Consider the following 57,671-nt stretch of genomic DNA (forward strand, 5'->3'; position numbering starts at 1 on the left):
TTTTTCTATGTCAAGAGCGCCGACTGGCCGGGAAACAAGCCGCATCCGTTGAAAGCGCTGACGGCCGCAGAACTTGCACAGATGCCCACCTATTACGTCATGGATCTCGGCAAGACGATGCCCGAGACCGTCGCTCCATTCCAACCCTCCGCGGCCGAGATCCTGGCCTGCAAATGGCTCACCGAGCCGGAACTTGAGGTGTACACGCAGGAGTATGGCCGCACTGGCTTTCAAGGCGCACTGCAGGCTTATCGCGTCTTTACCGATCCTCACTTAAACGCTGAGTTGCGTCTGTTTTCGGGCAAGACGATCGATGTGCCATCGCTCTTCATTGGCGGGAAGAGCGATTGGGGCACCTATTCGGCGCCGGGCGCGCTCGATCTTATGAGGACGAAGGCGGCGACGAGAATGGGTAGCATCGAACTGATCGACGGCGCCGGTCACTGGATCCAGCAGGAGCAACCGGTTCGGCTCAGCGAGCTCCTGCTCGCCTTCATCAAGGAGGTGGGTACGGCGGATCACACCAGCGGTTAGGCCGGGGAATACCGATCGCCGCTCCTGAAATAGTTCCCTCGGCTTCCGTTCGGTCCGCAACCTTCGACACGGCTTGAGCCTGAAACCGTGAGAGACAGCATCAAACCTGACGTCAAAAACGGACACTTCTATCTTGCTAGAAACGGATATCTGGATCTGGCCATGACATCGGCTGTTAGCCGAAGGTCCGGATGTCGCGTCTCCGCAAAATCGAAATTCCACTGCGACGCGCCCTCTCGATCACCCGTTCTCACCCCCGAAAACGCCTGCAGGCTTTGGCTCGCCCGCGCCGTTATCGGCGAACATCAGCAGCACCGCGCCGAGCAAACACATCGCCGCGATCACCACGAAGCCCGCGTTGGGCTGCCGAACAGCGCATCCGCGAAGGCCTTGACCAACGCGCCGAGGTTCCCAATCGAGACGATAAACGCAATCCCGCTCGCTGCACCCGTGCCGGTGAGATAGCGCGTCGGCAGGCGCCAGAACACGGCCTGCGATGCGGTCACACCCGGCACGGCGATGCAGCATGCCAGCACTAGCAGCAGCACCAGCACCAGCAGCAGCACTAGCAGCCAAGCGTTGTAACACGGCAGCCACATGAAAACGGGTAGCAACTGTAATGACTTTCTATCTCCCCTTCAGCGACGGACAAGCCACGCATTCGCCACTCACTCGACGACGTGCAGATTCGCCATTGGATTGCACAAAAGAACCCATCGCCAAAGCAGATGGCGATGGGCTCACGTTCACTCCGTCCGCGAATGGTGCTGCAACTTGAGTGCTCCGCTACAGCAGAGGTAAGCGTCGACGGGAACTGACGTTCCGCAGTTACCCGACCTCACACTGGCCACCGTGCGCAAGCTCGCGCGCGCACCGCGTCGCCATCGACAACGGTGACGATCCTGCCGCCGAAAAACGGCCAAAGCGTGAATTGCGACGGCCGTACCGTCAACCAGCTTTGCGACGACTATATCGAGAAGGCGCTGGCGCCGCCGCTCGCGCGAGGCGTCCTAAAGGAGCATACGCGCAACATCAACTCTCATTTACGGCCAAAGTCGGATCTCTTTAGGCCAACTGTCCGAACGAGTGAGGCCCACCTGTTTCGCCACTTCGCTTAACTGCTTCATTGTCACCGGCATAACGTCGCTCGCTTGAGAAACAAATTGCTCAGGCTCGGCCATCTTCCGCCGGCACAATACGCGCGCGGTTGGGAGTCCCCACTCCTCGTCCCATTCTGTTCGAAACTATCTGTCGACCGCATCCGCGCTCGGAAATTTCTGCATCCGGCCTGCGAATCGGCGCCTCTTTCAATTAGAAATGGTATGTCGAAAAGCTGCCCTTATAGAACAAAATAAACTTAAGACAAACGGAGGCTATGGAGGACATTCATCGCATGAGAATTTCAAATTTTCAGCGCCACTTCTCCTAGACCCTTTAATAAATATAAGACATGGACATGGCTTGCAAATTATTCGCGCTTGGAAAACAATCTGTAATGCGTCGGATGTTTAACCAAACCGCACAAATGTCATGTCCGACATTCTCATTGGAAACCACTTTCATCGAGCGAGGGCAGAATATGAAAAAAATCGCGATGTGCTGGCGCTCTCATTGATCGCTTCGGTATGCGCTAGAGGTTAGTGGAAAGACGGCGGCAACAAATAAAACAATGAACAAGACGAAATCGCTTTATTACGGTCACCGGTCCCCCGCTGTCGCCATCAGCTGTGCCGTTCGCTGGTACTTCCGGCAACAGCCATCAGCCATCAGCCAAGCCGCAGATATGAATGACACGTATGCAGCCTTCGCGACGCACGTCGCACGCAGACGTTTCTTTCCGCTTTGGCTTGATTCGGCAGCACTTTCGCCTTGCCCGGAGATCGGATGAAAGCAGCAGATCATCGGACCGTACTCAAGAAGCGCCTCGCCGCCCCGCATGGTTGGACCATCGACGCCAAATTCGAGCATGCTGGCTGTTCAGGAAAACTACGTTTGAACAGATAACATAGCTGTGCTCGTCAAGTTGACAAAGCCATCCCTACGCTAACGCGACAAAGGAACGCCTAAACCACGATTTCCGTCAATGCATTCATATTTCGACCAGCTAATATTCTTTTAAGAACCGCATTACCCACTCCCAATTCGCAAAGCCTAGTTAAAATTAAAAAAGGATGGAACTTATGGACGCTAACCAATTGCTATCTCCCCTCGTCGTCGAGCCGGGGAAAGGCCGCAAGCGCGTGCATTCCGTGTCGGCCTTGCACGACACTGCGAATGTCGCACTCTGGTACGACACGCGTCAACTTTCCCATTTACCGGATAGTCAATGCGCCGAGATCATTGAACAGATAATCAGCAGTGGTTTTAATGGCGTCGTATTCTACCTGGACAATTTTTCGACATTCTCGAAAGAATTTTCCGCTTCTCATTTCGCGCATGTTCTCCATCTCGCCGATGTCGCCCAATTGGAAGCCGCACAGGCTGAAAGACTGGTTTCGCCCACTGCCGACGCGGGGAACAAACTCATCATCAGCAGCGCGAACACGCAATTGCTCGTGCAGGCCGCCGAACTGGGCTGTGCGACTTGTTATCGAGCGCATGTAAACAATGCGGAATCGCTCTGCGACTCCTTCCGTTACGGCGTGCGTTACGACTACGTGATGGTTTCGTTCAAGGATCCGACCAACATTCCTCTCGAACTCGTAATAGCAGAGCTTCACAAGGAATCGGCGCATCTGCTTAAGGAGGTCGGAGAAGACGTCGATGATGCGGTCATCGCACTCGGTGTGCTCGAACTCGGCAGCGACGGCATCGTCGCCAGCTTCACCCAGCCGGCGCAATTCGATGCGTTGCGCGCGAAGCTGGACGCAGTTTGTCACCCCGCCATGAAAATTCAGGTAGGAACGGTAACGGAGACCCGTCACCTCGGCCTCGGCTATCGCGCATGCATCGATACGACGCACATATTCGAGCCTGACGAGGGTATTCTCGTCGGATCGACATCGACCGGTGGAGTGTTGTGCTGCCCCGAAGTGTTCCATCTGCCTTACATGGAACTGCGTCCGTTCCGTATCAACGCGGCATCGGTGCACAGCTATGTGTTCCATGCAAGCGACAAAACCAATTACATCACCGAACTGAGGGCGGGCTCGGCCATCACCGCCGTCAATGCAGCCGGGCGCACACGCCAGGTCTATGTAGGACGCGTTAAGACGGAGATTCGTCCGCTAATACTGATCGCGGTCAGTTTCGATGGCGGCGAGCAAGTCAACATCGTCATGCAGGACGATTGGCATGTGCGTATCTTTTCCGACAAGGCGCAACCGCGCCATCTGACTGAATTGAAGCCTGGCGATCGTGTCCTCGGCTACACCACACAGCCCGGCCGCCATGTCGGCGTGAAGGTCGACGAGCACATCATCGAAGTCTGACTTTCCAACGCGGCGCTGTATATGGTTTCCAAATTCCTATTCATATAGGACTACAAATGAAAACAGCAATCGTAACTGGTGCGACTGGCTTTGTCGGCAGCGCGCTGACCGCGAATCTGCTCGCAGATGGATTTCGTGTCCTTGCAGTCTCGCGTGATGATGAAGCCGGGCACCGCACATTGGCAGCTGTGCGCGAGGCCGCTAGCGGTTTTTCAATGGACATCGAAACCGGAATCGCGGAGCTCCTGCAAACCATTGATGCGGGACAGGGAACGCTCGCCGATGCCATCACAGAGGCTCATTTGTGCCAGGTGGACGTCGTCTGGCATTGCGCGGCGGAGATGAGCTATTCGCCGAAAAAGCTCGAATACGCGTTTCGCGTCAATGTGTGCGGCACCGCGAATCTCTACCGGAAAGTGGCGGCGAGTGGGCGCTGCAAGCGCTTTTATTATGTGTCGACCGCATACACGGCCGGCTTGCGGGGCGGTGATACGGCCGAAAAGCTGCACGTCGGCAATCCGTGTGTGAATAGCTACCAGATCTCCAAACTATGCGCGGAGCAATCGCTGTTCATTCTGCACGGAGAACACGCCTTGCCCCTAACGATCTTTCGTCCCACGATCGTGGTCGGGCATTCACGCACCGGTTGGGCGCGCCGCAACGGCTTCGGCATGTACATGTTCGCCGACGTGATCGCCGCAGCGAGCCAGGCAGGCTTAACCACCACCTGCATGAATCTGCCGCCTTTGGTGCGTCCCGATCTCGTGACGGTCGATCGGCTCGTTGCGGACATGGTCGGCCTGACGCTGCGCAACACGCAGGGCAGCGGCTTCGAAGTGTTTCAATGCGCGGGCAGCCGCCAGCTAACCACACAACAAGTCGTGTCGACGATAGGCGCGACGCTCGGTGTGCGCGTCACTTATGGCACACCGTTGACTTCCCTCGATCAGCGAATCGATCGGGCGATTGACCGGAATCGCCCATTCGCCAGCACCGACTGGACGTTCAGCCGGTCAAAGCTCGACGCGGCGCTCGGGCATCCGCCGGGGCCGCCAATCGTCGATGAGGCAATGCTGGGTCGGCTCGTTCGCTGGTATCAGTCGGACAATCCTTGCGCGACTGGTGACGCGACCGCCGCTGAAGCCGTGGCGGAGACGAGCCTGTGAAATCCGCGTCGCCCCTTATGGCGCCTACCGCTCGCAGCGGTATCGATGCACGCCTCGATGCGCTCTCAGGTGCACTTGCAGAACTCGCCAGCTATGACAACACCAACACGAACCAGATCGTGCTAGTGGACGGCGTGCTCGATGCGAACCGTCTGCGTGACGCAGTCGAGCGGGCGGCGCGAGCGTTCCCGCTTTTGTCGGCAGCCTATCCTCGTCGGTTTCGCCGATCGCGCCAGATCCGCGCGCCGCGTCCCGCATTCTCGGTACACAAGTGGGAGGGCAGTTGCGATCTCGCCGATGAGGCTTTCCGCGCATTGCTGATGGCGTTGAACGAGGCCCGTCGGCTCGACTGGAAGCACGGCGAGTCATTTCACGTTTACTTGGTGGTGGGCGATGTCAACCCTTCTTCCTGCGTGTATCTGAGCAGTGCGCATGCAGTCGCGGATGCACGCAGCGATTCGCTCCTGCTCGAGCGCATTGTGGCGGAGTACGCGTGCAGTGACGAGAGCAAAACAGCATCTTGTCCGCCTGCGGGCACGCATGGTTACGAGCCGCTGCAATCCATGCGTCCCGAGTGGTATACGGTAGCGGCCCGAGCGCGACGCCTCGGCCACGCGGCGGTTTCCATTGCTGTCGATCTCTGCCGTCGTGACAGGCAGCTTCGCGTCGGGCCAGCGCGTCCGCGCCAGTCGTCTTCAAACCCGCAGATCGACTTTTATCACGGCGTGATAGAAGCCGATCTGGAAGCGGATGTGCGACGCATCGCCAAACAATGTGGCGTCACGCTGAACACGGTCTTCGCAGCTGCGCTCGTGCGGTTGATTCAACGTCACGGCGTGGGACGGCCACCGGTGCGCCTGACATGCGCGATCAGCTTGCGCTATACGCTCGACGCGCGTTACCGGGATACATTTCGCAATTACCTCGTGGCGACAGGCCTGCGCATTGGATCGCCGCTTTCCGACCGTGCGCTCGTCGCTGCGGTCCACGACGCTGTGCGGCAGGCTCGCACGGACAAGCGGCTGGAGCTTGAACTGGGCAGGCTTGAATGGCTGGAGTGGATGCTTAGGTGGCCGGCGCTGTATCCATTGACGCAAGCCGTGGTGCGACGCGCGCAAGGCACCAACGCGTGCTATTCGAATCCTGGCCGAATCGATCTCGACATGAACGGACTGACGGGTAAGCAGGACACGCACGACCAAAGCGGACATGCCCGCCAACGTAACCGCTTCGTGGGCTTCGGCTGTCTCGTGCATCCGTATGACTTCATCTTCTACACGCCGACCGTGAATGGACGCGTGCAATTCGACTCGGTATTCCGGCGCGACGCGTTCAGCGATTTTCGCGCGCAGTTTATTGAACCGTATAGCGCTGAGCTGGCCGCGCTGATCGCGGGCCTTGACGGCACGCGCGTAGAGGCGGGCCCCATCGTGACTGGCTCGCTATGTGAGACGCGGTCGCGCCGCGCCAGCGCTTCTCCACGTTCTTGACAGGGACTCCATGAAAACGTTCGTTCTGATGCTCGTCGCGCTAAGCGTGGCGGCGCTGGTGTTATGGCTCTTTCTGGCCGTCAGGCAGATCGGGCTGATGTATCGGTTGTGCCGGCTTCGACACGCGAAGCCCGCGATGATCGGGCAACTTGAACGCTTTGCTGCAGGCGCTGGCGAACGCGTCATTGTGGAACTGGATGCGCCGCTCGACTGGGGTGCGGCCTCAGGCAAGCTGCCCACAAAGTGGACCGTTGCAGCCACGCACGACATGGTCTGTGCGCTCGGTGGCGCACTGGCAGAGCTAGGTGTCGCCGACAACGAGCGCGTCGCCGTGTACAAGCGCAATGAGTTCGACATCTTTCTTTTTTCCGTCGCTTCCAATCGCATTGGTGGCATCGCCGCACCGATCAATGTCAACCTCGATGGTTATGTCGCCGCCGCTTATGTGGATCGCCTGAAGGCCAAGGTGCTGGTCACGGATCGCGATGGCCTGGCGAAGCTTGCCGGTGCGCGTATGCCGATCCCGTCGCTGCGCGCTGTGATCGTGACGGATGGCGGACCTGACTCCGGCGATGCATGCGTATGCGATTCATCTGCGCTCGGCGTCGAGCCCGTATCGCTCGCATCGCTGCTGAGCAGGTCAGCCCCGTGTCCACCTGCACAGGTTCACGGCGCGGATGATCCCGCGTACATCTTCCATACGTCGGGCACCACCGGTGTCCCGAAAGGTGTGATCGTCTCGGCTGGCGGCATGGCCCAGGCGTTGCGCTCGGTGCTGCTGTTCAATCTCGTATCGCGTCGCGATTGCGCCTACCTCGCGTTGCCGCTCAATCATCAGGTTTCGCATCTCTACCTGTACGCGTTGTACGTACTCGGTATTCAGGCCATTGTCGGCGGGCGCATCGACGCACGGCACGCGTTGCAGACAATCGCCGTGCGGCGCCTTTCGGTATTCTTCGCGTTCCCGATTACCTATACGCGCATGATCGAGGAAGACCCCGATGCGTTCGACCTGTCGTCGATGCGCATCTGGGGCACGACGGCCGATGTGAGCCATGAGGTGCAGCAGCGTGCGTTCATCCGCTATGGCAGCTTCTTCAGGCGGCTCGGCATTCCGCGTCCAGGTTCGCTGTTCATCGACGGCCTCGGTTCAACGGAAGTCGGCATCGCAGCACTGCTGCGCATCGTCTCCCCCTGGACCCAGCAGTTCGCGCGCCGCGTTGGCCGTCCAACGCCCGGAGGCCCGCGTATCAGGATCGTCGATACGAATGGCGAGCCAGTGGCGCGCGGCACAGCGGGACGTCTCATGATCAAGGGGCCGTGCATGTTCCGTGGTTACTGGAACGCGCATGACCTGCTGTTCAGCGCCACGCGTGATGGCTGGTGGTTTACAGGCGACATAGTACGGCGCGAGCGAGGCGGCGAGTACGTTCATCTGGATCGCGAAGTGGACGTCGTACGCGGTCAACATGGGCCGGTGTATACGCTGCTGATAGAAGAGTCGCTGCTCAAGCATCCCGCAGTGCTCGACGTAAGCGTGTTCGGCATCCGCGACGGCGAACACGAGGTACCCGCCGCTGTGGTTGCGCTGCGCTCCGGCAGCCGTCCTTATGGCGCTGAAGAACTGCTGGCGGAACTGAACGCGAATCTCCCCGCTACGGAGCGGCTCGCACGGATCTGGATCAAGCCGTGGACCTCCTTTCCGATCGGCGCCACCGGCAAGACGCTGCGCCACCAATTGCGCGAGCGGTTTGGTGATACGCAAACGGAGCCATCGCGCGAGGGCACCGCGGCACATCACGCGCCGCATTCCGTGCAGATGACTGTCGATGGGGACCTGTCGTGAAGGCATGGCTGCCGATGCTGGCTGGCTGCGCGTCGTGCACCGGCGCGCTCGCCGCGGAGGGATCGTTCGCTGGACTCGAATGGCGCATGGATGCAACGACGCAGGCGATGCAGAACACGACGCGGTATGGCGACGCATTGAGAGCGATGAACGACGCATCGCTCAATGTTGAGGAACGTCTCGACATCATCGGCAAGTGCGCTGTCGCGTGGTGCCGCGACGCGAACCTTGTGCTGAAGCCACGCGTGCGGTATTTCGACGACGAATCCTCGAACGTCGGGCTGCCGCAGCCCAAACGCTTCGCGTGGAACGAGGCGTATGCGTCGGGTTCGGTGGGTAACGTCGGATGGCTCGTCGGCAAACGCTATCTGTCGTGGGGCCCAGGCATGCTTTACAGCCCGAGCAACCGGCTCTTCCCAGACAACGGCAATTCGACGCCGCGCCGCGAGATCGCGGGGAAGACGCTCGGTATGGTGAATCTGTCACTGTCTCCGTCGTTGAACGTGTCCGGCGTGCTTGCGAATCCCTATCTCGAGTCGGTGCCCGGCATTGACGGGCGCGGCACCTTCGGGTTGCTGCGCTCCGAGTACCAGACAGGCGGCGCACTGCCCTCCACCTTCGGGACGGTAGTCGCAGGCGGTGGCGCTTATCGGCCGTATGTCGGCGGATACGCCCAGCGTTTGCTGGGCGACGCCTGGACAATCGGCGCGGAATTCTCTGCGTCCTATGGCTATGCGAGCCAGAGCGGCAGCGCGCCCGCCCTGCGCGAGAACACGCACCGCGCGATGGCCGACGCGCTGGTTAACCTGCGCTATGGGCTGCCGTCGGGCGGAGAAATCGGTATCGAAGCGGTCTACAACGGTTATCGGTCAAGCAACGTAGAACAGCAGGTGCCTGCCTTGATCGCGCAACCCGCTGGCGGAATATGGCAGACCCGCAACCGTCCGCTGCATCCGTTGCCCGACGGCCGATATGCACTCGTACAACTGCTCACGCCGAGCGTTTTCGGCAATCGCCGCGTTGGATTCGTCGCGCGCTCGCTGTCGTCATTCGGACCGTTCGGCAACCAGACGTTTGCCGAAATTTCGTACAGCCCTCGTGACAATCTCACCGCTTACGTGGGCGTATCCAAAACTTTCGGCAGTCGCGATTCCGATCTCGTGCGCACGCTGGATCGCGAGATCTACGTGGCGCTCGAGCTTTTCATGTAAAGGAGCCAATCTTGTCGCTCGTGGAAGTGAAGTCCGTAACCAGGCAATTCCGGCTGGGTCAGTTAAGCGTCCGTGCACTCGATGACGTCAGCCTGCAGATCGAAACCGGCGCGTTCGCCGCGCTGACAGGGCCAAGCGGTAGCGGAAAAACCACGCTGCTCAATCTGATCGCATGTCTGGACATGCCGGACAGCGGCTCGGTGCTGATCGACGGCACCGCGACCTCACAACTGAGCGAGTCACAACTCGATCGCTTGCGCAGCCGCTCGATCGGCATGATCTTCCAGTCGTTCAATCTCGTACCGGTGCTCAATGCGCGCGAGAACGTCGAGTTGCCGCTGCGGTTACATGCCCTGTCGGTCAAGGAGAGGTGGGACCGCGTTGACGAGGCGCTCGATGCGGTTGGCCTGCTGAAGTTCGCCGGACAACGTCCTGACAGCCTGTCCGGTGGTCAAAGACAACGCGTGGCGATTGCGCGCGCACTTGCCGTCCGGCCGCGCCTCGTGCTCGCCGACGAGCCTACCGCGAGCCTCGACAGCGGCAACGCGTTCGCGCTCGTCGATTTGATGCGAACCTTGAACGAAGCGCATGGCGTGACGTTCCTGTTCTCGACGCATGACGACCGGCTGCTGGGCAATGTTCGCGACGTCATCGAGCTGCGTGACGGTCGCATCACGAGCCGGAATGCGCAGAGCGGCACACGCGTCGACCGCTCGCACCCAACCGCTGATCTACAGGAGGTGCCGACATGTTCTCGCTAGCGCTGCGCAACCTGTGGCGCGACCGGCGCCGCACGACTGCCACGATGATCTCGCTCGTCGCGGGCATGCTCGCACTGTTGATGTTTCTCGCGTGGACCGAGTTCGTCGAGAACGCCCTCGCACGAGTCGTTATCGAAGACGGAGGCAACGGACACGTGCAGGTGTATCGCAAAGGCGGTCCCGCCAACCTGTCCGCGTTTCCCGAGCGCTATTCGATCGATGCAGGCGAACGCCGTCTAGTGGCGGGTCTGGCGGGCGGGATCGAAGGCGTCACCCGCGTGAGCGCCGACATGACAGCCGTGGGCATGATCCAGCATGGCACTGTGAGCACTGTGTTCCTCGCCACCGGCGTTGAACCGGCAACGGGGCAGCATTCCGCGCTGGCGAAGGGGCTGACCGCTTCGTCCGATGGCGTTGATGTCACCGAGCTGGTGGCGGACCTGATCGGGGCGAAACCAGGCAATGACATTCAGCTTACCGCGGTGACCTACGGTAACCGGATGAACGCGATCGACGGCACCGTGACCGGCTTTTTCTCCACAGGCATCGAGGCCACCGAGGACAAGGGTGTTCGTATGCCTCTCACGATGATGCAAAGACTATACGACACAGACAGCGTGTCGCGAGTGATTGTCGGGTTGGCCGACCGGGCGAGCACGACACGCGTCCGGGCGGCGCTTGCATCGGCGCTGGAGCGTACTGCGCCCGGCCGCTTCGAAGTGACGAGCTGGCGCAGCCCGGAAGTCGGGCAACTGTACAACAGCTTCATGGGGTTTTTTGACATGCTTTTTCTGTTTACCGGCACGGTCATCGTGCTGATTGCCGTGGCAACCGTGCAGCATACGGTCGCGATGAACCTTGACGATCGCGTACGTGAGATCGCGACGCTGCGTGCGCTTGGCTATGCCCGGGCACGTATCGTCGGCCTGTTCACGCTGGAGACGCTGGCCACGGCGCTGATAGCCGCCGTCTCTGCCGTCGTTCTCACGTATGCAGTGGCGTGGGCCCTGCGCGAAACGGGGATGACAACGCCACTGCCGCGGGTCGCGAACCCGGTGCCGCTTATCTTGACGATGCCGTTTGCGCATGCGCTGCTACTGGCACTCGTGGCCAGCGCGCTTGTCATTGCGTCCAGCGCGTTCACGTGCTGGCGCCGCTTGCGCCGCGCGATGCGCGTGTCCGTTGCGCAACCCGGCGCGCTGACACGCGCGCTGGCCGGCGGCGCGCTCGCTGTGTGCTGCGTCGTACTGTTTGCTCATGCGCCGTCCGCGCGCGCGGAGTCGTCTGCGCCCAACGCGGCAACCATGACTAAATGGTTGCTCGTCAGCGATCTCGCGCGCGGCGGCATCGGTTCGGCGGGCTGGACCGTCCGTGTGCATTCCCAGGAGCCGGCGGGCATCACCGACACGACCTATCAGGTCGCGGTCAAGGACGGTGACGCCCTGATCCGCACCACCGAACCGAAGCGCAATGCCGGCGAGCGAATCCTGATTGCATCGCGCGCGATGTGGTACACAAAACCAGGGTTGCGCAGGCCTATCAGCGTGAGCCCGCAGCAGCGGCTCGTCGGCGAGGCTGCCAATGGCGACATCGCCTCGACTCAATACGTGCGCGACTACACACCCACGTTCGACGGCGAAGCAAACGTCGATGGCCGGGACTGCTACCGGGTCACGCTCAGCGCAAAGAGCAACGACGCGACATATGCAGGCGTCGTCTACTACCTCGAAAAACGGACGTTTCTGGGCGTGAAGGCGGAGTTCCTCACGACGTCCGGAGTCGTGTTCAAGACCGCAACGTTCGACTATCGCAATCGCGCAGACCTCGACGGAAAATCCACGCCGTTCGTATCGACGATGACGATTACGAACGCGAACTTCCCCGACCGGTTCAGCCGGCTCGAATACTCGAACGTGCAGGCCGCCGACTACCCGTCGAGCACCTTCACGCTCGGCAACCTGACGTCGATGTGATGTCGCCCTGCCAGGAACGAAGATGAACTCAGGCATTCTGCTGTCGTTGTCGCTGCGCAACGTTTTGCGGCACGGGCGGCGTTCGGTCGGAACGCTCATTGTGATGGCAGTGTCCGTGCTCTCGCTTGGCGTGCTGTTCGGATACGTGCAGGCCAACTTGTCGCTGACGAGGGACGCCTTCATGCGCTGGGGTGCACGGGGTCATCTGGTCATCGAACGGCCGGCGTCGCCGCTTGCGCAACTATTCGAAGGCGCGGCGCAAAAGCCGATCGACCTTTCGATGCAGCGCGAAATTGGCGCAGTGCTGGCGGGCGACGCCGCGCCGGAAGCAGTCGCGCGCGTGCTGCGAATTTCGGGGATGGTGTCGGGCGCGAATGTGACGACGGTATTTGCGGGCCTCGGAGAGGACGTCGCAGCGACCCGTCAGATCAAGGGGCCAGCGTACGAATACGACGTCGTCGCGGGTCGTCCACTGTGGATGGCACCTCGACCGGACGATGCACTGCTCGGTCAGGGCCTGGCCGGCGTGCTGGGCTGCAAGGTACCGTCGGCTGGCTTCGCGCCATTGCGTCCGGGCGAGCAGCCGACGCAGCGGGAGCTCGCTTGTCCGCCCGGTCCCGCGCAGCTTTCGGTGGTGACCGAGGGTACGGGGCATGTCAACGCCATCTATGTGCGGCCGGGCGGAATCATCGACTGGGGCATCAGGGAAGTGAACGAGCGGCTCGTGGTGCTTCCTCTTGCGACCGCGCAGCGCATGATGAATAGCGATCATGTATCGGCGTTTCATGTGCTGCTGCGCGACGGCGAAGATATGCGCGCTGCGCAACGACGCATCACCGCTGAATTCGAGCGGCGCCAGCTCGACGCGCACGTGTTCCTTTGGTCGGACCGTGCGGCGTTCTACTGGCAGGTACGCGGTGTGTTGCTGTCGTTCTTCGTGTTCGTGCTGGCGATCGCGATGATCGTTTCCTTCATGAGTCTGCTGAACGCCAGCTACATGAACTTCATGAGCAGGCGCCGCGAGTTCGCCACGTTGCGCAGCTTCGGCTATACGCGTGGCTTTGTCATGCGACTCGCGGCCCTCGAGAACGCCTGGCTTGCCATCGCCGCTCTGCCGGGCATCGCCGGCGCGCTGGCTGTCACAGCAGTAGTGCGCTCAGCAGGCTGGATGTGGACGCCACCGGGATCAAGCAACGCAGTACCGGTCACGATCGAGTGGGTGCCCCACGTTTATCTGGCCAGCATGATCGGCCTCGTGCTGCTAGCCATGCTGGCGAGCCTGATTCCGCTGCGCCGTATTCTCGCCATGCCGATCCGCTCGGCGCTCGCCGACGCATGACGGCCCGGTTTTTCGACAACCCGAACGTCAATTTGACGTTGCTGTCACCAAAGAGGACCTATGACAGAGATTGCACGCAAGCGACGCTGGTCGCGGTTCGTTGATCCGCTGAGTGGCGCCGCCCTGATCGTCCCCATCGATCACGGCTTGACGATCGGGCCGGTGCCCGGCATCGAAAGAATCGGATGCATCGCAAGTTGGCTCTCTAGCGAGAGTCTGACAGGTGTGGTGGTGCATAAGGGGCTGGCCGAACAGCTGGGACTCGCCGTACCGTGCGGCATGATGATTCATCTGAATGGCACGCTATCGCTCGATACGCAACCGGACAGCAAGGTGCTGCTGACCTCGGTTGACGCGGCGTTGCGTCTCGGCGCCGATGGAGTGTCGATACAGACGAATTTCCACGCAAACAACGTCGGCGAAAACCTCCGCTTGATCGGCAAGGTCGTCGACGAAGCGCATTTGCGCGGCTTTCCAGTTTTGCTGATGTTGTACGACAAGAATACGCAAGGCAGTGCGGCCGAGCGCATCGCGCGTTTGCGTCATCTGATCCGCGCCTCTGTCGAACTTGGTGTGGATGCGCTGAAGCTGGCCGCGCCCAACGACTTTTCGGCCATCCCAGAGCTGATCGAAGGCGTGCAGCGGCATACGCACATTGTCTTTGCCGGCGGCGATCACAAGACCGACGAGCAGCTGTTCGAGCTAGCGCGCACTGTTATTCAGTATGGCGGCAAGGGCCTGTGCGTGGGCCGCAACGTATTCCAGCGCGACGATCCGAGCGTAATCCTCCGCGAGTTACTGACAAACTTGCGCGCGGCGCGCGTCGCGGCAGGCGGGCGGAACGCATCGCGCGACGGCGGCGTGGCCACGCAGCGTATCAACTGGCCGGGCGGCGTAGCGGCCCGTGCTCGCGATTTCGCAGCACTTCCATGAGGACGAAGCGAATCACGGATTCCGTCGTCACCATGCGCGGCTGTCCAAGGAGGTGATCATGGATATGTCTTTACCGCTGCGCCCTGATTGCGTCGATGTGCTGGTGGATCGGCACGTTCGCGCGGGTCGCGGCTCGCATCCTGCTCTGATCGAATGCGCGGACGACAAGCGAAGGGTGTTGACCTACGCGCAGTTAGCCGCCGTGACAAAGCGCTTCGCTGGGGAGCTCGCCATCGAATTGGGTGGAGGACGTGCACAGCAGCGTGTCGCCATCGTCGGAAGTTCGACGCTCGAAACGATTGCCGCCTGGCTGGCCACGATGCGCGCAGGCCATCTGCCTTTCCTCGTACATCCGCAGCTGGATCGAGGCGCGTATGAGGCAATCTTCAGCGATTTCGACCCTGTACGGGTGCTGTGCGACCGCACCGCAAGCGTGCCGGACGCGTTGCCGTTGCCGGCAGTCGAGACGTACCTGTCGACAGATGTCGAGAGTCCTGGGCCTGGCTGGCCAGATGCGGCCACGCATTGGCCTGATCTGGCATCGATGCGACCATTGCGCGCCGCGTTCTGTCTTGCATCGTCGGGCTCCACGGGTCGGCCGAAGATCTGCGTGCATTCGCATCAAGCCATTGCGCTGTTCGAGCAGCATGTCACCCGCCCCATGTGGAACCTGCGGCCCAACGACGTGGTGCTCGGCACGAGTGGGCCATATTTCTCGTTCGGTCTGCAAGGCATTCACCCAGCAATGTCGATAGGCGCCACCGCAGTGCTGTTGCCTCAATGGCATCGCCACGAGGCATTCCTCGCCACTATCGAACGCGAGCGTGTCACCGTGTTCCTCGCCGTGCCAACGCTCTGTCATCTGCTGATGACACGTGCGTCGCGGGCTTATCAACTCGATTCGCTCCGTCTTTGCCTCTCGGCCGGCGAGCGCTTTCCGGTCGTGCTGCGAAATCGGTGGCAAGCATTTTGCGGCGCGCCGACGCTCGATTCCGTTGGCACAACCGAGACTTTCCTTCCGTATCTATCGGAAGTCGTGGGCGAAGCGCCAGGCATGCAGGAAGTCGGTGCGTTCGAATACACCTGGACTGCTAGTGAGCGGGAGTTCGCCGAGTCGGGCGAGGTGCCTGAGAATGTGCCGTTCCACCCGCGCGTTGCTGGCGATGCACTGATGCTCGGCCGCTACACGTCTGAAGGAGACGGTGGCTTTGTGCCTGCGGCTCACGTGTTCGAGTCGGGCGATCTGTTCTTGCGGCATGACAGTGGATGGCACTTCGTTTCGCGCCGCTCGGAACGCGCCAAAGTGGCGGGGCATTGGGTCTCGCCCCAGGATCTGGAGGACTTTCTGCTCGTCGATCCGCGCGTGCTGAAGGCAGCGGCTTTGCCGGTCGAAACCGAAGAGGGGCTGACACGGCTACGCGCGTATATCGTTCTCGTTGATCCGGAGCATTGCACGACCGCCGTCGTCGACGAGCTAATGCAGCGGATGCATCGCGAACTGCGACCCGGTGCGCTGCGCCCTGACCGGATCGAAGTCGTGGCGGAGTTGCAAAGCACGCCGAGCGGCAAACTCAAACGGGAAGAATTGCGCAGCGTGCAGTCACAAGGCGTTGGATGTGTGCCTTTCTGACGCCCGTACAAATGTCTGAGCAGCGAGTCCGACGACAAGATTGGCACGACACGTCGCGATAGAACGTGCAATACGCTTCGCACCTCGTGTTCGTCGGGGTGTCTATCAATGCGGGCATCACCTGTTTATTAAGGAATATTGAAATGAGTGTGCGAGACAATTCTTTCTATTCACACATTAAGGATGCCGAAGTTGCTATCCGGAAACGTATCAATGCGCATCCTTTCATCGTAGGCTGTCGCAACGGATCAGTCCGCCGCGAACAACTCGATAGACTTCTCGTTCAGCACGCCCTGTATGGCACCCACTTCACACGCTATCTGACGGCGTTGATGTCGAATTTGCGTTCTGGCGAAGAATGTCTGCAACTTGCGGAGAATCTGGTCGAGGAGTTTGGATTGGACTCTCCAGATTCCGTGCCCCATTCGCGCTTGTTCCGGCAGATGCTGGCCACGCTCGAGATCGAACCGGAAGGGCAGCGGATCTTGCCGGAAACCCAAAACCTCATTGAGACGATGTACATGCAGTGCCGCCATTCGGACCCGGCGCGTGGACTCGGTGCGTTGTGCTTTGGTGCAGAGGCACTGGTTCCGGACTACTACGCGGCGCTTGTCGAAGGTTTCGAGCATGTCGGTGTGCCGCGCGATCGCCTGCTCTTCCTGACGCTGCATATCGAATGTGACGACGGACACGCTGAAACGATGCGGCGGATACTGGAAAATCTGCTCGCTGACGATCCGGCAGCGCTCGTCGCGATGACCTCCGCCGGCGAGACAGCGCTTGACGCGCGTCTTCGTCTGCTAGACGCAATGATGGAAGGAGAAGAATGATGAGCCACACAACCAGCTTCAGTTCCGCCGATTTCCCCGCCGTACCGCCCGAACTCGACGTAGGTCTGCCTGACCGGCTTAATCACAAAGATGTTTTGCGGACGCACGCGCAGGCCTTCTCGACCGAACGGTGCCATCCGGTAGCAGTCGTCGACCTTCCGTCGCGCGCAATCAGCATGACGATCGGCGCTCTGGCGCCGAGCCAGGCAACGCGCATGCATCGCCATAACTATGAAACGCTAATCTACGTGACAAAGGGTTCGGGCGAGTCGGTCGTGGGGTCGCGAACCGTGAAGTGGCAGGCGGGCGATGCGATTTATGTCCCGGTCTGGTCGTGGCATCAGCACATCAATACCGGGAACGAAGACGTCGTCTACGTGGCGTGCGAGAACGCGCCGATGCTGCAGAATCTCGGCGTTGCGCTCCGGCAGGAGAAGTAACAGCGGCGAGGTGGCGGCGGCGCGCCGCCATGCGCCCACCGTAGAACGCAATGATTCTGTCAATCCGGGATCGCAGCGAACTCCGGATTTGGCGGTGAGGATCGACGGCTTCTTCAAGTCGGAACGAGTCGTCTTACCAAAGGGAAGTCTATGCGAGAGCAGCAGCAATTTAAGGCAACTCTGACAGAAGTGCCCGACCCGTTGGGCTGGGGTCTCTTCGCTCATGCCGTCCAGCTTGAGGACCTGCGGGGCGATTCGTCACTCAGCAGATATCGACTGGTTATTCGTCTGAGAACAGAGGCAACGACAGATGAAGCCGAAGAACTCAGACGTTTGCTCAACCGGATCGCGGTCTGTGTCAATCTGCGTTAACGATAAGCGATCCGTTATCGACGTCTCCCTCGACAGAAGCTTGCCTTCGAAAAACGAATCCCTTGCGGAGCAGGTAACCCAAACAAGGACGACGCGCGACGATTCAGCACATTAGATCACACTATGATATATATACACCTCTAGCGCCACCGACCATCAGCGGTCAAGCAAGGGGAATCATGAGTGAACACAAGGGTGATTTCGCAACAGATGTGCGGCTTCTGCGTATCAGTGCCATTGCAGCGGTCTGCGGCGCCTTGAGCACCGTCGCCGCCGATTTTCTGCTGCATCTCATCCGCCTCTTCACGAACTTGTTTTTCTTCCAGACGATATCCGCGGCGAATCATTCGCCGTCGCAAAACACGCTCGGACTTGTTGTCGTTGCGGCTCCAGTGATTGGTGGCATCCTGGTGGGATTGATCGCGCGATTCGGCTCCGAGCAGATCCGCGGCCACGGCATACCCGAGGCCATCGAAGCGATCCTGTTCGGCAAGAGCAAGATGTCGCCCAAAGTGGCGATCCTCAAACCGCTCGCCTCGGCGATCGCAATCGGCAGCGGCGGCCCGTTTGGCGCGGAAGGCCCGATCATCATGACGGGCGGAGCGATCGGCTCGCTCGTTGCTCAATACTTCCATCTGTCGAGTGCCGAAAGGAAGGCGCTGCTGGTAGCGGGTGCGGTGGCCGGCATGACAGCGGTATTCGGCACGCCGGTTGCCTCCGTGCTGCTCGCCATCGAGCTTCTGCTATTTGAACTGCGGCCTCGCAGTCTCCTGCCCGTCGCCATTGCATGCGCGGTGGCCGGATTTACCCGGCCGCTCCTGCTGGGCAGCGGGCCGTTGTTTCCGCTACATACGATGCCGCTCGGCCCGGTCGGTCTGGTGTCGTCGGCCATTGCGGGAGTCGTCGCCGGTGCGCTGTCCTGGGGATTGTCCTCGGGGCTCTACAAAGTGGAGGATATGTTCGGCAGACTGCCGGTCCACTGGATGTGGTGGCCGGCGTTGGGTGCAATTGCAGTCGGCATTGGCGGATATTTCCAGCCGCGCACCCTTGGCGTCGGCTACGACGTCATTGGAGACCTGCTACAGAACCATCTTGCCTTGCACGTCGTGATCGCGATCGTCCTCGTCAAGGCGGTGATCTGGGTTATTGCACTCGCCTCCGGTACGTCCGGCGGCGTACTGGCTCCGCTGCTGATGATGGGCGCAGGCGTCGGGGCAATTGCCGCCCCTTACATGCCCGGAGGTCAGCCTGCCGTCTGGCCGCTCATCTTCATGGCTGCTGCGCTGGGCGGCATGATGCGCGCCCCAGTGATGGCAGCAGTGTTTGCATTCGAGTTGACGGGCGACGCGAATGCCTTGCTCCCCCTGCTGGCAGCCGCGGCAACCGCTTATGGTTTCACGGTCCTTCTCATGCGCCGCTCAATTCTGACGGAAAAGGTTGCGCGCCGCGGCTTTCATATCTATCGCGAGTACAGCATCGACCCACTGGAAAGACATTACGTCGACGAAGTCATGACCCGCACCGTCGAGACGATCGATGCGAAAACGACAGTCGCCGATGTGCTCCGAGACTATTTCGGCTCACGGCAGAAGTATCGCGCCTATCCGGTTGTCTCCTCGGGGGTCCTGGTGGGCATGGCAGACCGGGCGCTAGTCGATCAGATTCCCGCTGAAGAAGCCGGTGCACCCCTCGGTACGTTCCTCGCTCGGGTACGGCCCGAAATCGCGCTACCGCGAGAAACTTGCAGAAGCGTGGCCGCGCGCCTCGCAATAACCGGACTCGACCGTGTTCCGGTGGTCGAAGACGAGAAGACCCTCCGCCTGCTTGGAATCGTATCGCGGCACGACCTGGTCAAGCCGTCCATGTCGGTTTTCGCTGAAGAGCATGAACTCGAGCAATTCCGCCGCGTGTGGATTCCGAGGAGCGCGCGGTTCGCACCGACGAACAAGCGGGACGATGTCCCGACCGGGCAGGCCGATGTTGGGAGCTAAAAAACCACAGAACAGCGGGGAGATAGGGATGCCTCATGATGGCAAGGTAACCCGGCGGCTAAGCGAGGTGGGTGCGCAGATCGGCATGTCCGCGCGCACCCGGCTACGGGCGAGACGATCGCGCGATGATGAACGCTCCGGACACCGAAGCTTTCCGCGATCCCGAAGCCGGTTTCCGCCAGGACCTTGCGGGAACGCGACGGGCATCTGCCGCCGGACTACTACTCGATGGTGCTGGATCCACGCATGGTCTATTCGTGTGTGCCTCCTTAAAGCATGCCCCGCGAAGCGAGATTGCGATAAAGCGCGCGCACACCGAAAGTCCACGGCGCGACCTGAGTGCACAATCCTACCGTATTGATTAGCGCACCGAGTTCCGGTGTCGAAATGGTCACCTTGTCGCCCAGGTGATGCGTGAAGCCCCCGCCCTTCGTGTCGCGGTCCTTGATAGGAGAGAACATCGTGCCGAGGAACAGCATGAAACCATCGGGATACTGGTGATGACGTCCCCACGTCTGGGTGACGAGGTCTGCGGGGTCGCGACTGATTTCGCTCATGTGGCTAACGCCCTCCAGGACAAAGCCATCGTCTGCACCTTCGACGCGCAGCGAAACACTCGCCTCGCGGATCGAGTCGAGGTCAAACGATTCGTCGAACAGACGCACGAAAGGACCAATGGAGCATGACGCGTTGTTGTCCTTGCATTTGCCCAGCAGCAGAGCCGAGCGCCCTTCGATGTCGCGCAGATTGACGTCGTTACCCAATGTCGCGCCGACAACCTCGCCACGGCTGTTGACTGCAAGCACGATTTCCGGCTCCGGGTTGTTCCAGTTGGACGCCGCCAGCAGTCCGACGTCTGCCCCGAAACCGACTGCGGACATCGGCTGCGACTTCGAGAAAACTTCGGCGTCGGGACCGATGCCGACTTCCATATACTGAGACCATGCGCCGCGTCGTTCCAGTTCTGCCTTGAGTTTCATCGCTGCTTCCGAACCCGGCTTGATTTTTGACAGGTCGGTACCGATAGTAGCGGCGATGGTTTGTCGGACCTCCTGGGCTTTGGCTGCGTCTCCGCCCGCCTGCTCCTCAATCACCCGCTCAATGAGGCTGACCGCGAACGTGACGCCACATGCCTTGATTGCGTGAACGTCATTGGGTGCAAGCAACCGTGTTGCATGTTCTTGCGCGGGAACCAGGTTTGCGTCCACCAGTTTCTCAACAGAGCCAAGCGTCTCGCCTGCAACCGTCCGGGCAAACTGAACGACGTCTTCACGGTCGAACAGGTCCGCGGTCGTCGGCACACTCGCGGTTATATCCAGTACCTCGCCGTTGCGGACAACCACGACTGACGGCCCTTCGTATGCGGCCGTTTTGCGCCAGACGCGACCGACAAGCAGCGCCCGCTGGAAGTCTTGCGGCAGATAGTTGGTGTGGAATCGTGAAGTCATGGTAACGATTGTCTCCGTGCACGTAGGAAGATTATGTCGGCCGGCCTGGTATCGCTGCTTGCAGTCAGAGCCGCCGGTTCAGTGGGAATGTCGCGGGTTGCCGCGCTCTTCAATGACTTTCAGATACAGCGTCGCGGGCTCGAGGCATCCACCCGTGGACAACTGACCGACAGTTTGTCGATATAGCTCTTGCCACGGGGTCTGCGCCGGCGGAATCGCGAAGCTGACTGTCTCACGACGACGCGCAAGCTCTTCTTCATCGACCAGCACGTTGACAGTCCGCGCATTCAGGTCGACGCGCACACGGTCGCCCGTTTGCAGAAGAGCGAGCCCGCCGCCCACGGCTGCCTCCGGCGACATGTTCAGGATTGAAGGGCTGGCTGACGTTCCGCTTTGGCGGCCGTCGCCCATCGTCGGGAGCGACGTTATACCTTTACGCACAAGTTCGGCGGGTGGGGCCATGTTGACGACCTCGGCACTGCCCGGATAACCCACGGTCCCTGCACCGCGAATGACGAGAATGCAGTGCTGGTCAATATTGAGCGACGGGTCATTGATGCGCGAATGATAATCCTCGGGTCCGTCGAACACGATTGCCCTTGTTTCAAAGGTGTTCTCTGCGCCGGGCTCGCTCAGATAGGTATTTCTGAATGCATCACCGACGACAGACATCTTCATGATGGCGCTGTCGAAGAAGTTTCCCGACAGGACGATGAATCCAGCACCATGCTTGAGCGGCTCGTCCATTGTCTTGATGACGTCGCGGTCTGGTTGCGCTGCGCGATCAGCGATAGCGCCGATGACCTCGCCCGATACGGTCATGCAGTCACGATGCACGAGCCCAGCGCGGTCGAGCTCGCGAAGTACCGCGGGAACCCCGCCGGCGCGATGAAAGCTCTCGCCAAGATATTCGCCGGCCGGCATGCAATTCACGATAAGCGGCACGTTTTCGCCGACGCGCTGCCAGTCATCGAGGCTCAGTTCGACGCCCATGTGACGGGCAATCGCGATGAGGTGCGGCGGACAATTGCTCGACGCGCCTAGCGCCGAAGCCACGACAATGGCGTTCTCGAACGCCTCCTTCGTCATGATTTTTGATGGCCGCACGTCGTCCCGCACAAGGTCGACAACACGCTTGCCGGTCGCATACGCCATCTGACCTCGCTCCCTATAGGCGGCCGGGATGCTCGCACAGCCTGGAAGCGACATGCCTAGCGCCTCGGCGAGACTGTTCATCGACAACGCCGTGCCCATCGTATTGCAGTGCCCAATGGACGGCGAGGAAGCGGTGGTCAGTTCCATGAACCCTTCGTAGTCAATCTCGCCCGCCGCGAGCAGATTGCGCGCGTGCCAGATGACTGTTCCCGACCCCACCCGTTTTCCTTGATGCCAACCATCGAGCATCGGGCCGCCCGACAACACGATGGCCGGCATATCGACCGTTGCGGCGGCCATCAGGCAAGCCGGTGTCGTCTTGTCGCAGCCTGTCGTCAGAACGACGCCATCCAGAGGGAAGCCGTGCAGGATTTCGACCAGACCCAGATACGCGAGATTGCGGTCCAGCGCTGCCGTGGGGCGGCGGCTTTGCTCGGCGAGCGGGTGAACCGGAAACTCCATCGGAATGCCGCCTGCGTCCCGAATGCCGGCCTTTGTACGCGCCGCAAGTTCGATGTGGTGACGGTTACAGGGCGCGAGGTCGCTGCCTGTCTGCGCGATACCGATGATGGGCCGGCCGGACTGCAGTTCCTCCCGCGTAAGGCCATAGTTCATGAAGCGCTCAACGTAAAGCGCGGTCATGTCCGCATTGGCAGGGTCGTCAAACCATTCCTGGCTGCGCAGGCGCCGTGCATTGAGCTCAGTCATCCGTTGTACTCCGTCGTTCGATGTCTTGACGATGTGTTAGTCATTATCGCCGTTGTTGCCCACCGCGTTAGCGCCTTACGACGCTCGCTGCGGCATTCTCGCGAAACGTTTCGCGAGGTCTGTTATCGGTAACATCTCTAAATATTATCACGCCGCGCGGACACGGTGCACGAGAAAAGGCTACGTGCTTTCGCGCGGAATTACGGTGTAATCGATGGTTAATTTGCGGCGCTCGGGCACCGCGTGCGGGGTGGCCGAGCCGAGGGACGAGAGCAGTAGTTCCCCCGTGCGGGAGCCGATGCCATAGGCGTCGACCGACACCGTGGTAATGGTCGGATGACAGCAGACGGAAACTTCAAAGTTCCCAAATCCCGCCACTGCAATGTCTGCGGGAACGCTGAGCCCGCGGCGGTGGCATTGCATGATGGCGCCAAACGCCGACATGTCGCTCACGCACATGACGGCATCCGTATCGGGCCACCGTTCAAGAAGAGCATCGAGCGCAGGAGCGCCATGACTCATGGTGATGGGCGACTCACCGAAGCGAATCACGCGAGGCTCGCCAAGCGCTTGTGCTTTCATTTCTTGCTGGTACCCCTTGAGGCGCTCGAGACCGCGTCGGTCAAGGTCACTCGCGCCCGCCAGAAAACCAATCTTCCGATACCCGCGCTCCTTGAGATACCGCACCATCTCGCGCGCTGCCCGGACGTTGGAGAAGCCAACTGCCATATCAATCGGATTGGCCGGCAAGTCCCACATTTCTACGACAGGTATGCGCGAACGTTCAAGCAGTTGCCGCGTCCCTTCAGTATGCTGCGACCCGGTCAGCGCGATGCAGCGAGGCTGGTATCTGAGCATCGAGCGAACCAGTCGCTCTTCACGAACGAGGTCGTAGTCGGTATCTCCGAGAAGGAGTTGCAAACCGTGCGGTTCAAGGGTGGCTGAAAGTCCGCGCACCGTGTCCGAGAAGTTGGAGCTCGCCAAAGACGGAACAAGTACGGCGACAAATTCGGACCTGCCGGACGAGAGCGCGCCTGCGGCGGCGTCGGCCACGTAGCCGAGTTCGTCAATTGCCTGCTGCACGCGCTCCCGGGTTGCCGGCGCCACACTGTGCCCCGCTAGTACGCGAGACACCGTCATCTTTGAAACGCCCGCGATTCGCGCGACGTCGGACATGCGGGGTGGACCCGCTTGCGGGTCACTGACGACACGGGTGTTGATGCGGGTAGTGCCCATCGGTCTCGGGGTGGGTTGCTCTCATGGCCGGCTCGCGGCGACTGAGCATGATACGACACTCGCTACAGGGCGCCTACGTAGATTCCCCTAGCTTGCGGTTACGGACCACGTCATGCTACCTTCGTTACCGATAACATTTTCGCTGACGGCAAAGTTCTGTCCACGGTTGTTATCGGTAACATCAACGGAACGTGTTGCTCGCCGATGGATGACGAACTTCGTTACTCCGGTGTCGTCCCGGTGCTCCGTCGTTTCGAGGTCGTCACTCGGCCGGCCCTTGAAGTCATCGGAAGGCGGACACGCGGACACGCACACACGCTACGGGAGTTTCATCCCGTCACCGCGTCAGCGAGTTGCGGACATGCATGAGCGGCACGACGTATCGGCGCATTACAACGAGATACTCAAAGCGGTCTCCCGTTTAAACGGGACCGTTCAGGACATACGAAAAAGGAGACAGTCTCATGCCAACCCTTACTCAGGCTGCGGCCGCACCGGCCGCAGCGAACGAGGTCGAAGAACAGTTGTATCGCAAGGTCTTGAAGCGCATCCTGCCACTGCTACTTCTGTGCTATGTGGTCGCGTATCTGGACCGCGTCAACGTCGGATTTGCGAAACTGCAGATGCTCGACTCGCTCGGCTTCAGCGACAGCGTCTACGCTGTGGGCGCCAGCATCTTCTTCTGGGGGTACTTCCTCTTTGAAATGCCCAGCAATCTTCTTCTTCATCGCTACGGGGCGCGTTTCTGGATTGCACGCATTATGGTGACATGGGGCATCGTCTCCTCCTCACTGGCATTCATCTCGCCTCTTTCGCATTTTTTTCATGTCGAGACCTCGACGATGTTTTATACGCTCCGGTTTTTGCTCGGGGTCTGCGAGGCTGGGTTCTTTCCCGGCATCATCCTGTATATGAATTACTGGTTCCCCGCGAGGCGCCAAAGCGTCGCAATGTCGGGGTTCCTGATTGCCATTCCGGTCAGTCTGACGCTCGGTGGCATCGTCTCGGGCTGGTTGATGGAAAACACGCACGGTCTGCTCGGTATGGGAGGCTGGCAATGGATGCTCCTGCTGGAGGGCATTCCTTCGATTCTCGTCGCTTTCGTCGTGCTGTTCCGTATGGGCGATGGAATTCAATCGGCGACCTGGCTGACACAGTCGGAGAAAGCTCTGCTTCAAAGGAACCTTGAACAGGAGAGCTCGAAAAAGACACACAGCGTGGCAGCTGCATTGAGGAGCCCGCGCGTCTGGTTGTTGACGTTTATTCTTCTCACGTTCAACACCGGCTTTTACGGGTTGGCCTTCTGGCTGCCTTCTATCATTAAAGCTTCCGGTGTAAAGAGCACATTAAACATTGGCCTGTTGACCGCCATTCCCTACCTTAGCGCGGTTGTGGCGATGCTTTGGAATGCATCGCACTCGCGCAAAACCGGGGAACGCAGATTGCACGCGGCCATTCCGGCCTGCATCGGTGGCGTCGGCCTGATTTTGAGCGCGTTCTTCGCAAACAATGTTCCAGTGTCGATTGTGTTTCTGACGATTTCGACGTGCGCGATTCTTGGCCTGATGCCGATTTACTGGACGTTCCCAGGGCAGATTCTTTCGGGCACCGCAGCTGCTGCAGGCATTGCACTCATCAATTCCGTTGGAAACCTGTCTGGCTTCACGGGCTCGATGATTACCAGCATCGCTAAAGACCTCACCGGCAATATCAACAATGGTACGTATGCCCTTGGCGCATGCCTCCTTGTCAGTTGCGTCCTTATTTTGTCGATTCCGAAAAGTATGCTGAACAAGGACACAGTCGAACACACATGAGCGAATCGTAGCAAGCGTGGCCACGAGACAGACTGACAAAGCCCGCCCTTTCGGCGGGCTTTCCGTTTCCAACATGCGACCCGCTAATCAATTGGTCCATCGCCGCGCGCTCGTCTAACGCGGTCGATGCATGACATGGCGACGGTGCGTTTGAACGGACCCATTTTCGGCGGCGGCCAGAATTCCGTGCGCAAATTGAAGAATGAAGAACGCGCGGAAAGCTGTCCAGAGACTTCTGGTCGGCCTGAATACCTCATAGGTTCCACTGGACGTCGCTTGCCGCGGCCCGCCATTTCAGCGGGCCGCTACCTCCTTGCAACGAGTCCGAAGGAGGAACGAACGCATGCCCGGCAACGCTAAGGTCCGCTCACTGTGCACTGGAGGCTGCGGTGTCGGATGCGCCCTTCGCCTGTGAGTTCTTCTGCGGCTTGCGGGTAGGCGCCATAGTCGTATGGGAGCCTTTGGACGAGGACGTCGCTCCCCCCGTCCCACCCATGTTGGGTGCACTCATTCCTGCGCCGCCCTGGCCTGCACCGTTCGCACCGCCAACGCCAGCCCCGCCTGCGCCCACACTTGTACCGCCGCTACCGCTCCCGCCACCACCACTGCCGCCCGCGCCCTGTGCGAACGCCGTGCTCGCAAACGCCAGCACGCATGCCGAGCAAAGCACGGCTCCCTTTATCGTCTTCATGATTGCTTCCTCCATAGGACGAACGCTGGTTACCCTTGTACGCAGGCAGCGTTCATGATGAATATTTTTCAGACATCTCCCGGCGGCAAGCTTTCTACGCTGCTTGCCGATGATCAGTGGTTCGCGTCCGCAGTACTGCTGGACAGTGGCGCTCCATGTCGCATCCTCCGTGAAGAGTCAGCGTCCTTGTTAAAGCCCGGGTCGTCGTTGATGCGCAATGCGTATGCCCGCCCTATTCTCAACGCACGACACGAGGTCGTTGCGCCGCCTGGATCGGGTTTTGTAAGAGCAAATGGATAAAGCGCCACTCGCCGACGCGCCTGTCTCGCTGTTATTGCTGATGCGTTTGACTCAGTTCGACTCATTGCAGCCGGCCAGCGCCCCCAGACCTTGGCGTCATTGACAACGAAGCGACCTGCGTTGACGGCTCGCCGTTTGTCAGGCAGTTCCGCTGACGGTGTAGGCGGAGAAAGTTGGTTTCGAAAGTTGCTTTCGTTGGACTCCGGGCTTTTGGCGGATCGGCGGCTTCCCACCTGATGCCGCACTCATCCTGTACCGTTCGCAAAGGAAGACATCCGGGCAGCGTTAGGCTCGACCGGTCGCCATCGTCGACAGTGAAGCCAATATTGAATGCGCCTCCGTCGCGAGACTATGCGCTTCAGTTCAACGAGCCGACTGTCCTTTTCCATGTCGCGCGACGGCTGGACATAGCATCTTTTCTGATGTGGCAAGGCTGCGTTCGTACGAACGCGGTGCTTTACGTGACTATGCATAATTGCTGCCTGGGAATTTTGCAAATAGCGGTAATGGTTGCCATCGATTTGACATGTAGCTCATCCGCTATATGCGCAGCATTCAGCATTCGAATTGGTGCAACTGTTAAATGTTGCAAAACGCCGATATGGCCAAGGCTTTCTGTGGACAAATATAAAGGCCTATGAGAAAGTTCCTCGCGGCACTTACTTTCTTTCTCTTACATAGAGGAGATCGAGCGGGCATCGGATCCAGTACGAATAGTTGAGGTCTTAATCTCACATAGTGCTCACGATATAAAGAACAAACACGGCCTCCCGCGCGGCATAACGATGCCGCCATGTCGGGACGTGTAGGACATGGAATGGTTGCAACAGGCGCCGAGGAGAGCCAGTAACTATGCGTATTTCGCGCGGAAAAATGCCGGGCAGCGCTCCGGCGAAAAATGAACTTCACTCGTGCGGGCAGTTGCCGTTCAATGGTGCGATTCTCGCTGCCATGCCCTGCCTTTTCGGACCCTCGTAACGCATCGTGCTGCACGGCGTCGTCTAAACGAACAGGTCGCTGCAAAGCCGATTACCGAGCTTGTCGTCATCAATATTAGTCGCGTGATTTTCTCTCCTCTGGAGGGTGGAATTCGCTCGCACTCGTATTAATCAACGGCGAAAGGAAAACGTCAATTCTGGACGCGTTCGAGCGACACGCCTGCAATCGAGTTATTCAGTCACTAATAAATAGTGATCCTAAAGAACGGGATGAATACACACGCTCGTGGTTTTCAGTTCACATTCTCATTACTTACAGGAAAACAACCATGAACAGGGCATACCGGACGGTCTGGAACAAGGCGCTAGGGGCTTTTGTGGCCGCCTCCGAACTGGACAAGTCGTGCGGCAAGGGCAAGTCGGGGTCCTCTGCCTCTGTATTTGATGAGCGAAACGGCGAGTGCGGTACTGCACGGTTGCCTGCTTCGGGCTTGCGTATGCTCCCGGCGCTCGTGTTGGCGGGCCTAGGCGCATGGGGCACGCAGGCGCAGGCGCAGGCAAGCTGCTCGTCGGCACCCTTCAACTTCTATAGCGGCAGCACCACATGCGTGGGGTTTATGTCCACTGCCTCTGGAGGCGGCGCGACTGCCGTGGGTTATGGCGCCAGCAGTACGGGACTTAACGCCCTGTCGTTCGGCTTCCAGGCCATTGCGTCTACTACCAACGCGCTTTACCTGGGTGCGCGCACTGCACCGGGTACTGGCGCGACCGCGGAGTCGGCGATTGCTATCGGTACGGATGTCACCGCTAGCGGCACGTCGGCCATCGGTATTGGTGTTCAAGCCACCGCGAGTGGCAACCTGTCGACAGCCGTCGGCCCTTTGGCGAAAGCGGCGGGAAACAATGGTGTCGCGATGGGAGTAAGCTCCAGCGCTGCCGCGTCGGGCGCGGTGGCGGTGGGTAGCGGAGCCGTCGGTTCTCAGATCAACGGTGTCGCCGTGGGTTCGGGAGCCAGTGCCGCCGGTGTGAACGCAGTCTATCTCGGCTCACGCACCGGCGTTGGCACCGGTTCTACCGGACAATCGTCCATTGCGATTGGTACTGATGTCACCTCCACCGGCGACTATGCTGCCGCCTTCGGCTTCGAGGCGGTGAGCAGCGGATCTGCATCGGTCGCGTTGGGTTATACCGCCAATGGGTCCGGCACGCACGCCGTCGCTGTCGGCTTCCAGTCCATCGCGAGCGGTCTCAACGCCGTGTATCTGGGTGCGCGCACTGTCGCAGGCACGGGCGCCACGGCGGACGGCGCCGTTGGCGTGGGCACAGATGTCACTGCTTCAGGTGCCTCGTCCGTTGCCGCCGGCACGTTGGCCAGAGCCTCGGCACTGGATGCAGTCGCATTGGGAGCTGGAGCGTCCGCCTCGGGACTCAACTCGCTCGGCATGATGAACGGCTCGAAGGCCACCGGCACCAACGCGATAGCGCTTGGTGCGATGGACACCGTCGCAGAAGGCGGGTCGTCAGCGCCGGCCGCAGTGGCGGGCGCCGCAGCCTCGGGCATTCGCGCCGTTGCGATCGGCTCGGGCGCGAGCTCGGCAGGTTCCTCGTCGATTGCAATAGGCGATTCGGCTGCGACGGGTACGAATGCAAATGCCATCGCGATGGGTACCAATGCAGCAGCGTCAGGAAGCAGCGCAGTCGCGTTGGGCGGCCAGGCGGTTGCGAGCAGTGCGAATGCGACAGCTGTCGGCTTTACGTCGCAAGCTCTCGCGGCGTCGACCGTGGCCATCGGCGACAGCAACAAGGTGGCGGCGGTGGCCGGCGCCGGTTCGATAGCAGGCGGCCACAATTCTCAGGTGCTGAGCGGTACGGGCGCAGTGGCGCTCGGTCAGGCGCAGACGGTCAGCGGCAATGGCGCCGTCGCAATCGGCGACCCTAATAGCGCGACGGGCAATGGTGCAATTGCAGTGGGCGCGGATAACACGGCGACCGGCAACGGAGCGATCGCTCAAGGCAACGGCAACATCGCGAACGGCCAGGGCGCGGTTGCACTGGGCAACACGAGCAACGCGACCGGCGCGAGCGCACTGGCATTTGGCGATACGGCAGTGGCGAACCAGGCCGGGGCGATTGCGCTGGGCGCCGGGGCGTCGGCCAGCAACGCGAATGCAGTGGCGCTCGGCTCGGGCTCGCGAACCGGCACTGCGACGCCGACCGCAAGCACGACGATCAACGGTACGGTCTACGGTTTCGCCGGCACCAATCCGACCAGCGTGGTCAGTGTGGGCGCGACAGGCACGGAGCGCCAAATCCAGAATGTGGCGGCTGGCCGTCTTGGCGCGACGAGCACGGACGCCGTGAACGGCTCGCAATTGTACCAGAGCAATCAGGCGATCGATGCGCTGGCGACGACCGTCGCGGCCGACAGAACGCATTACTTCAGCGTCAACGACGGCGGCACTCAGGGCGGCAACTATAACAACGACGGTGCGACCGGCGTGAACGCGTTGGCGGCGGGCGTGGGAACCGTCGCGGCGGGCGTGTCGAGCACCGCTCTTGGCCAAGGCGCGACGGCGAGCAACGCGAACGACGTGGCGCTCGGCAGCGGCTCGACGACCGACGTCGCGGTGGCGACCACGGGCGACACCATCAACGGGACTGCCTATGCGTATGCCGGGACTTCACCCACGAGCACGGTGAGTGTCGGCAGCCTTAATCACGAGCGCACCGTGACGAACGTAGCCGCGGGCCGTGTCAACGCGGGCAGTACAGACGCAGTGAACGGTTCGCAGCTGTATGCCACCGATCAGGCAGTCGATAACCTCGCCAGCGTCGTGACGGCCAACGCGAAGCACTACTACAGCGTCAACGACGGCGGCACGCAAGGCGGCAATTACAACAACGACGGCGCGACCGGTCTGAATGCGCTGGCAGCGGGCGTGGCCGCGACGGCGACCGGCGTGAGCAGCTTCGCGGGCGGCAATGGCGCTTCCGCACTCGCGGATAGCGCGATTGCGCTGGGCGCGCTGTCAAGCGCATCGGTAGCGGGCGGGGTTGCCATCGGCAGCGGCTCGGTATCCGACCGTGCGGTGCTCTCGGGCATCGGCTCGATCGCCAACGGCTCACACGCGATTCCGTTTGATACGTCCGATCAGACGCTGCTCGGCGCGGTGTCGTTCGGCAGCGCAAGCGGCAACACCTATCGCCAGTTGACGAACGTCGCCGACGGCACGCAGGGGCACGATGCCGTCACGATCCGGCAGTTGGCCGGCGCGCTGTCGTCGTTCGCGGTGACCGGGCAGATGTACTTCCATGCGAACTCGACGGCGGCGGATTCGCTTGCGGTGGGTGCGGAGTCGATCGCGGTCGGGCCGACGACGGTGGTCAACGGCGACAACGGTGTGGGCATGGGCAACGGCGCGATCGTCGACGCGACGGCGCCGGGCGGCGTCGCGATCGGTCAGGCTGCAAGTTCGTCGCAGGCCGATGCGATTGCCGTGGGCAGCGGTTCGATCGCCAGCGGCGCGCAGTCCATTGCCCAGGGCGCGAATGCAAGCGCGGCCAATGCCGGGTCCATCGCGATCGGCTCGGGTTCGCGCAGCAGCGCGATCGATGCGCTCGCGCTCGGTGCGGGCGCGAGCGCGACCTTCGCGAGCAGCGTCGCGCTCGGAGCCGGATCGGTGACGACGGTCGGCGCGTTGAGCAATTACATCGCGTACGGGTTGAGCAGCCCGCAATCGTCCGCGGGTGAAGTCAATGTCGGCAACCGGCAGATCACCGGCCTCGCCGCCGGCAAGGCCGGCACTGACGCCGTGAACGTATCGCAACTCGATGCGGTCGCGAGCCGCTTGACGACGCTGATCAGCCAGCAGACCACGAACAACGGCGGCAGCTTCTCGTCCTCGCCCGGCACGCCGACGCCGCCGACACCCTCCGGGACGAACTCGTCGGCAGGCGGGCAAGGAGCCGTGGCTTCGGGCAACAACAGTTCGGCGGTCGGCAATGGCTCGACGGCGTCGGGCAGCAGTTCGACTGCCGTGGGAGCCGGGGCAACCTCCACAGGCAGCGGCTCCACGGCGCTCGGCGCGGACAGCAACGACGGTGGCCGCGCGAATGTGGTGGCAGTCGGGTCTGCCGCGTCGACCCGGCAAGTCATCAATGTGGCCGCCGGCACCGCGCCTACCGACGCGGTCAACGTCTCGCAGTTGAACGCCGCGCTTTCTCAGGCGAACGCATACACCGATACCCGGATGAATGAACTGCAGAACGGCATCAATTCGACTGCACGGAACGCGTATTCGGGTATTGCCGCGGCGACCGCATTGACGATGATCCCGGAAGTGGACAAGGACAAGACGCTGTCGCTCGGTATCGGCACGGCCGGCTTCCGGGGCTATCAGGCAGTGGCAATCGGCGGTACGGCGCGCCTCGCGGAGAACCTGAAGATGAAAGCAGGCGTGGGCATGAGCCCAGGGGGCACGACGGTCGGCGTCGGCGCGGCAATGCAATGGTAAGTCGTGAGGGCGGCGCCGCAGCCGCGTGCCCCGCATTCTCCGCCACATACAAGTCTATGGAGTACCTGATGAACCGACTCTTCTTTTCAAGTCTTTTGTGTACCGCTGCACTTACCGTGACCGGATGTACTGCGGGAAGCGGTCCGACTTTCAATGCCTATTCCGTCGACGCAAGCAACGGCGTGAGGACATACCGGGCCGAGTGCCACGGACTCCTCGAAAGCGCGGCGACGTGCATGGAAGTGGCGCAACGCATCTGCGGTGAGACGGCGGTGCAGCCGATCGACCGGATCGACCGCGTTCGTGCCGCGGATGTCAACCGCCATGACCCCCGTGTTCTGCTTTTCAGTTGCGGCGAGGCGACCAGTAAGACGTCGGCGCAACCGGTCCTGGCGGTAGCGGAAGCTGCCACGATCGAGGACTTCACGTTGCAAAGCGATGCGCTGTTCCCGTTCGGCAAATCGGCACCTGAGTCGATGTTGCCTGCCGCGAAAGTCGAACTCGCCAGGATCGCCGAACGGATTCGCGCACACGACCAGGTGAGCGCAATCACGGTCGTCGGTCATACCGACAGGCTCGGTCGCGAATCCGTCAACGGACCGTTGTCGCTTGCGCGGGCTGAGACCGTGCGTGACTATCTTGTTGCTCACGGACTGGACGGCCGCGTCATCCGTGTAGAAGGCGTCGGCTCGAGTCAGCCGAGAACGCATTGTGCGGATGGCGATGCTCGGGCACTGATCGCGTGCCTGCAACCGGACAGGTATGTGTCGATCACCGTTCAGGGAAGCAGATGAACTGAACTGTAGAGCCAGCGCCGGACGGCCCGCGCTAAGCGGGTGCGACCGGCGCCGACCGGCGTCGACCGGCAGCGACAACCTGCTGCAACTGCCCGAGCACTACTGCGCAGTCTGCGCGCTGACCGTGACCGACACGTCCAACTGTTCTTCCCTGCCGCCGATCCGCCGGCCGCGCACCGGCGCCGCCGCCTCGTAATCGCGTGCGACCGCCAGCCGGCAATAGATTTCGCTGGCAAAGGCCGCGTGCGTGACGTCAATGGATACCCAGCCCGTGCCGTCGAGCCACACGTCCACCCACGCATGGCTCGCCGCATGCGGGACGTCGCCCGGTTCGATATAGCCGCTCACGTAGCGCGCCGGAACGCCGCGCGCGCGGCAGCACGCGAGCATCAGATGCGCATGGTCCTGACAAACGCCGTTGCCGAGCGCGAGCGCCTGCGCGGCCGTGCTGGTGACTTCAGTGATACCGGGGTGGTACCCGACGCGCTCCACGATCCTTTCGGACAGCGCGATCAGGCTCGCCGAACTCGCGAGGCTCGGGACCGCCCCCGCCAGTTCGCGGATTGCCGCATCGGCTTCGGTCAGACGCGTCGCGCAGGTGAAATGCTCGAGCGGAATCGGGCCGACGTCGTCGGGAAGGCGGCCGTCGATCAGTGCAATCGTGTCGACCTCGCCCGACACCTGCAAGCGGATTTCGCTATGCGGCTTGTTGATGACGAGCGTATGCAGCGCGTTGCCATAGGCGTCGAAGGCCGCGTCGAGCTTGCCGGGCGCGTCGATGCTCCAGCGCCGCACCATCTGCGCAGCGCCGTTGGCGGGCGTCAGGCGCAATTGCTGGATCGAATAATGGACAGTCGCTTCGTAACGATAGGACGTGTCGTGGCGGATCGTCAGGTACATATATGCACTCCGTCAGGCGACTGGCAGCATGAGATAGGTACGCGCGACGAGGTTGCCCAGCTCGAACACGCGAGCGAGGAACTGCGTCAGGTAGGCGTGCAGGCCGGCTTCGAAAATTTGCCGGATGTCGGAGTACAGAAGTTCGGCGCGGAGCTTGCCCGCAAAACGCTCGCATTGGTTCGAACCCGACGTGCGCAGCATCGCCAGATTCGCGCAGACACCTTCGAGCGAAGCCAGCAGCGAACGTGGCATCTGCTGGTTCAGAATCATCAGTTCAACCACGCGCGCCGGCGTGACGACATCGCGATAAACCTTGCGGTAAATTTCCAGCGCCGACACCGAACTCAGTATCGAAGTCCAGTAATAGAAGTCTTCCAGCTGACGCGCGGCATCGCGCGAGTTCGGTTCGACGTCGGCGAAGCGCACGTCGAGAATCCGCGCGGTGTTGTCGGCGCGTTCGAGAAAAGTGCCGAGTTGCGTGAAGAAAAACGCGTCGTCCTGCAACGCGGTACCGATCGTCACGCCGCGCGAGAGGTGCGAGCGAAACTTCACCCATTCGAACAACGCGCCCGGATTAGCCGCGGCCTGGCCAGACGAAATGCGCTCGTTGAATTCGAGCCACGTATCGTTGATGGTCTCCCACCACTCTGTCGTCAACGTGCCGCGCACGGCACGCGCGTTCTCGCGCGCCGCCTGCAAACAGGAATGGATGCTCGACGGGTTGTTCGCGTCAGCCACCATGAAGTCGAGCACGTGCTCGCGCGTCGGCTCGTCGTAGCGTTGCGCGAACGCCGTTTCGAGTTCGGAGATGCGCAGCACCGAACGTTGCGCGCGCGCCTCCTGCTCGGGCGTCTGCGGCAACAAAAGCGCCTTCAGGTTGATATCGAGCATGCGGGCGGTGTTCTCCGCGCGCTCCATGTAGCGGGCCATCCAGAAAAGGTGATCGGCGGTGCGGCTTAACATGACGGCGTTCCGTATCTGATGACGCAAAGCTCTTGAGGTAAAAGCTCGCGCTGTTTATCCGTGTGCGCCGGCGGCTTCCTGATGAATGCCCCGGCGCGCTGGGTTGCGGGCGCGGTGGTTGGCAGCCGCGCGGCAACCGCGTCAGTCGACCATCCACGTATCCTTGGTCCCGCCTCCCTGCGACGAATTGACGACGAGTGAACCTTCCTGCAACGCGACACGAGTAAGCCCGCCCGCAACCATCGTGACATTCTTGCCCGACAGCACGAAGGGACGCAGATCGATGTGACGCGGCGCGATGCCGGCCTGGACGAACGTGGGACAAGCGGAAAGCGCCAACGTCGGTTGAGCGATATAGCCCGCTGGCCGCGCGATCAGACGTTCGCGGAACGCTTCGATTTCGGCCTTCGTCGAAGCCGGTCCGACGAGCATGCCGTAGCCGCCCGCGCCATGCACTTCCTTCACGACCAGTTCCGGCAGATGCGCGAGCGTGTACGCGAGATCATCGGGCTTGCGGCACTGGAACGTGGGTACATTGTTGAGAATCGGCTTCTCGCCCAGATAGAACTCGATCATCTCGGGCACGTATGGGTAGATCGATTTGTCGTCGGCGATACCGGTGCCCATCGCGTTCGCGAGCGCGACGCGTCCGGCGCGATACGCGGTCAAGAGCCCTGGCACGCCCAGCGCCGAATCGTTACGGAATGCGAGCGGATCGAGAAAATCGTCGTCGACGCGGCGATAGATTACGTCGACACGTTTCGGCCCCTGCGTGGTGCGCATGAACACATAGTTGTCGTCGACGAAGAGGTCTTTGCCTTCCACCAGTTCCACGCCCATTTGCTGCGCGAGGAACGTGTGCTCGAAATACGCGGAGTTGTACATGCCCGGGGTGAGCACGACGACGACCGGATCGTCGACGCCTTCGGGCGCCACCGAGCGCAACGTGTCGAGCAACAGATCGGGATAATGGGCGACCGGCGCTATGCGGTTCTGCACGAAAAGCTCGGGGAAAAGCCGCATCATCATCTTGCGGTTTTCGAGCATGTACGACACGCCCGACGGCACCCGCAGATTGTCTTCGAGCACGTAGAACTCGCCCTCGTCGCCCGCGCGCACCACGTCGACGCCGGCAATGTGCGCGTAAACACCGAGCGGCACATTCACGCCCTGCATTTCCGGCCGATATTGCGCGTTGGTATAAACCTGCTCAGCCGGCACGATGCCGGCGCGCACGATCTTGCGATCGTGGTAGACGTCATGGATAAACAGATTGAGCGCCTGGACCCGCTGACGCAGACCGGCTTCGAGCGTCGTCCATTCGCTGCGCGGAATGATGCGTGGAATCAGATCGAAGGGAATCAGCCGCTCGGTGCCCGACAGGTCGCCGTTCACCGCAAACGTAATACCGACCCGGCGAAACAGCAGGTCCGCTTCCGCGCGCTTACGTGCGATCGCTTCGTTTCCCTGCTTCGAGAGCCACCGTTCGAAGCGTGCGTAGTGTGGCCGCACGGCATCGTCATGATGACGCATCTCGTCATAGCATCGCATGTCACGCCCCGCTCTTGTTGTCGGATAGAAGGCGAATGCGCTGCGCATTCGGTGTTCGGTATTCGTTCAAGCAAGCGCTATGCCATTGAGCTTTTAGCGTGCGAAACGCGGCAACGTGCACACGAAGAGCGCATCCTGACGGGCAGCGCTTCGCCGCCATCGTACTGCGGCGGCCCATGATGCGCTAGTACAGTGCATGCCAGGCAGCGCCGATGCACCAGCCGCGTTTTGCCCGCTCACGGCGTGTTTGACGAACGCATAAAAAATCCCCGTGGATTTTCATCCACGGGGATTCATACGACTTTGCAGCGCGCGACGCTCGGAGCTCGACTAAGGCTGATCGCCTCGAGCGACGCATGAAGCGCGATTAACCTGCTGCAGCGTCCTTCAGCTTCTTCAGCGGACGTGCCTTGATGCGCACGCTAGCCGGCTTGGCCGGGAACCAGCGCTCTTCGCCCGAGAACGGGTCTTTGCCGAAGCGCTTTTTCTTGGCCGGCACAGCTTGGACGACGATCTTCAGAAGACCCGACAGCGTGAATTCGCCAGCGCCCTTCTTGTGAACTGCGCCGAGGATCGTGTCTTCGAGCGCGGCCAGGACGGCCTTGGCAGCCTTCGGTTCGACGGCGGCGCGTTCAGCAACGTGTGCAGCCAGCGAGGCCTTCGTGAAGGTGTCCTTGATCGGCGACGGTGCGCTGGACGCCTTCACGGCGACCTTCTTAGCTGCGGGAGCTTTCTTCGCAGGGACTTTCTTTGCAGCAACCTTCTTGGTCGGTACCGGGGCAGCAGCCTTCTTGGCCACCTTTTTTGCGGAAGTCGGCATGTTTCTCCTACCTGTTGTGGTCAGTGAATTGCACGAAGCGCATACGGTATGTGCACGCTTCAACGCCGGATTCTACAAGCGCTGATGCGATTTGCGCGACTCTTTTATGTATAACAGCGCAGGTTTGTTGCGCGGCGCAGACTGCACAACACATTTTGATGCTTGTTTAAGGGGCTAAACTGCTTCGGCGAGTCCGGCAACACGGACACGTAACGTGCGTTACAAGCGGTTTCAATGCATATATAGCGGCACATTCTGCACGGCATGCTCAAGCGATGCCTGCCATCGCCGGATCGTTTTCAACGCTTCGCACAGCGCGTGTCGACGTGCGTCGACCTGCTTGCCTCGCCTTGGGCTCGCAGAGCAACCGGCAAAAGAGGCTTCGGGTACCTCCGCATTGGACGCGCCGCGTGAGCCACAGCAGCGCCGCAGCGTCGCATCGGCGGTCTTGCCTCGGGCTATGAAGCGGCGCGTGCCAGGATGCCCGCAAGCTTTCCGAGCGCCACGTCGATATGTTGCGCGGCAATGTTGCCGTAGCCGAAAATCAGACCGGCCTGCGGTTTCGCGCGCTGATAGAACGGCGTGAGCCCGTATAGGCCAATCGACGCCTCGCGCGCGGCCATCACCACCGTCTCTTCCGTCAGCGGCGCTCGCAGGCGCGCGGCCATGTGAATGCCGGCCGTCGGCACGATCGGCTCGAACCACGGCGCGAGACCGCCTTGCAGATGAGCGAGCAGGCTGGCGCGCCGCGCCGCATACGTCTTGTGCATGCGCCGCAAGTGTTTGGCGAAATCGCCGTTGAGCATGAACGACGCGAGCGCCGTTTGCGTGAGCGTGCAGCCGTGCCAGTCCGCGATCTGCCGTGCCTTCAAAAGCGCCCCGTAAAGCGACGCGGGCGGCACCACATAGCCGACCCGCAACTCCGGGAAAATGGTTTTCGAAAACGTGCCCACGTATGCGACCAGACCGGCCCGATCGAGGCTTTTCAACGGCTCCATCGGCCGGCCTTCGAAACGGTACTCGCAGTCGTAATCGTCTTCGATGATCACGGCGCCGCGTTTTTGCGCCCATTCGAGCAGTTCGACGCGACGCTCGAGACTCATCGGCATGCCAAGCGGAAACTGATGCGACGGTGTCACGTAGACAAGCCGAGCGTTATCCGGCAGCTTGCCGACGATCAAGCCTTCGCGGTCGACGGGCACATGCGCCACGCGCGCGCCGGTTGCCGTAAAGCACGCATGCGCCGGCGGATAACCAGGATCTTCGATGGCCGCGACTTCGCCGGGGCCGAGCGTAATGCGCGCAAGCAGATCGAGCGCGTGCTGCGCGCCTTGCGTGACGATCACCTCGTCCCAATTGCTCGACACCGCCCGGTTGAACGCGAGATAGCGCGAAATCGCGAGGCGCAACTCCTGTTCGCCGGCTGCGTCGCGATACGTGCCCTGTCCGCGCGCCTGCGCACGCAGAGCGTGATTCACGCAGCGGCGCCAAACGTCGAACGGGAACAGGGTCTTGTCGGTCGCCCCGCCGACGAAATCGTATGGCGACGCCACCGAAGGCCGCGGCATCGGCAAGCCGCTCGGCATCTGCTCCCACAGCGGTTGTGCGCGCGCGGCGTCCTTCTTCGCTTTCGCACGTTCGCGCGACGACTCCGCCGCGCGAACGTGCGGCGAGCGCTCGACCGGCAAGCGTTCGAGACCGTCGGCGACGAACGTGCCCGAGCCGGCCCGCGCGGTGAGGTAGCCCTCGGAGAGAAGCCGCTCGAACACGTCGAGCGTGGTCTTGCGCGACACGCCCAACTGTGTCGCCAGGTCGCGCGTGGACGGCAGGCGTGTTCCGCCGGCGAGACGCCCTTCGAGTATGCCGGCTCTCAACTGCCGATAGATCTGGCCGGACAGATCGTGATGCCCTTCTACCGCGATGTGGATTTCCATTGTGGCTGGCTACCTGAGAAGTCCTCGTAATGATGGAATACCGGCCAGCCGTGAACTTGCCGATGAAAGTCTTCCAGGCGCGGTTGCATTTGGCGTTGAACGAAAGGGCGTCGCGTCGCGCGCCGTTCCTATCGACGCGTAACTATGCCTGCTATTCCTGCGCCGAACCCGCAATGCGCGCACTCGTCATTGCGCGCGAGAGGCCATGCATGGGCCGGCGCAACGCGACGTCGAACGGATTCGTTTGCGGGCCGATTGCCTCGGCCTGGCGGCGCAGCAGTTCGACGACCATCGGCAACCGGTCGTCGCTCAAACGCGCGGCCAGCGTGCCGACGCTGAGTGCCGCGACCGCCACGCCGGTCCGATCGAGAATCGGCACAGCCACGCCCGCCATGCCGTCGAGCACGCCGCTGTTGCGGCCCGCGTAGCCCAACTGTCGCACGCGTTCGATCTCAGTGCGCAAATACACCTCGTCGAGCACGCCATAGCCGCGAATACGCGGCACGTTGAAGCGAATGATTTCCTCGCGCTCGGCCTCGGGCAGAAACGCGAGAATCGCGAGACTCCCCTGCCCCACGCCCAATGCGACGCGCCCGCCAATATCGCCCGTGAACGAGCGAATCGGGAACGGCCCTTCGCAGATGTCGAGACACACCGCGTCGAAACTGCTTTTGACGAGCAGGAAAATCGTGTCGCCAAGACTCGCGCAAAGCCTCAACAACGCGGGACGGCATAGCGTTCGCATGCCGCTCGGATTGCCGGCTTGCGCCGCGAGCGCGAAGAAGTTCACGCTCAGCCGGTAGAGCTTCGAGATCTCGTCCTGTTCGACGATGCCCTCCGCGATCAACGCGTGCAGGATGCGATGCACCGTGCCTTGCGTGAGCCCCACCGCTTTCGCGAGACGCGTGACGCGGCCGCCATCGGTTTGCGCTTCGGACAGTGCGCGAATGACGGCGAACGCGCGTTCCAGCATTCCCGTGCCTGGCATTGCGCCGGGCTCGGCCGCGTTGGTGTCCGGTTCTCGGTTGGCAGCAGCGTTCATCTTTTCAGCTCTCGATTATTCCATTAACCGGAACACTATAAGGCGTTTTGTCTGAGAGTGGAATCGAGCGCGATCTTGGGCCGGCACGCCTGCTCCGATGGGCTCCCTAGGGAATGCCCCAACTCCGCGCGGCGGAATGATCAACGCCAAGCCGTGGCTCCTCGTTCCGGTAGACGGAATATATTCTACTTTCATACCGCCAAATGGAATTTCGAATTGACGCTTCGTAATTTGGCTGGCTAGAGTCGGCTCCATCGAGGCATTCAGAGGCCACATCATGTCGTTCCTCACACTCACAGACGTGACCAAATCGTTCGGCGAGCTTCAGGCAGTCGCGGACGTCAACCTGTCGGTGGAAAAGGGCGAGTTCGTTTCTTTGCTTGGGCCGTCCGGTTGCGGCAAGACGACGACGTTGCAGATGATCGCCGGCTTCCTCGAAACGACACGTGGACGCATCACGCTTGACGGTCGCGACATCACGCATACGAAGCCGAACAAACGCGGCCTCGGCGTGGTGTTTCAGAGCTACGCGCTGTTTCCGCATATGAGCGTGGCCGAGAACGTCGGATTCGGGCTCGAAATGCGCAACATCGACAAAGCCGAGCGCAAGGAGCGCGTGCGCGAAGCGCTGTCGCTCGTGCGGCTCGATCAGCTCGCGCATCGCTTTCCACGTGAACTGTCGGGCGGTCAGCGGCAACGCGTGGCGATTGCACGCGCCATCGTGATCGCGCCGCCTGTTTTACTGCTCGACGAACCGATGTCGAATCTCGACGCCAAGCTGCGCGAAGACATGCAGTTCGAACTGCGCGGCATTCAACGCAAGATCGGCACGACGACGATCATGGTTACCCACGACCAATCGGAAGCGCTGTCGATCAGCGATCGCGTTGTCGTGATGGAAGCTGGCCGCATCACGCAGATCGACACGCCATACGAGGCCTACGAGCGGCCCGAGAATCGCTTCGTCTCGCAGTTCATCGGCAAGGCCAATATGCTGCCGGGCACGGTGATCGCGCGCGACGGCGACGCGATCCGCATCGACCTCGGACACGATCTGTGTGAGACCGGCCGCACCGCGCAGTTGCCGATGCGCGAGCGCGTGGTCGGCGTAGGCGATGCGGTAACGCTCTGCATTCGCCCGGAAAAATTGCGCCTGTGCGCGCCGGACGCGGGACGTGTGCCGGCAACGGTCGCGAGCCGCTTTTTCCTTGGCAGCCAGTGGTTGTATCGGCTCGACAGCCGGCTCGGCGAAGTGCTGGTGTGCTGCCAGAACGAAGGCAACGAGCCGCTGCCAGAAGGCGCCGCGGTCGGCGTCGACTGGAATAGTGAGGCGATCCGCTTTATTCAACGGGACGCACATCATGGATAGCACGCTTCCTGCAACGGAGAACGGCAAGACCGAATCCGCAGGCGCGAGGCGTGCGCCGTGGCAAGCATTCCTGCCGCTGTGGCTGATGTGCCTGCCCGCGTTTCTGCTGTTCGTCGCGCTCGTGCTCGTGCCGCTTCTGATGACGCTCGTGTTGAGCTTCTATCGTTTCGATCCGGCAAGCGGCCCGCTCGCCGCATTCCAGCTCGGCAACTACGCGGAAGTGCTCGGCTCATCGTACTTCCACACGATCTTTCTGCGCACCTTCGGCATTGCGTTTCTCGTTACGCTGCTATGCGTCGTGATCGGCACGCCCGAGGCTTATGTGCTGTCGCGCATGCGCGACCCGTATCGTTCGATGTTTCTGCTGGTGATTCTCGCGCCGCTGCTCGTCTCGGTCGTGGTGCGTGCGTTCGGCTGGAGCATGCTGCTCAACAGCAACGGTCTTGTGAATCAGGCGTTGGGGCTCGTCGGGCTCGGACCGTACAAGCTCGAATACACGACATTCGCCATTGTCATCGCGCTTGTGCACGTGATGCTGCCGTTCATGGTGATTCCCGTCTGGACCGCGTTGCAGAAGCTCGATCCGCAAACCGAGAACGCCGCGCTTTCGCTGATGGCCTCGCCCGCCACGACGCTGCGCCGCATCGTGTTGCCTCAACTCACGCCCGGCATTCTGTCGGGCAGCCTGATGGTGTTCGGCTTGTCCGCGAGCGCGTTCGCGATTCCGGGCCTGCTCGGCGGACGCCGCCTGAAGGTCGCCGCGACCGCCGTCTACGACGAATTCCTCGGTTCGCTGAACTGGCCGCTCGGCGCGACCATCGCATTGCTGTTGCTGGTGGCGAACCTGATCGTGATGCTCACTTACTACCGGGTTCTGGAGCGCAGGTACACCAGAAGCCTGGGTTGATACAGCAGTTCATCGCGCGAAAACATCATGAGAAAGAACGGTCCTATTGCGCTGATTTTCCACACGCTCGTCATTGCGTTCGTGCTCGCGCCGCTCGTGATCGTCGTGCTCGTCGCCTTTACGCCGGACGAAACGCTCACGCTGCCCACGCACGGTGTATCGCTGCGCTGGTTTCGCGCGATCCTCAATTACCCCGACTTCATCTCGGCGTTCTTCAACAGCCTGAAGCTCGCCTTTGCATCGGCGACGCTCTCGCTAATCGTCGCACTGCCCGCCGCGCTCGCAATCGGCCGCGCACGTTTTCCGGGCCGTGCATTTCTCAATGGCCTGCTGTTGTCGCCGCTCGTGATTCCCGGTCTCGTGCTCGGCATCGCGCTGCTGCGGTTTTTCGCGCTGATCGGCGCGACGGGCTCATTCGCGTGGCTGATCCTGGCGCACATTATCATCATTACACCGTTCGTGATGCGGCTGGTGCTGGCTTCGGTAAGCGGACTCGACCGCAGCATCGAACATGCGGCGCATTCGCTCGGCGCCGATCCGTGGACCACGTTTCGCCGCATCACGCTGCCCATGATTCTGCCCGGCATAACCGGCGGCTGGCTGCTCGCCTTCATCAACAGCTTCGACGAACTCACGATGTCGATCTTCGTGACGTCGCCGCAAACGGTGACGCTACCCGTGCGCATGTACATGTACGCGACGGAATCGATCGACCCGATGATGGCGTCCGTCTCCGCGCTCGTGATCTTCATTACAGCGGGCGCAATGCTGCTGCTCGATCGCGTCTATGGACTCAACCGCATTCTGATCGGCCAGCACTGATGGCTTCTTCTGTTCACGCTCCTATGCCGTTCAACTTGTCGTCTTCCGAATCCGCTGCGCTCGTGCACGAGCCTCAATTTGTCCGCATCGCCGAAACGCTGCGCGAGCCGCTGCGCTTTTATCTCGACGGCCGCGAGGTCTCCGCGTTACAAGGCGATACGCTGCTGACGGCCGTGCTGATGCAACAACGCCGCATACGCGAAAGCGAATTCAGCGGCGCGCCGCGCGCCGGTTTCTGCCTGATCGGTGCCTGCCAGGACTGCTGGATGCGCACAGAAGACGGCAAGCGTCTGCGCGCTTGCTCGACGCTCGTCACCGAGGGGTTGCGTGTGCTCACGCGCACCGGTTCGGCGACCGGACAAGCGGAAGCCCGAAGCGGAGACACGCAATGAGCGACGATCGACGCATCGCGATTGTCGGCGCAGGCCCCGCCGGCGTGCGCGCTGCCGAAACGCTGGTTGCGGCGGGCGTGCGTCCCATCGTCATCGATGAAAACGCGCGCTGGGGCGGGCAGATTTATCGCCAGCCGCCGGCGCAGGGCGGCTTTCAGCGCTCTAAAAAAGCGCTCTACGGTTTCGAAGCGCGCAAGGCCGACGCGTTGCATACGACAATGTCCGCGCTACTGCCTCACATCGACTATCGCCCGGACACCCTGGCATGGGCTTGCGAAGCAGGTCGCCTTGACACGCTCGAGGCCGGACGCGAAATCAGCGTTCCCTTCTCGCAACTGATCATTGCGAGCGGCGCGACGGACCGCGTTCTGCCGGTGCCCGGCTGGACTTTGCCCGGCGTCTACACGCTCGGCGCGGCACAGGTCGCGTTAAAGGCGCAAGGCTGTGCAATCGGCCGGCGCGTGGTGCTCGCGGGCACCGGGCCTTTGCTCTATCTCGTCGCATATCAATACGTAAAAGCCGGCGCGCAGGTAACGGCTGTGCTCGACACGAGCCCGCTCTCGCAACAGATTGCCGCTGCACCCAAACTTGCGCGCCTTCCGTCGACCTTCGCCAAGGGCTTGTATTACGTTGCCTGGCTGAAGGCGCATCGCATACGCATCGAACGAGGCGTGAAGCTGGTTGGCATTCGTGGCGCGCAGAACGTCGAGGCAATCGAATGGCAAGCTTTCGACAATAGTTCGGTTACCGAATCAATTGCTTGCGACGCAGCCGGCATCAGCTTCGGGCTGAAGCCCGAAACGCAGCTCGCCGATCTCGCCGGTTGCCGGTTCCGTTTCGACGCGCTCAACCGTTGCTGGCTACCCGAACTCGACCCCGCTGGACGCAGCTCCGTGCGCGGCGTCTATCTGGCGGGCGACGGTGCCGGCATTGCGGGCGCCGACGCCGCCGAACTCGCGGGACGCCGCGCCGCGCTAGCCTTGCTCGACGATATAGGCATCCGGCATCCACGCGGACCCGGCATGAGCGACGCGGCATCGCTCGAACGGAGCCAGCAACGTATCGCTGTTTTTCGCGCGGGCATCGAGATCGCCTTCGCGCCGCCTCCCAAATGCGCTGAGCAATGGCCCGACGACATGACCGTCTGCCGCTGTGAGGAAGTCGACGCCGGCACGTTGCGGCGTTGCATTCGCGGCGGCGAGGCAAACGAGATCAACCGTCTGAAGGCGCTCACTCGCGTCGGCATGGGCCGTTGCCAGGGACGCATGTGCGGTGAAGCCGCGCTTCTATTGCTCGCGGAAGAAACCGGCCGCCCGCTCGAAGCAGTTGGCCGCCTGCGCAGCCAGCCGCCGGTCAAACCGATTCCTTTGTCGCCCGCCATGTATGCCGACGGCGTCCCCGAGATTCCCATGGAGGCCCGCGATGAGTGACAGGCTGCACTACGACGTGGCGATCGGGGGCGGCGGATTGGTCGGTTCGTCGGCGGCACTCGCGCTTGCGAAGCGCGGCTTACGCGTGGGTCTCTTCGAGCGGCGCTTTTGCGGCGCGCAGGCGAGCGGCGTGAACTACGGCGGCGTCCGTTGCCAGGGCCGTCCGGCCGAACAGATGCCGCTCGCGATGCGCGCGCGGCATATCTGGGACCGCTTGCCGGAGTTGATCGGCATCGACGGCGAATTTACCGTGTCCGGACATTTGCGCCTTGCTCGCAGCGAGAGCGATCTTGCCGCGCTTCAGCAATGGGCCGACATGGCGCGCGATCACGGACTGCACGCGCAACTGCTTGGCGGCACGCAGTTTCGCGAGCGCTATCCGTGGCTCGGCGCGGCGGCTATCGGCGGCTCGTTGTGCGCGACCGACGGTCACGCGAACCCGCGCCTCGTCTCGCCGGCCTTCGCGCGCGCCGCGCGTGCCGCGGGCGCGGACGTACGCGAGCAAACCGCATTGAGCGGCATCCATCACGACGGCAAGCGCTTCCACATGCGCGCCGGCGATACGCAAATCAGCGCCGACTGGCTCATCAACTCCGCAGGCGCATGGGCGAACACCGTCGCGGGCTACTTCGGCGAAAGAGCGCCGATGAAGCCGATCTATCCGAACATGTGGGTCACGGAGCCGCTGCCGTTGTTCATCACGCATAACCTCGGCGTGTATGGCGGCGGCATCTACGCGCGGCAGGTGGCGCGCGGCAACTGCGTGATCGGCGGCGGACGCGGACATGGCGACGGCGAATACGGTCAACCGTCAACGGAAACTACACGAGCCGTGATACGCGATGCCTGCGCGCTACTGCCCGCGTTGCGCGAAGCGCTTTTGATTCGCACATGGAGCGGCGTCGAAGGCGAGACACCCGACAGCAATCCGATCATCGGGCCAAGCCGCGCCGTGCCGCGCCTGTTGCATGCGTTCGGATTTTCGGGCGGGGGCTTTCTGCTCGCGCCCGGTGTCGGCGAGGTGCTCGCCGATCTCGTCATCGACGGCGCCACGGCCACGCCTCTCGACGCTTTTTCGATTGGCCGTTTCGCGCAGCTTGCTGCTTCATCCGTCGCTTAGATCTTACGTTTATGACACTCAGGAGCTCTTCAATGAAAATGTTCAGGACGATTGCGGCATTGGCCGCATTGTGTGCATTCGGCGCAGCGGCGCCCGCATGGTCGCAGACGAAGACGATTTACATCGGCATGAACGGCGGCCCGATGGAAAAGGCGTATACGAGCCAGGTGCTGCCCGACTTCGAGAAAGCGAACAATGTGAAAGTGGTCGTGGTGCCGGGCACGTCGTCGGATATTCTCGCCAAGCTGCTTGCGAACAAGGCGAGTCCGCAGATTCACGTCGTGTTTCTCGACGACGGCGTGATGGCGCGCGCGGTCAGCATGGGGGTGTGCAAGAAACTCGACGACTCGCCGGTGCTGAAGGAACTCTACCCGTTCGCGCGCATGAAGGACGACATGGGCGCGGGCGTGCAGCTCGGCATGACCGGCATTGCGTACAACAAGAAACTGTTCGCTGAGAAGGGCTGGGCGCCGCCTACGTCATGGATGGATTTCGCCGATCCGAAATACAAGGGCAAGGTAGTATTCCAGTCGGCGTCGAGCAGCACGTTTGGCCTGCACGGCTTTCTCGCGATCAACCGTTTGATGGGCGGCAGCGAGCAGAACGTGGAACCCGGCTTCACGAAATGGGCGAGCACCGTGGGGCCGAACGTGGTCGAGTATGTGCCGAACTCCGCGAAGATTTCGGAAATGGTGCAGACCGGCGAAGCGGGCCTCTTTCCGTTGACGCCGACGGCCGTCGGCGATCTGGCTGACAAGGGCATTCCTGTAGGGTACGTGAATCCGAAAGAAGGCCCGGTGCTGCTGCTCGTCGATCTTTGCGTGGTTAACAACAGCCCGGACCCGCAGTTGGCGCAGAAGCTCGCGCAGTTCCTGCTGTCCGCACCGGCGCAGACGAAAGCCGCGGAAGCGGGCAAGCAGATTCCGACAAACCGTCTCGCGAAAATGACGCCGCCGATGCAGCAAAGCCTCGGCAATGTAGAAGACCTCGTGCACAAAGTCACGGTGGTGGATTGGGACACGATCAACGCGCATCGCGCGCAATGGGACACGCGCTGGAACCGGCAAATCGAGCGTTAAGTCTCAGCGTCGTCTGAATGAAACGCGCGCCTCGTTGTCATGAGGCGCGCGTTTTTAACGTCATGTCAGTGACGGCTCAGAAGATCACCGAAACCGCCACCGCCAGCCAGATCGCCATGACGCCTGCAAGAAACAGATGCCGCGCAATGCGTATCCTGACGTCGCTAGTCTCGGGCTCGACGGGGCTCGTCGCCATCCACGGTACGAGCCCCAGGCAGCCAAAGCCGGTCAGTGCAAGTACGAACACGATGACATCGACAACGCGCCAGCCGGTCGGCTCATGCATTCCCCAGTAACCGAGAAACGCAATACCGATCGAAAAGATCGTGGCCGATGCCGCGCTAAGCGCGGGCACTGATCCGATTGGAGCCGGCATGTTCACCTCCGGTCATTGAGCGGTTACGGCAAACCTTCACTCTCACGACTCTCGGCTCACGAGGTGCGCGTTTGCCTCGCTTCATACGTCTTCAGATGGCTATACGCGATGCGCAGCAACGACAGGGCCTGTTCGCCCTTTTGCGCTTCGCCGCCGCGCGAAATCAGATCGCCGAGGATGTGATCCGCCTCGGTATGCGAGTGATTTTCCACGTCGCGCAACATCGACGCCGTGAGCGGCGACGGCGTGAAAAGCGTTTGCGTGGCGCGCGCATCGAAGTCCGGCGCCATCGTAAAGCCATTATGCAGCGCAACGGCGCGCGCCTCGCTGAGCAGGTTTTCGATTACACGCTTGCCGTCGGGCGCGGAAAGAATGTCGCCGATCGAACCGCGCATCAAACACGTGCTCGCCGCGAGCGAGGCCAGGAACACCCACTTTTCCCACATGCGCAGCAAGATGTTCTCGCTGACCGTGACGTCGAAGTTCGCGCCGGCCATTGCGTCGGCAATTGCTTGCACGCGCTCCGATACGCCGCCCGCCAGTTCACCGAAAGTCACTGCATGCATCTCGTTCAGATGCACGATCTGCTGATCCGCGTTGAGCGTCGCCGCGATCACGCATTGACCGCCGAGCACGCGCGATTTGCCGAACTTCTCGGTGAGCACGTCGATATGACGCATGCCGTTGAGCATCGGCAGTATCAGCGTCGATTCGCCGACGAGCGGTGCGAATGAATCGATTGCGTCATCGAGGCTATAGGCCTTGCAGCTCAGCAGCACGACGTCGAACGGTTCGGCGCTCACGCCCGCCAGAATCGTTTTGACATCGCGTTGCGTGAGATCGCCGCGCGGGCTTCTGATCACGAGTCCGTCGCGTTGGAGCCTTTCCGCCCGGCCGGCGCGCACGAGGAACGTGACGTCCTGTCCTGCCGCTGCGAGCCGTCCGCCGAAGTAACCGCCCACAGCCCCCGCCCCTACCACTAGAATTCGCATCTTTGGCCTCTCGAGTGAATGTCGTCGCTCGAAGCAATGTAGCAAAGATTGACGCAACGCACCGGACAAGCGCACATGCCAGGTGTTGCGTTATTGCGCGCTTTTCCTCGGCGCAACGGCGCAAGCCGTTCAACGCTTCGCGCAAACCGTGCTCTCGTACAGCGCCAGCATGCCAGCAACGTCCACGCCGACGCAGACCAGGCACTCGGGCCGCGTGTCCCAATCCGGCGCGGGCACGGGCATGATGGAAGGCTTCTGAATGGTTTGGCCGACCGCGATGCCGTCCGTCAGCACGCGCACTGGACCGCTGCGCGTGGTGTAGAGATGGGGCGCCAGCACATAAGCGACCGCTGACGAATCGTGCACAAAGATTCCCTTGAGTTGCGCGCTTTGCTGATGAAACGCTTCGTAATGCCGCGAGACGTCCCACACGAATTCGCCTGCAGCGCCGCCGCGATCGCGGATCGACGCCAGATAGCTCTGACTCATGATGGTGCGCTGCGTGACGTCGAGCCCAACAATCGCCACGGGCCACGGCGCGCCGAAGACGATGTCGGCGGCATCGGGGTCGCCGAGCATGTTGGCCTCGGCCGCGGGCGTTACGTTGCCCAGCACGCCGTGCGTGCCGAATGCGCCGCCCATGACCACCACCTGCTTCACGAGCGGCGCGATCTGCGGATCGTCGGCAAGCGCGAGCGCGAGATTCGTCAGCGGGCCGACCGCGACGAGCGTGACTTCGCCAGGATGCGCGCGCACCGTGTCGATGATGAATCGGTGCGCGGGCCGTGCATCGAGCGGTGCATGTTCGGTGACGCCCAGCACGATGTTGCCGAGTCCGTTGTCACCGTGAATCGCAGCGAGCGGCTGCGGCGCAGCGCGCTCGAGCGGCGCCGCAGCGCCTCGCGCAACCGGCACGCCTGGCGCGAAGCGGCCCGCGAGAAAGCGCGCGTTGTGCGTGGTGGTCTCGATTGTCGCGTTGCCAAATACACTCGTGAGTCCAAGCAGTTCGATATCCGGATGCAGCGCCTGGAATACGAGCGCCATCGCATCGTCCACGCCGGGATCGGTGTCGTAGATCAGCTTGTGCTTGCTCATAGATAGAACGCGTCCGGCAGTTGTTCGCGTGCGGTCGTGTCGCGCGTTGCACCGTGCAGATTGCCGAGGCGAATCGGCAGTTCCGGGCCGCCCAGTTCGATGATCACCTGGCGGCACGCGCCGCACGGTGCAATTGGACCCTCGGTATCGCCGATCACAGCCAATGCGGCAAACTGATCTCGCTGATAACCCGCCGCGATCGCGCTGAAAAATGCGGTACGTTCCGCGCAATTGCATAAACCGTACGACGCATTCTCAACATTGCAGCCGTCGAATATGCGGCCGTCTCTCGTCAGCAAGGCAGCACCGACCTTGAATTTCGAATACGGCGCATAGGCGCTTTCCCGCGCGACACTCGCGCGCTCCAACAGCTGTTCCATGTTCATGCAGGACATCCTGGATTCAATTGAGCATAATGAACATGCCCGCAATAATCGCACTCATCAGGTTCGAAAGCGTTGCCGCGAGCACCACACGCAACCCATAGCTCGCGACCTCGGCGTGACCTCGGCGCGGCGTTCCGGCGTTCCGGCGTTAAAGCCGCCTGTGAGCACCGCGGTCGACGCAAAGTTCGCAAACCCGCATAACGCAAACGACAGAACGGCAATAGTACGCGGATCGAGCGCATGCCTGCTGGCATTTCGCTTTGACTGGGAAAGATCGTGGTGACGGCGGAAAACGATTCGAGCTTCGACACGCCGAGCAATTTCTGAAACACCGTGCCGAGCGTGATTCAGCGCATCACGCCAGCTAGCACAGCACGGAAATCGGCGCGCTCGCGAAGATAATGTCCGGTAGCACGGGCATCGCGAATACGACGCCCCGGTTGCCGGACACCTGGAAGATGTTCGCCTGCACGAACCCGCCGAACAGGAACTCGATACCGGCATTGCCGTAACCGAGCACCCTGCGGAAGAGAAACGTTTAAAAGCGAAATTAATGCGATTTGGAAAAGAACACGACAGTGCCTTCCTGCGGCGTCAGCCCGAGGCTGAAATAGCCTTCGAGCCGCTCCGCGTCGGCGTCCTTTAGCGTGAAGGGTGCGCGGATAAAGCCGGAAACGACCGCATGGTCGTACCACACGCTCATCCACATGCGCAGCGCCAGTACTTCCGGCGATCCAAAACCCCATTCCTCGTGGGTCATGATCCTGCCTCCGTCGCGCGTTTTGCCGCCTAGGCGGCGATCGGGGTCACCCTCATGGCGGGCCGCTCATCAGGCGGGAATACGTGCCAGAAACCGTCGCCGTGACGAAAAAAGAATAGCGTCAACATGCCCGTCTCACGGTGTGCCTCGACACATATGCAGCGCCTGAGCCCCTGACGCGCGCATGGCTGCAACTGGATTCGAGCCGATGCCGCGCCGCTCGCGTCCAGCCACTTCTCGATGAGTTCGCGCAATGATCGCTGTGACGCCGCCATAGGTCCTCCGTCGGTTCCCATCATGCATCGTAAGACGGCGTTGGCAACGCCTCCATCGGCAGCGGCGGAATGTCGGCTCAGGAATCCCTGTTTTCGGACTCAGGATTTCCTGACGGGTCCGCATGGCCTACTCGGCGACGAGTCCGTGCCGGATCGCATAACGAATCAGGTCCGCATTATTGGCGAGGCCGAGCTTCTGCATGAGCCGCATCTTGTGCGTGCTGATCGTTTTAGCGCTGAGCGCGAAAGCGTCGGCGATTTCATTCAGGCTCTTGCCGAGCGCGAGCATTTGCAGAACCTGAAACTCGCGGTCTGAAAGAATTTCGTGCGGCGGCGCATCGCCCGAATAGGTTTCGAAGACGATTCCTTCGACCAGTTTCGGGTCGATGAAACGCCCGCCTTCGGCGAGCTTGCGAATCGCGGCGAGCAGCACGTCCGGATTGCTGTCCTTCGTGACATAACCCGTTGCGCCCGCACGCAACGCGCGTGAGACGACCTGTGCCTCGTTATGGATGCTCAGCACGAGCACCGGCAGCGACGGACGCTCCGAGCGAACGCGCCGGATCAGATCGACACCGCTGATACCGGGCATCGTCATGTCGAGCAGCAGCAGATCCACCTGGCATGTGCGCAGTTTCTCCATCACTTCGGAACCCTGAGCCGCTTCGCCGGCCACCACGATGTCGGGCGTCGTTTCGATTATCTGCTTGAGACCTCCGCGAACCAGCGGATGATCGTCGGCAATCAAAAGATTGATCATGTCTGAACCCCGTCCTGAAGCGGTATATGGATCGAGACCGAGGTGCCTGTTCCCGGCGCACTGTCGATCAGCAGCGAGCCGCCAATCAGACGCGCTCGCTCGCTCATGCCGAGCAATCCGTATGAATAGTCGCGGCGCGCCGCCTCCTGATCGAAACCGCAGCCGTCGTCGCTGACGTGCAGATCGAGTGCCGTCGACGTACTCGTCAACGTGACGTCCGCTCGCGTCGCGCATGCATGCCGCGCGACGTTGGTCAGCGAGGCCTGAACGATGCGAAACATTGCCGTTGCATGCGCATCGGAAAGCACCGGCTCGCTGCCGTTGAGGCGAAACTGGCACGCTAGCCCGCTGCGCCGACCGAAATCGTCGACGAGCCATTCGAGCGCCGACACGATACCGTAATTGAGCGCCGCAGGCCGCAAATGGCTCGCGACGTTGCGCACCATCCAGATGGTTCTTTCAACGAGTTCGCGCATATCGTCGGTTCTTCTCGCGACTTCCGGATCGCCTGAAAGACGCATTTTAAGCAGCGATACATCCATCTTGAGCGCCGTCAGCAGTTGGCCCAACTCGTCGTGAATTTCCATCGCGATACGCTTTCTTTCTTCTTCGCGAATGGCTTCCATATACGCGGACAATTCGCGCAATAGCTCGCGCGACTCCACCAGTTCCTGCTCGATCCGCTTGCGCTCGGTAATGTCGTAAAGGCCGACGAAAATCGCGGGCGCATCGTCATAGGTCGCGACGCGCGCTGTCGCGATGGCCCAGAACGTCGTGCCGTCCGCGCGCCTGAGCTGAACCTCGGTGTCGCGAAAGCTTCCCTCATGACGCAGATGTTCGACAAGCCGGTCGCGATCCGCGACGTCCGCGTACAACCCCGCGATATTCGCGACATGCGTGGTCAGGTAGTCGATACCGAAGAGCTCGCGCAACGGCTTGTTCGTGTACAGAATGCCCCCTTCGGGCATCGACGTGATGCAAAGCGGCACCGGACTCGTCTCGACGATCGTGCGGAAACGGAACTCGCTCGCGAGGAGCCGCGCCTCGGCACGCCTGCGTTCCTCGATCTGCAACTGCAGCGTCACGTTCGCGCGCGCGAGTTCGTCGGTGCGCTGCGCGACGCTTGCTTCGAGCCCATCGCGCACGCGCGACAACGCGGCCTCGGCTCGCTGACGCACGAACACTTCCTCCTGCAATTGCCGGTTCTGCGCGATCAGTTTCTGATGCATGCCCCGAAGCGCAAGATGCGTGCTGATGCGCGCCATCATTTCGTCGACGTGGACGGGTTTCGTCAGGTAATCGACACCGCCCGCCGAAAAGCCTTCGACCATGTCCTCACTGCCCGTGAGCGACGTCATGAAGATCACGGCGATATTGCGCGTGCGCTCGTCCGACTTCAGGCGCCGGCAGGTTTCGAAACCGTCGATGCCCGGCATTCTCACGTCGAGCAGAATCAGGTCGGGCTGCGAGAATTGCGCGCGTTGAATCGCCTCCGGGCCATCGAGCGCGACGAGCACCCTGAAGCCGCGCGCCACGAGACTTTCGACGACTATCGCGAGATTGGCCGGATTGTCGTCCGCGATCAATACCGTGGGCGAATCGTCGGCAGGCAGCGTCGCATTGTTCATCGCACCGCCTTGCGTTCGAGTTGCTCCTCGACGAGACTGAGCAGCGCTTTGGACTGGTAGCCTTTCGCGAGACCGAGAATCCGCGTGGTAAATGCGTGGTAATGCGGGTTATCCCTCGCGACGCGTTCGGCCCACAGCGCAATTTCCTGCATGTCGCCCCGGCGCGCGAGCAGGTGCAATTCTCCGAGCTCGTCGTCGGGCACGGCAACGGGTGGCCCAGCGGCTGTCTCCTGTGCAACGACCGGATGATCCGTGTCTGCGTAAATCCATTCGAGATCGAGCAAACGCGCGACTTGCGCGAGCAGTTTGTCGAAGTCGATCGGCTTGGAGAGAAACGCATTGGCGCCTGCTTCGAGGCTGCGCTGCTCGTCGGCGCCTGACGGACTCGCGGAAGTCGCAATCACCGGCACGTTCGAAAAGCCCTGAATCTCTCGCAATCTGCGGGTCGCGTCGAGTCCGTTCATATCTGCCATTACGATGTCGGTCACGATCAGCGCCGGGCGTTCGCTCAAGGTTTTCGCGAGTCCCTGGCGCCCGCCTGTCGCCTCGATGATCTCGAAGCCGAGCCGGCCGAGGAATTCGACCATCACCGCGCGGTTCATCGCAACGTCGTCGGTCACCAGCACCTTGCGGCGTGGTCCCTTGTAACCGGTCGCCATGCGCGTGTCGGCGACGGCCGGCGCGGCGGGCGGCGCGCCCGATGCGGCTTCGAGTTCGAACCAGAATACACTGCCGCGGCCAGGCTGGCTCTGCACGCGAATCTCGCTGCCCATTGCATGAAGGAACTGCTGACTGATGGTCAGGCCGAGCCCCGTGCCACCCGTGCCGCGTTCGGTATGCGCGATCTGTTCGAACGGTTCGAAAATGGTCTGAAGTTTATCGGCATCCATGCCAATGCCTGTATCGCGCACTTCGAAACAGACCTTGCCGGCAGCGCTCATTTCGATCAGCAGGCTAACGCTGCCGTGATCGGTAAAGTTCAATGCGTTCACCAGCAGATTGAGCAATACCTGACGCAAGCGCCGTTCGTCCGCACGCACCGCATCGGGCACATCGGGCGCCACGCGCCAGATAAAGTCGACATGCTTCTGCGCATTCTTCACTTCGACAATTTCGCGGATGGCGTCGAGCGTGGCGGCAAGCAGTACATCGCCCATCTCCACGCGCAACCGACCCGCTTCGATCCGCGCGAAATCGAGTGCATCGCCGATGAGTGCGAGCAGATGTTCGCCGCTGCGTTGAATGACGCCGACACCGTCGCGGTGCCTCTCGCTCAGGCTGGCGTCGCGCCGCAAGATCTGCGCATAACCGAGAATGGCGTTTAGCGGCGTGCGTAACTCGTGACTCATATTGGCCAGGAACTCGCCCTTCGCGCGGTTGGCCGCTTCGGCCGAGCGGCGCGCCTCGCGTTCGGCGGCGGCCTCGCGCTCGTCGAGATACGCGCGGTGCAGCCGCGCGCCCATCGAATTGAAGGCCGTCACCACGCGCTCGAGTTCGTCGGGCTCGCGCGGCGCGCGTCGGTTCAGCTTCAAGGGTACGCCGGGCTCGCGAAAATCGTACCTGTCGACGGTTCGAGCAAGCACCACGAGATGGCGTGTCACGAGCCGCGTCAGGATGAAGATGATGAAAAGCGAAACGAGGAAGATGTTGGCGGCTTGAGTCACGAGAATGAGAAGCGCCGTGTGCGTCAGATCATTGTACAGATCGCTCAATGTCGCCTGCACGTACAGCGTGCCGATGTGCTGTTCCTTGCCCAGCACGCGATACACGAGTGGGTATTCGCGCGCCATCGCGGGCCCGCTTGCCGGCTTGCCTGCCGACACGACCAACGGCGCCGTGCCACTTCCGGACTGGCGCACCTGGGCCATGCTGATATCCGCGAGACGCAGCATGCCGCCGAGTTCGAGCCGCAGTTGCGCATCGTCCAGCCGCCACAGCGCCTCGCCAAGACTATCGCGGTAGCTTTTGTCGATGTCCGCGAGGCGGTTCTCGATCAGCGCAACGCCTTCGCTGTATTCGCGATGAATTTGCAGCGCGGTCAGCAACAAGGTGAGCACGCAACTAAACAGTATCGCGATCGCAAGAAGCCGGAGCACGACACTGTGCTGGAACCGCCTGAGCGGATACCACCACTCTCCCATGAGGTTGACAGCCATATTGCCCCCGCAAGCATGGTGATGTCAGTACGTGTTCCGCGCTCGCGCGGCGGCTGCAATTGTCTGGCGCCCGCCATGAAGAAGCGGCTGTTGTTGCATTATGACGCCATGCGCGAGCATTGCCCGATTCTGCACCCGATCTGGCGCAATCGGCTCAGGACGACAGCCGGATTCCGGTCACGCCTGCCGGCTCGTGGATCGCGCGAAGCAGCAGATCGTCGACGCAATCGGCCAGTTCGCGAAGCATTGCCGTGGCATCGCCATCGAGTTCCGCCGGATGCGACTTGCGCAGTTCCCGCAGCGTTTCCCCGACCCGTCTGATCGCCCTCGGTCCGCTATCCACCAGCGGCCAGCAATGCATCAGATATCCCAATGGCGTAATGCTGCGTCGTTCGCACCAGATATCGAACAGCCGGAAACAGATCGAGTTGATATGCTCCACTTCATTTTCACGCTGCGACAGATAGGGAATCATCTCTGTTACCGGTTGGCCATTTTGACCTGTCCATCATAAAACCAGAGTTGTCGCGTAACAGTCAGGCAGCGCGGAAAATCCGCCAGGGCTATCCCGATTCGTGGGTAAGGAAATCCTGACCCCCTGCACCCGTTTCCGGTCAGCCATGCTGCGTTCCCAGTCTCGCGGCTACGGCGTACGGCCGCGCGCGGCGACCGGCCACTGCATCCAGTACTCTTCCGGAATCTTTCTGTCCGCTGCGGAAATATACCGGTTGTTCAGTTCGATGACTTTCCTCTCACCCAAATTGGCTTGCGCCAGCGCACGCTGAATGTATGGATGCGAATTGAACAGCCGCAAATAGGAGCCGTTTTTGTAAGCCGCCGCAAAGCCCCGCTCTATCGTAACGGCCAGTCCGGGATCGCGACGAGCGACATAGAAGAGAAAGTCTGACCGGTACTTCAGCAACAAACGTCTTTCGACCGTCAATTCCGGCTCCGCCTGCTTGCGGGATTCCAGTTCGGGAAATGCCTCGATCACGCCCCTGGGGTAATAATCTATTCGCCCCGCGCGCGTCATTGCGAATAGCGTGTCGGTGCTGGACGTTTCCACTTTCAGGCCGGCGTCGAGCAGAATATCCGTGTCCACCCAGCCGAGTCCCTGGCCTGCCGTCAATCGGCGCAGATCGGCCAGATTGTCGACCCGGTCGAAGTCGGCCTGACGGTCTTCTCTTATGACGAAGACCCGGTACCCGATCAAGCCGCGATTCACCGGAATATGCACTACGTTCAGCCCGCTTTCCGCCCGGCTATCCATGCTGGTCCAGAGAAGATTGATCGAGCCGCCCTCGGCTAGTTCGGCCAGAGCGCGGCCGCGCTCCATCGCGACATCGGCCTGACGAATCGTATA

46 protein-coding genes and 2 pseudogenes (1 of these 48 running past the window's edge) are annotated in these 57,671 nt (G+C 61.5%); 25 read left to right on the forward strand and 23 right to left on the reverse strand.

From position 1 onward, the window contains the following. Positions 1-534: alpha/beta fold hydrolase (locus tag F759_RS0120775; RefSeq protein WP_027801570.1), on the forward strand; the 534-nt coding region annotated here is incomplete at its 5' end. A 341-nt stretch (positions 535-875) separates the two neighbouring features. Here F759_RS0120775 and F759_RS0120785 read toward each other — a convergent pair. Continuing rightward, positions 876-1,133, reverse strand: coding sequence for a hypothetical protein (locus F759_RS0120785; RefSeq protein ID WP_027801571.1), 258 nt, complete (start codon positions 1,131-1,133; stop codon positions 876-878). A 1,070-nt stretch (positions 1,134-2,203) separates the two neighbouring features. Here F759_RS0120785 and F759_RS45425 point away from each other — a divergent pair. From F759_RS45425 to F759_RS0120860, 14 genes and pseudogenes are all read left to right on the forward strand, one after another. Further along, a pseudogene (locus F759_RS45425) lies at positions 2,204-2,296 on the forward strand (IS6 family transposase); the annotation flags it as partial. A gap of 418 nt (positions 2,297-2,714) precedes the next feature. Next, entirely contained in the window at positions 2,715-3,965 is a 1,251-nt protein-coding gene (locus F759_RS0120795) for a 3-dehydroquinate synthase II (RefSeq protein WP_036024865.1), read from the forward strand. A 56-nt stretch (positions 3,966-4,021) separates the two neighbouring features. Continuing rightward, positions 4,022-5,131 (forward strand): SDR family NAD(P)-dependent oxidoreductase, encoded by a 1,110-nt coding sequence (locus tag F759_RS38105; RefSeq protein WP_051377372.1) that lies wholly within the window; start codon positions 4,022-4,024, stop codon positions 5,129-5,131. Then, the gene (locus F759_RS0120805) at positions 5,128-6,621 is read left to right on the forward strand and encodes a hypothetical protein (protein WP_152530678.1); all 1,494 of its coding nucleotides are present in this window, start codon (positions 5,128-5,130) and stop codon (positions 6,619-6,621) included. The genes F759_RS38105 and F759_RS0120805 overlap by 4 nt, the downstream gene beginning before the upstream one ends. Positions 6,622-6,631: 10 nt before the next feature. Continuing rightward, complete coding sequence (locus F759_RS38110; protein ID WP_051377374.1) at positions 6,632-8,467, forward strand: class I adenylate-forming enzyme family protein; 1,836 nt, start codon at positions 6,632-6,634, stop codon at positions 8,465-8,467. Further along, a complete protein-coding gene (locus F759_RS0120815) occupies positions 8,464-9,678 on the forward strand; it encodes a hypothetical protein (protein WP_152530679.1) in 1,215 nt (404 codons plus the stop codon). The genes F759_RS38110 and F759_RS0120815 overlap by 4 nt, the downstream gene beginning before the upstream one ends. Positions 9,679-9,689: 11 nt before the next feature. Beyond that, positions 9,690-10,439 (forward strand): ABC transporter ATP-binding protein, encoded by a 750-nt coding sequence (locus tag F759_RS0120820; protein ID WP_027801576.1) that lies wholly within the window; start codon positions 9,690-9,692, stop codon positions 10,437-10,439. Next, positions 10,427-12,412 carry an outer membrane lipoprotein-sorting protein gene (locus tag F759_RS41030; protein ID WP_027801577.1) on the forward strand — a complete coding sequence of 662 codons (1,986 nt, stop codon included), beginning with the start codon at positions 10,427-10,429 and terminating at the stop codon, positions 12,410-12,412. Before F759_RS0120820 ends, F759_RS41030 begins: the two co-directional genes overlap by 13 nt. A gap of 22 nt (positions 12,413-12,434) precedes the next feature. Then, entirely contained in the window at positions 12,435-13,751 is a 1,317-nt protein-coding gene (locus F759_RS0120830) for an ABC transporter permease (protein ID WP_036024867.1), read from the forward strand. Positions 13,752-13,811: 60 nt separating this feature from the next. After that, positions 13,812-14,684, forward strand: a complete 873-nt coding sequence (locus F759_RS38120; protein WP_051377376.1) for a class I fructose-bisphosphate aldolase — start codon at positions 13,812-13,814, stop codon at positions 14,682-14,684. Positions 14,685-14,742: 58 nt separating this feature from the next. Continuing rightward, a complete protein-coding gene (locus F759_RS38125) occupies positions 14,743-16,314 on the forward strand; it encodes an AMP-binding protein (RefSeq protein WP_063829662.1) in 1,572 nt (523 codons plus the stop codon). A 65-nt stretch (positions 16,315-16,379) separates the two neighbouring features. Further along, complete coding sequence (locus tag F759_RS38130) at positions 16,380-17,144, forward strand: TenA family transcriptional regulator (protein WP_152530680.1); 765 nt, start codon at positions 16,380-16,382, stop codon at positions 17,142-17,144. Beyond that, complete coding sequence (locus F759_RS0120850) at positions 17,144-17,584, forward strand: cupin domain-containing protein (protein WP_209440504.1); 441 nt, start codon at positions 17,144-17,146, stop codon at positions 17,582-17,584. The genes F759_RS38130 and F759_RS0120850 overlap by 1 nt, the downstream gene beginning before the upstream one ends. Positions 17,585-18,135: 551 nt before the next feature. Continuing rightward, positions 18,136-19,947 (forward strand): chloride channel protein, encoded by a 1,812-nt coding sequence (locus tag F759_RS0120860; RefSeq protein ID WP_027801581.1) that lies wholly within the window; start codon positions 18,136-18,138, stop codon positions 19,945-19,947. Between the two features lie 269 nt (positions 19,948-20,216). Here F759_RS0120860 and F759_RS0120865 read toward each other — a convergent pair whose 3' ends face one another. The 3 genes from F759_RS0120865 to F759_RS0120875 form a co-directional block, all read right to left on the reverse strand. Beyond that, positions 20,217-21,395 carry a fumarylacetoacetate hydrolase family protein gene (locus tag F759_RS0120865; protein ID WP_027801582.1) on the reverse strand — a complete coding sequence of 393 codons (1,179 nt, stop codon included), beginning with the start codon at positions 21,393-21,395 and terminating at the stop codon, positions 20,217-20,219. 78 nt (positions 21,396-21,473) lie between these two features. Further along, on the reverse strand, positions 21,474-23,258 hold the full coding sequence (locus F759_RS0120870) for an IlvD/Edd family dehydratase (protein WP_027801583.1): 1,785 nt from the start codon (positions 23,256-23,258) through the stop codon (positions 21,474-21,476). 180 nt (positions 23,259-23,438) lie between these two features. After that, on the reverse strand, positions 23,439-24,434 hold the full coding sequence (locus tag F759_RS0120875) for a LacI family DNA-binding transcriptional regulator (protein WP_027801584.1): 996 nt from the start codon (positions 24,432-24,434) through the stop codon (positions 23,439-23,441). A gap of 524 nt (positions 24,435-24,958) precedes the next feature. On the opposite strand from F759_RS0120875, the gene F759_RS0120880 reads away from it, so the two are divergent. Then, positions 24,959-26,311 carry an MFS transporter gene (locus F759_RS0120880; RefSeq protein WP_027801585.1) on the forward strand — a complete coding sequence of 451 codons (1,353 nt, stop codon included), beginning with the start codon at positions 24,959-24,961 and terminating at the stop codon, positions 26,309-26,311. Between the two features lie 367 nt (positions 26,312-26,678). Here the strand turns inward: F759_RS0120880 and F759_RS0120885 are convergent, their stop codons facing one another. Further along, on the reverse strand, positions 26,679-27,002 hold the full coding sequence (locus tag F759_RS0120885) for a hypothetical protein (protein WP_027801586.1): 324 nt from the start codon (positions 27,000-27,002) through the stop codon (positions 26,679-26,681). A gap of 1,567 nt (positions 27,003-28,569) precedes the next feature. On the opposite strand from F759_RS0120885, the gene F759_RS0120890 reads away from it, so the two are divergent. Both F759_RS0120890 and F759_RS0120895 read left to right on the forward strand, forming a co-directional pair. After that, positions 28,570-32,754 (forward strand): YadA-like family protein, encoded by a 4,185-nt coding sequence (locus F759_RS0120890; RefSeq protein ID WP_027801587.1) that lies wholly within the window; start codon positions 28,570-28,572, stop codon positions 32,752-32,754. A gap of 68 nt (positions 32,755-32,822) precedes the next feature. Beyond that, the gene (locus F759_RS0120895) at positions 32,823-33,548 is read left to right on the forward strand and encodes an OmpA family protein (protein WP_027801588.1); all 726 of its coding nucleotides are present in this window, start codon (positions 32,823-32,825) and stop codon (positions 33,546-33,548) included. A gap of 102 nt (positions 33,549-33,650) precedes the next feature. Here the strand turns inward: F759_RS0120895 and F759_RS0120900 are convergent, their stop codons facing one another. The 6 genes from F759_RS0120900 to F759_RS0120925 all read right to left on the reverse strand — a co-directional run bounded on the left by F759_RS0120900 (position 33,651) and on the right by F759_RS0120925 (position 40,761). After that, entirely contained in the window at positions 33,651-34,451 is an 801-nt protein-coding gene (locus tag F759_RS0120900) for a transglutaminase family protein (RefSeq protein WP_027801589.1), read from the reverse strand. Positions 34,452-34,463: 12 nt separating this feature from the next. Beyond that, positions 34,464-35,414: an alpha-E domain-containing protein gene (locus F759_RS0120905; protein WP_027801590.1), complete on the reverse strand. Its 951-nt coding sequence runs from the start codon at positions 35,412-35,414 to the stop codon at positions 34,464-34,466. A 141-nt stretch (positions 35,415-35,555) separates the two neighbouring features. Next, positions 35,556-36,965: a circularly permuted type 2 ATP-grasp protein gene (locus tag F759_RS0120910; protein WP_027801591.1), complete on the reverse strand. Its 1,410-nt coding sequence runs from the start codon at positions 36,963-36,965 to the stop codon at positions 35,556-35,558. Between the two features lie 367 nt (positions 36,966-37,332). After that, entirely contained in the window at positions 37,333-37,785 is a 453-nt protein-coding gene (locus F759_RS0120915; RefSeq protein WP_020068172.1) for an HU family DNA-binding protein, read from the reverse strand. 458 nt (positions 37,786-38,243) lie between these two features. Next, positions 38,244-39,719, reverse strand: a complete 1,476-nt coding sequence (pdxR, locus tag F759_RS0120920) for a MocR-like pyridoxine biosynthesis transcription factor PdxR (RefSeq protein ID WP_027801592.1) — start codon at positions 39,717-39,719, stop codon at positions 38,244-38,246. A 151-nt stretch (positions 39,720-39,870) separates the two neighbouring features. Beyond that, positions 39,871-40,761 carry an IclR family transcriptional regulator gene (locus F759_RS0120925; protein WP_027801593.1) on the reverse strand — a complete coding sequence of 297 codons (891 nt, stop codon included), beginning with the start codon at positions 40,759-40,761 and terminating at the stop codon, positions 39,871-39,873. Positions 40,762-41,038: 277 nt separating this feature from the next. Here F759_RS0120925 and F759_RS0120935 point away from each other — a divergent pair, with 277 nt between their 5' ends. From F759_RS0120935 to F759_RS0120965, 7 genes are read left to right on the forward strand one after another with little or no spacing between them, the layout of a single operon-like run. Beyond that, the gene (locus F759_RS0120935) at positions 41,039-42,130 is read left to right on the forward strand and encodes an ABC transporter ATP-binding protein (protein ID WP_027801595.1); all 1,092 of its coding nucleotides are present in this window, start codon (positions 41,039-41,041) and stop codon (positions 42,128-42,130) included. Beyond that, positions 42,123-43,037 carry an ABC transporter permease gene (locus F759_RS0120940; protein ID WP_027801596.1) on the forward strand — a complete coding sequence of 305 codons (915 nt, stop codon included), beginning with the start codon at positions 42,123-42,125 and terminating at the stop codon, positions 43,035-43,037. Before F759_RS0120935 ends, F759_RS0120940 begins: the two co-directional genes overlap by 8 nt. A gap of 27 nt (positions 43,038-43,064) precedes the next feature. After that, the gene (locus F759_RS0120945; RefSeq protein WP_027801597.1) at positions 43,065-43,859 is read left to right on the forward strand and encodes an ABC transporter permease; all 795 of its coding nucleotides are present in this window, start codon (positions 43,065-43,067) and stop codon (positions 43,857-43,859) included. Positions 43,860-43,882: 23 nt separating this feature from the next. Beyond that, positions 43,883-44,251 (forward strand): (2Fe-2S)-binding protein, encoded by a 369-nt coding sequence (locus F759_RS0120950; RefSeq protein ID WP_036024872.1) that lies wholly within the window; start codon positions 43,883-43,885, stop codon positions 44,249-44,251. Then, complete coding sequence (locus tag F759_RS0120955; protein ID WP_027801599.1) at positions 44,248-45,681, forward strand: FAD/NAD(P)-dependent oxidoreductase; 1,434 nt, start codon at positions 44,248-44,250, stop codon at positions 45,679-45,681. The genes F759_RS0120950 and F759_RS0120955 overlap by 4 nt, the downstream gene beginning before the upstream one ends. Next, positions 45,674-46,801, forward strand: a complete 1,128-nt coding sequence (locus F759_RS0120960) for an NAD(P)/FAD-dependent oxidoreductase (protein WP_027801600.1) — start codon at positions 45,674-45,676, stop codon at positions 46,799-46,801. Before F759_RS0120955 ends, F759_RS0120960 begins: the two co-directional genes overlap by 8 nt. A 32-nt stretch (positions 46,802-46,833) precedes the next feature. Further along, positions 46,834-47,880, forward strand: a complete 1,047-nt coding sequence (locus F759_RS0120965; protein WP_027801601.1) for an ABC transporter substrate-binding protein — start codon at positions 46,834-46,836, stop codon at positions 47,878-47,880. Positions 47,881-47,956: 76 nt separating this feature from the next. On the opposite strand, the gene F759_RS0120970 is transcribed toward F759_RS0120965, so the two are convergent. The 12 genes and pseudogenes from F759_RS0120970 to F759_RS0121025 form a co-directional block, all read right to left on the reverse strand. Beyond that, complete coding sequence (locus tag F759_RS0120970) at positions 47,957-48,256, reverse strand: hypothetical protein (RefSeq protein ID WP_027801602.1); 300 nt, start codon at positions 48,254-48,256, stop codon at positions 47,957-47,959. Between the two features lie 56 nt (positions 48,257-48,312). Continuing rightward, the gene (gene panE / locus F759_RS0120975) at positions 48,313-49,248 is read right to left on the reverse strand and encodes a 2-dehydropantoate 2-reductase (RefSeq protein ID WP_027801603.1); all 936 of its coding nucleotides are present in this window, start codon (positions 49,246-49,248) and stop codon (positions 48,313-48,315) included. Between the two features lie 129 nt (positions 49,249-49,377). Continuing rightward, complete coding sequence (locus tag F759_RS0120980; protein ID WP_027801604.1) at positions 49,378-50,343, reverse strand: nucleoside hydrolase; 966 nt, start codon at positions 50,341-50,343, stop codon at positions 49,378-49,380. Next, on the reverse strand, positions 50,340-50,729 hold the full coding sequence (locus F759_RS0120985) for a cytidine deaminase (RefSeq protein ID WP_027801605.1): 390 nt from the start codon (positions 50,727-50,729) through the stop codon (positions 50,340-50,342). Before F759_RS0120985 ends, F759_RS0120980 begins: the two co-directional genes overlap by 4 nt. Positions 50,730-50,745: 16 nt before the next feature. Beyond that, positions 50,746-50,966: pseudogene (locus tag F759_RS45175) on the reverse strand (nucleoside transporter C-terminal domain-containing protein); the annotation flags it as partial. A gap of 127 nt (positions 50,967-51,093) precedes the next feature. Beyond that, on the reverse strand, positions 51,094-51,249 hold the full coding sequence (locus F759_RS44185) for a hypothetical protein (RefSeq protein ID WP_244438870.1): 156 nt from the start codon (positions 51,247-51,249) through the stop codon (positions 51,094-51,096). A 30-nt stretch (positions 51,250-51,279) separates the two neighbouring features. Then, a complete protein-coding gene (locus F759_RS0120995; protein ID WP_027801606.1) occupies positions 51,280-51,489 on the reverse strand; it encodes a hypothetical protein in 210 nt (69 codons plus the stop codon). Between the two features lie 402 nt (positions 51,490-51,891). Then, entirely contained in the window at positions 51,892-52,524 is a 633-nt protein-coding gene (locus F759_RS0121005; RefSeq protein ID WP_027801608.1) for a response regulator, read from the reverse strand. Beyond that, positions 52,521-54,152, reverse strand: a complete 1,632-nt coding sequence (locus F759_RS0121010; RefSeq protein WP_027801609.1) for a hybrid sensor histidine kinase/response regulator — start codon at positions 54,150-54,152, stop codon at positions 52,521-52,523. The genes F759_RS0121005 and F759_RS0121010 overlap by 4 nt, the downstream gene beginning before the upstream one ends. After that, positions 54,149-56,308, reverse strand: a complete 2,160-nt coding sequence (locus tag F759_RS0121015; RefSeq protein WP_027801610.1) for an ATP-binding protein — start codon at positions 56,306-56,308, stop codon at positions 54,149-54,151. The genes F759_RS0121010 and F759_RS0121015 overlap by 4 nt, the downstream gene beginning before the upstream one ends. Positions 56,309-56,462: 154 nt before the next feature. Then, entirely contained in the window at positions 56,463-56,783 is a 321-nt protein-coding gene (locus tag F759_RS0121020) for a hypothetical protein (protein WP_027801611.1), read from the reverse strand. Between the two features lie 168 nt (positions 56,784-56,951). Next, positions 56,952-57,671, reverse strand: partial view of a hypothetical protein gene (locus F759_RS0121025; RefSeq protein WP_036024873.1) — the 3' portion only. The gene runs 180 nt beyond the window's last position; only the last 720 of its 900 coding nucleotides appear in the window; the start codon falls outside the window, past its right edge — the gene reads right to left on this strand; its stop codon occupies positions 56,952-56,954.

The organism is Paraburkholderia dilworthii (assembly GCF_000472525.1).
GTDB lineage: Bacteria > Pseudomonadota > Gammaproteobacteria > Burkholderiales > Burkholderiaceae > Paraburkholderia > Paraburkholderia dilworthii.

Coding starts and splice junctions, on each gene's coding strand:
- F759_RS0121015 (WP_027801610.1), bottom strand. CDS start 56,308: ATGGCTGTCAACCTCATGGGAGAGTGGTGGTATCCGCTCAGGCGGTTC.
- F759_RS0120980 (WP_027801604.1), bottom strand. CDS start 50,343: ATGAGCAAGCACAAGCTGATCTACGACACCGATCCCGGCGTGGACGAT.
- F759_RS0121020 (WP_027801611.1), bottom strand. CDS start 56,783: ATGATTCCCTATCTGTCGCAGCGTGAAAATGAAGTGGAGCATATCAAC.
- F759_RS0120945 (WP_027801597.1), top strand. CDS start 43,065: ATGAGAAAGAACGGTCCTATTGCGCTGATTTTCCACACGCTCGTCATT.
- F759_RS0120910 (WP_027801591.1), bottom strand. CDS start 36,965: ATGCGATGCTATGACGAGATGCGTCATCATGACGATGCCGTGCGGCCA.
- F759_RS0120895 (WP_027801588.1), top strand. CDS start 32,823: ATGAACCGACTCTTCTTTTCAAGTCTTTTGTGTACCGCTGCACTTACC.
- F759_RS0120890 (WP_027801587.1), top strand. CDS start 28,570: ATGAACAGGGCATACCGGACGGTCTGGAACAAGGCGCTAGGGGCTTTT.
- F759_RS0120995 (WP_027801606.1), bottom strand. CDS start 51,489: ATGACCCACGAGGAATGGGGTTTTGGATCGCCGGAAGTACTGGCGCTG.
- F759_RS0120960 (WP_027801600.1), top strand. CDS start 45,674: ATGAGTGACAGGCTGCACTACGACGTGGCGATCGGGGGCGGCGGATTG.
- F759_RS0120970 (WP_027801602.1), bottom strand. CDS start 48,256: ATGCCGGCTCCAATCGGATCAGTGCCCGCGCTTAGCGCGGCATCGGCC.
- F759_RS0120830 (WP_036024867.1), top strand. CDS start 12,435: ATGAACTCAGGCATTCTGCTGTCGTTGTCGCTGCGCAACGTTTTGCGG.
- F759_RS0120905 (WP_027801590.1), bottom strand. CDS start 35,414: ATGTTAAGCCGCACCGCCGATCACCTTTTCTGGATGGCCCGCTACATG.
- F759_RS0120940 (WP_027801596.1), top strand. CDS start 42,123: ATGGATAGCACGCTTCCTGCAACGGAGAACGGCAAGACCGAATCCGCA.
- F759_RS0120850 (WP_209440504.1), top strand. CDS start 17,144: ATGAGCCACACAACCAGCTTCAGTTCCGCCGATTTCCCCGCCGTACCG.
- F759_RS0120860 (WP_027801581.1), top strand. CDS start 18,136: ATGAGTGAACACAAGGGTGATTTCGCAACAGATGTGCGGCTTCTGCGT.
- F759_RS0121005 (WP_027801608.1), bottom strand. CDS start 52,524: ATGATCAATCTTTTGATTGCCGACGATCATCCGCTGGTTCGCGGAGGT.
- F759_RS0121010 (WP_027801609.1), bottom strand. CDS start 54,152: ATGAACAATGCGACGCTGCCTGCCGACGATTCGCCCACGGTATTGATC.
- F759_RS0120885 (WP_027801586.1), bottom strand. CDS start 27,002: ATGAAGACGATAAAGGGAGCCGTGCTTTGCTCGGCATGCGTGCTGGCG.
- F759_RS38125 (WP_063829662.1), top strand. CDS start 14,743: ATGGATATGTCTTTACCGCTGCGCCCTGATTGCGTCGATGTGCTGGTG.
- F759_RS0120915 (WP_020068172.1), bottom strand. CDS start 37,785: ATGCCGACTTCCGCAAAAAAGGTGGCCAAGAAGGCTGCTGCCCCGGTA.
- F759_RS0120935 (WP_027801595.1), top strand. CDS start 41,039: ATGTCGTTCCTCACACTCACAGACGTGACCAAATCGTTCGGCGAGCTT.
- F759_RS0120875 (WP_027801584.1), bottom strand. CDS start 24,434: ATGTCCGACGTCGCGCGAATCGCGGGCGTTTCAAAGATGACGGTGTCT.
- F759_RS0120925 (WP_027801593.1), bottom strand. CDS start 40,761: ATGAACGCTGCTGCCAACCGAGAACCGGACACCAACGCGGCCGAGCCC.
- F759_RS38120 (WP_051377376.1), top strand. CDS start 13,812: ATGACAGAGATTGCACGCAAGCGACGCTGGTCGCGGTTCGTTGATCCG.
- F759_RS0120865 (WP_027801582.1), bottom strand. CDS start 21,395: ATGACTTCACGATTCCACACCAACTATCTGCCGCAAGACTTCCAGCGG.
- F759_RS0120965 (WP_027801601.1), top strand. CDS start 46,834: ATGAAAATGTTCAGGACGATTGCGGCATTGGCCGCATTGTGTGCATTC.
- F759_RS38110 (WP_051377374.1), top strand. CDS start 6,632: ATGAAAACGTTCGTTCTGATGCTCGTCGCGCTAAGCGTGGCGGCGCTG.
- panE (WP_027801603.1), bottom strand. CDS start 49,248: ATGCGAATTCTAGTGGTAGGGGCGGGGGCTGTGGGCGGTTACTTCGGC.
- pdxR (WP_027801592.1), bottom strand. CDS start 39,719: ATGGAAATCCACATCGCGGTAGAAGGGCATCACGATCTGTCCGGCCAG.
- F759_RS0120900 (WP_027801589.1), bottom strand. CDS start 34,451: ATGTACCTGACGATCCGCCACGACACGTCCTATCGTTACGAAGCGACT.
- F759_RS0120785 (WP_027801571.1), bottom strand. CDS start 1,133: ATGTGGCTGCCGTGTTACAACGCTTGGCTGCTAGTGCTGCTGCTGGTG.
- F759_RS0120880 (WP_027801585.1), top strand. CDS start 24,959: ATGCCAACCCTTACTCAGGCTGCGGCCGCACCGGCCGCAGCGAACGAG.
- F759_RS0120870 (WP_027801583.1), bottom strand. CDS start 23,258: ATGACTGAGCTCAATGCACGGCGCCTGCGCAGCCAGGAATGGTTTGAC.
- F759_RS41030 (WP_027801577.1), top strand. CDS start 10,427: ATGTTCTCGCTAGCGCTGCGCAACCTGTGGCGCGACCGGCGCCGCACG.
- F759_RS0120955 (WP_027801599.1), top strand. CDS start 44,248: ATGAGCGACGATCGACGCATCGCGATTGTCGGCGCAGGCCCCGCCGGC.
- F759_RS0120950 (WP_036024872.1), top strand. CDS start 43,883: ATGCCGTTCAACTTGTCGTCTTCCGAATCCGCTGCGCTCGTGCACGAG.
- F759_RS0120795 (WP_036024865.1), top strand. CDS start 2,715: ATGGACGCTAACCAATTGCTATCTCCCCTCGTCGTCGAGCCGGGGAAA.
- F759_RS38105 (WP_051377372.1), top strand. CDS start 4,022: ATGAAAACAGCAATCGTAACTGGTGCGACTGGCTTTGTCGGCAGCGCG.
- F759_RS0120985 (WP_027801605.1), bottom strand. CDS start 50,729: ATGAACATGGAACAGCTGTTGGAGCGCGCGAGTGTCGCGCGGGAAAGC.